General features: G+C 72.0%; 57 protein-coding genes (2 of these 57 only partly in view). 25 read left to right on the top strand and 32 right to left on the bottom strand.

Annotated features, from left to right (window positions below):
- From rpoC to ITJ50_RS04275, 6 genes are all read right to left on the bottom strand, one after another.
- Positions 1–542: the beginning of a DNA-directed RNA polymerase subunit beta' gene (gene rpoC / locus ITJ50_RS04300; protein WP_017885547.1), read on the bottom strand. 3,340 nt of this gene lie to the left of the window's left edge; only the first 542 of its 3,882 coding nucleotides appear in the window; the start codon lies at positions 540–542; the stop codon falls past the left edge of the window.
- A 44-nt stretch (positions 543–586) separates the two neighbouring features.
- Positions 587–4,075 carry a DNA-directed RNA polymerase subunit beta gene (gene rpoB / locus ITJ50_RS04295; protein ID WP_017885548.1) on the bottom strand — a complete coding sequence of 1,163 codons (3,489 nt, stop codon included), beginning with the start codon at positions 4,073–4,075 and terminating at the stop codon, positions 587–589.
- A gap of 418 nt (positions 4,076–4,493) precedes the next feature.
- The gene (locus tag ITJ50_RS04290; protein WP_017885549.1) at positions 4,494–5,093 is read right to left on the bottom strand and encodes a hypothetical protein; all 600 of its coding nucleotides are present in this window, start codon (positions 5,091–5,093) and stop codon (positions 4,494–4,496) included.
- Between the two features lie 332 nt (positions 5,094–5,425).
- Positions 5,426–6,103: a response regulator transcription factor gene (locus ITJ50_RS04285; RefSeq protein WP_017885550.1), complete on the bottom strand. Its 678-nt coding sequence runs from the start codon at positions 6,101–6,103 to the stop codon at positions 5,426–5,428.
- Complete coding sequence (locus tag ITJ50_RS04280; RefSeq protein ID WP_017885551.1) at positions 6,100–7,368, bottom strand: sensor histidine kinase; 1,269 nt, start codon at positions 7,366–7,368, stop codon at positions 6,100–6,102. The genes ITJ50_RS04285 and ITJ50_RS04280 overlap by 4 nt, the downstream gene beginning before the upstream one ends.
- Positions 7,365–7,886: a hypothetical protein gene (locus tag ITJ50_RS04275; protein ID WP_194589989.1), complete on the bottom strand. Its 522-nt coding sequence runs from the start codon at positions 7,884–7,886 to the stop codon at positions 7,365–7,367. The genes ITJ50_RS04280 and ITJ50_RS04275 overlap by 4 nt, the downstream gene beginning before the upstream one ends.
- 131 nt (positions 7,887–8,017) lie before the next feature.
- On the opposite strand from ITJ50_RS04275, the gene ITJ50_RS04270 reads away from it, so the two are divergent.
- From ITJ50_RS04270 to ITJ50_RS04245, 6 genes are all read left to right on the top strand, one after another.
- Positions 8,018–8,860 (top strand): spermidine synthase, encoded by an 843-nt coding sequence (locus ITJ50_RS04270; RefSeq protein ID WP_017885553.1) that lies wholly within the window; start codon positions 8,018–8,020, stop codon positions 8,858–8,860.
- Between the two features lie 108 nt (positions 8,861–8,968).
- Positions 8,969–9,742 (top strand): DUF308 domain-containing protein, encoded by a 774-nt coding sequence (locus ITJ50_RS04265; RefSeq protein WP_139179594.1) that lies wholly within the window; start codon positions 8,969–8,971, stop codon positions 9,740–9,742.
- Between the two features lie 140 nt (positions 9,743–9,882).
- Positions 9,883–10,713, top strand: a complete 831-nt coding sequence (locus ITJ50_RS04260) for a hypothetical protein (protein WP_194589988.1) — start codon at positions 9,883–9,885, stop codon at positions 10,711–10,713.
- Positions 10,710–11,201, top strand: a complete 492-nt coding sequence (locus ITJ50_RS04255; protein WP_071250131.1) for a SprT-like domain-containing protein — start codon at positions 10,710–10,712, stop codon at positions 11,199–11,201. The genes ITJ50_RS04260 and ITJ50_RS04255 overlap by 4 nt, the downstream gene beginning before the upstream one ends.
- A 47-nt stretch (positions 11,202–11,248) precedes the next feature.
- Positions 11,249–11,944 carry a CGNR zinc finger domain-containing protein gene (locus ITJ50_RS04250; protein ID WP_056072072.1) on the top strand — a complete coding sequence of 232 codons (696 nt, stop codon included), beginning with the start codon at positions 11,249–11,251 and terminating at the stop codon, positions 11,942–11,944.
- A gap of 715 nt (positions 11,945–12,659) precedes the next feature.
- Positions 12,660–13,919, top strand: coding sequence for an Nramp family divalent metal transporter (locus tag ITJ50_RS04245; protein ID WP_017885856.1), 1,260 nt, complete (start codon positions 12,660–12,662; stop codon positions 13,917–13,919).
- A 27-nt stretch (positions 13,920–13,946) separates the two neighbouring features.
- On the opposite strand, the gene ITJ50_RS04240 is transcribed toward ITJ50_RS04245, so the two are convergent.
- Both ITJ50_RS04240 and ITJ50_RS04235 read right to left on the bottom strand, forming a co-directional pair.
- Positions 13,947–14,249 carry a DUF427 domain-containing protein gene (locus ITJ50_RS04240; protein ID WP_017885855.1) on the bottom strand — a complete coding sequence of 101 codons (303 nt, stop codon included), beginning with the start codon at positions 14,247–14,249 and terminating at the stop codon, positions 13,947–13,949.
- 42 nt (positions 14,250–14,291) lie between these two features.
- Positions 14,292–14,897, bottom strand: a complete 606-nt coding sequence (locus tag ITJ50_RS04235; RefSeq protein ID WP_031259161.1) for a 2-phosphosulfolactate phosphatase — start codon at positions 14,895–14,897, stop codon at positions 14,292–14,294.
- A 91-nt stretch (positions 14,898–14,988) separates the two neighbouring features.
- Here ITJ50_RS04235 and ITJ50_RS04230 point away from each other — a divergent pair, with 91 nt between their 5' ends.
- The 4 genes from ITJ50_RS04230 (at position 14,989) to ITJ50_RS04215 (ending at position 17,265) form a co-directional block, all read left to right on the top strand.
- Entirely contained in the window at positions 14,989–15,627 is a 639-nt protein-coding gene (locus ITJ50_RS04230) for a GNAT family N-acetyltransferase (protein WP_194589987.1), read from the top strand.
- Between the two features lie 80 nt (positions 15,628–15,707).
- A complete protein-coding gene (locus ITJ50_RS04225) occupies positions 15,708–16,190 on the top strand; it encodes a hypothetical protein (RefSeq protein WP_194589986.1) in 483 nt (160 codons plus the stop codon).
- A gap of 132 nt (positions 16,191–16,322) precedes the next feature.
- Entirely contained in the window at positions 16,323–16,895 is a 573-nt protein-coding gene (locus ITJ50_RS04220; protein ID WP_056072354.1) for a DUF1684 domain-containing protein, read from the top strand.
- Between the two features lie 10 nt (positions 16,896–16,905).
- On the top strand, positions 16,906–17,265 hold the full coding sequence (locus ITJ50_RS04215) for a GntR family transcriptional regulator (protein WP_031259158.1): 360 nt from the start codon (positions 16,906–16,908) through the stop codon (positions 17,263–17,265).
- Positions 17,266–17,404: 139 nt separating this feature from the next.
- Here the strand turns inward: ITJ50_RS04215 and ITJ50_RS04210 are convergent, their stop codons facing one another.
- Complete coding sequence (locus ITJ50_RS04210; RefSeq protein WP_228500755.1) at positions 17,405–18,232, bottom strand: endo alpha-1,4 polygalactosaminidase; 828 nt, start codon at positions 18,230–18,232, stop codon at positions 17,405–17,407.
- 295 nt (positions 18,233–18,527) lie between these two features.
- Here ITJ50_RS04210 and ITJ50_RS04205 point away from each other — a divergent pair, with 295 nt between their 5' ends.
- Together ITJ50_RS04205 and ITJ50_RS04200 are read left to right on the top strand one after the other, a co-directional pair.
- Positions 18,528–20,138: a DEAD/DEAH box helicase gene (locus ITJ50_RS04205; protein WP_194589984.1), complete on the top strand. Its 1,611-nt coding sequence runs from the start codon at positions 18,528–18,530 to the stop codon at positions 20,136–20,138.
- A gap of 251 nt (positions 20,139–20,389) precedes the next feature.
- The gene (locus ITJ50_RS04200) at positions 20,390–20,593 is read left to right on the top strand and encodes a CsbD family protein (protein WP_017885847.1); all 204 of its coding nucleotides are present in this window, start codon (positions 20,390–20,392) and stop codon (positions 20,591–20,593) included.
- 122 nt (positions 20,594–20,715) lie between these two features.
- Here the strand turns inward: ITJ50_RS04200 and ITJ50_RS04195 are convergent, their stop codons facing one another.
- A complete protein-coding gene (locus tag ITJ50_RS04195; protein WP_017885846.1) occupies positions 20,716–21,258 on the bottom strand; it encodes an NUDIX hydrolase family protein in 543 nt (180 codons plus the stop codon).
- Between the two features lie 73 nt (positions 21,259–21,331).
- Here ITJ50_RS04195 and ITJ50_RS04190 point away from each other — a divergent pair, with 73 nt between their 5' ends.
- A complete protein-coding gene (locus ITJ50_RS04190) occupies positions 21,332–21,952 on the top strand; it encodes an alpha/beta hydrolase (protein WP_194589983.1) in 621 nt (206 codons plus the stop codon).
- A 72-nt stretch (positions 21,953–22,024) separates the two neighbouring features.
- On the opposite strand, the gene ITJ50_RS04185 is transcribed toward ITJ50_RS04190, so the two are convergent.
- Positions 22,025–22,699: a PadR family transcriptional regulator gene (locus ITJ50_RS04185; protein ID WP_194589982.1), complete on the bottom strand. Its 675-nt coding sequence runs from the start codon at positions 22,697–22,699 to the stop codon at positions 22,025–22,027.
- A 160-nt stretch (positions 22,700–22,859) separates the two neighbouring features.
- On the opposite strand from ITJ50_RS04185, the gene ITJ50_RS04180 reads away from it, so the two are divergent.
- A complete protein-coding gene (locus ITJ50_RS04180; protein ID WP_194589981.1) occupies positions 22,860–27,626 on the top strand; it encodes a DEAD/DEAH box helicase in 4,767 nt (1,588 codons plus the stop codon).
- Between the two features lie 50 nt (positions 27,627–27,676).
- Positions 27,677–28,456 (top strand): Fpg/Nei family DNA glycosylase, encoded by a 780-nt coding sequence (locus tag ITJ50_RS04175; RefSeq protein WP_194589980.1) that lies wholly within the window; start codon positions 27,677–27,679, stop codon positions 28,454–28,456.
- Here the strand turns inward: ITJ50_RS04175 and ITJ50_RS04170 are convergent.
- A complete protein-coding gene (locus tag ITJ50_RS04170; RefSeq protein ID WP_017885841.1) occupies positions 28,447–29,361 on the bottom strand; it encodes a LysR family transcriptional regulator ArgP in 915 nt (304 codons plus the stop codon). The genes ITJ50_RS04175 and ITJ50_RS04170 overlap by 10 nt on opposite strands.
- Positions 29,362–29,431: 70 nt before the next feature.
- Here ITJ50_RS04170 and ITJ50_RS04165 point away from each other — a divergent pair, with 70 nt between their 5' ends.
- Complete coding sequence (locus tag ITJ50_RS04165) at positions 29,432–30,193, top strand: LysE/ArgO family amino acid transporter (RefSeq protein WP_140448568.1); 762 nt, start codon at positions 29,432–29,434, stop codon at positions 30,191–30,193.
- A 95-nt stretch (positions 30,194–30,288) separates the two neighbouring features.
- Here the strand turns inward: ITJ50_RS04165 and ITJ50_RS04160 are convergent, their stop codons facing one another.
- The 3 genes from ITJ50_RS04160 to ITJ50_RS04150 form a co-directional block, all read right to left on the bottom strand.
- Positions 30,289–31,764, bottom strand: coding sequence for an APC family permease (locus tag ITJ50_RS04160; protein WP_194589979.1), 1,476 nt, complete (start codon positions 31,762–31,764; stop codon positions 30,289–30,291).
- A 199-nt stretch (positions 31,765–31,963) separates the two neighbouring features.
- Entirely contained in the window at positions 31,964–32,836 is an 873-nt protein-coding gene (locus ITJ50_RS04155; protein ID WP_110859458.1) for a hypothetical protein, read from the bottom strand.
- An 18-nt stretch (positions 32,837–32,854) separates the two neighbouring features.
- Entirely contained in the window at positions 32,855–33,676 is an 822-nt protein-coding gene (locus ITJ50_RS04150; RefSeq protein WP_194589978.1) for an alpha/beta fold hydrolase, read from the bottom strand.
- A gap of 211 nt (positions 33,677–33,887) precedes the next feature.
- Here ITJ50_RS04150 and ITJ50_RS04145 point away from each other — a divergent pair, with 211 nt between their 5' ends.
- Together ITJ50_RS04145 and ITJ50_RS04140 are read left to right on the top strand one after the other, a co-directional pair.
- Positions 33,888–34,454, top strand: coding sequence for a hypothetical protein (locus ITJ50_RS04145; protein ID WP_194589977.1), 567 nt, complete (start codon positions 33,888–33,890; stop codon positions 34,452–34,454).
- Between the two features lie 9 nt (positions 34,455–34,463).
- A complete protein-coding gene (locus tag ITJ50_RS04140; RefSeq protein ID WP_194589976.1) occupies positions 34,464–35,057 on the top strand; it encodes a TetR/AcrR family transcriptional regulator in 594 nt (197 codons plus the stop codon).
- Between the two features lie 4 nt (positions 35,058–35,061).
- Here the strand turns inward: ITJ50_RS04140 and ITJ50_RS04135 are convergent, their stop codons facing one another.
- The 4 genes from ITJ50_RS04135 to ITJ50_RS04120 are packed head-to-tail and all read right to left on the bottom strand — an operon-like array spanning position 35,062 to position 37,709.
- Positions 35,062–35,322, bottom strand: coding sequence for a type II toxin-antitoxin system RelE family toxin (locus ITJ50_RS04135; protein WP_071250103.1), 261 nt, complete (start codon positions 35,320–35,322; stop codon positions 35,062–35,064).
- On the bottom strand, positions 35,319–35,579 hold the full coding sequence (locus ITJ50_RS04130; protein ID WP_284760249.1) for a type II toxin-antitoxin system Phd/YefM family antitoxin: 261 nt from the start codon (positions 35,577–35,579) through the stop codon (positions 35,319–35,321). Before ITJ50_RS04130 ends, ITJ50_RS04135 begins: the two co-directional genes overlap by 4 nt.
- Before the next feature lie 28 nt (positions 35,580–35,607).
- Complete coding sequence (locus ITJ50_RS04125) at positions 35,608–36,120, bottom strand: methylated-DNA--[protein]-cysteine S-methyltransferase (RefSeq protein ID WP_194589975.1); 513 nt, start codon at positions 36,118–36,120, stop codon at positions 35,608–35,610.
- Positions 36,117–37,709: an AlkA N-terminal domain-containing protein gene (locus tag ITJ50_RS04120; RefSeq protein ID WP_194589974.1), complete on the bottom strand. Its 1,593-nt coding sequence runs from the start codon at positions 37,707–37,709 to the stop codon at positions 36,117–36,119. The genes ITJ50_RS04125 and ITJ50_RS04120 overlap by 4 nt, the downstream gene beginning before the upstream one ends.
- A gap of 249 nt (positions 37,710–37,958) precedes the next feature.
- Between ITJ50_RS04120 and ITJ50_RS04115 the strand changes: the two genes are divergently transcribed.
- Positions 37,959–38,558, top strand: a complete 600-nt coding sequence (locus ITJ50_RS04115; protein ID WP_284760252.1) for a molybdenum cofactor biosysynthesis protein — start codon at positions 37,959–37,961, stop codon at positions 38,556–38,558.
- A gap of 120 nt (positions 38,559–38,678) precedes the next feature.
- Here the strand turns inward: ITJ50_RS04115 and ITJ50_RS04110 are convergent, their stop codons facing one another.
- The 5 genes from ITJ50_RS04110 to folE all read right to left on the bottom strand — a co-directional run bounded on the left by ITJ50_RS04110 (position 38,679) and on the right by folE (position 42,654).
- Complete coding sequence (locus ITJ50_RS04110; protein WP_159556139.1) at positions 38,679–39,221, bottom strand: type 1 glutamine amidotransferase domain-containing protein; 543 nt, start codon at positions 39,219–39,221, stop codon at positions 38,679–38,681.
- Between the two features lie 450 nt (positions 39,222–39,671).
- On the bottom strand, positions 39,672–40,325 hold the full coding sequence (locus ITJ50_RS04105) for an HAD-IA family hydrolase (RefSeq protein WP_017887962.1): 654 nt from the start codon (positions 40,323–40,325) through the stop codon (positions 39,672–39,674).
- Between the two features lie 24 nt (positions 40,326–40,349).
- Positions 40,350–41,099: a pyrimidine reductase family protein gene (locus tag ITJ50_RS04100; protein WP_323749883.1), complete on the bottom strand. Its 750-nt coding sequence runs from the start codon at positions 41,097–41,099 to the stop codon at positions 40,350–40,352.
- Positions 41,096–42,046: a dihydropteroate synthase gene (gene folP, locus ITJ50_RS04095; RefSeq protein ID WP_017887960.1), complete on the bottom strand. Its 951-nt coding sequence runs from the start codon at positions 42,044–42,046 to the stop codon at positions 41,096–41,098. Before folP ends, ITJ50_RS04100 begins: the two co-directional genes overlap by 4 nt.
- Complete coding sequence (gene folE, locus ITJ50_RS04090) at positions 42,043–42,654, bottom strand: GTP cyclohydrolase I (RefSeq protein ID WP_042537542.1); 612 nt, start codon at positions 42,652–42,654, stop codon at positions 42,043–42,045. The genes folP and folE overlap by 4 nt, the downstream gene beginning before the upstream one ends.
- A 157-nt stretch (positions 42,655–42,811) precedes the next feature.
- On the opposite strand from folE, the gene ITJ50_RS04085 reads away from it, so the two are divergent.
- On the top strand, positions 42,812–44,287 hold the full coding sequence (locus tag ITJ50_RS04085) for an NCS2 family permease (RefSeq protein WP_042537544.1): 1,476 nt from the start codon (positions 42,812–42,814) through the stop codon (positions 44,285–44,287).
- Between the two features lie 265 nt (positions 44,288–44,552).
- Here the strand turns inward: ITJ50_RS04085 and ITJ50_RS04075 are convergent, their stop codons facing one another.
- Complete coding sequence (locus tag ITJ50_RS04075; protein ID WP_017887957.1) at positions 44,553–45,005, bottom strand: hypothetical protein; 453 nt, start codon at positions 45,003–45,005, stop codon at positions 44,553–44,555.
- Positions 45,006–45,138: 133 nt separating this feature from the next.
- Here ITJ50_RS04075 and ITJ50_RS04070 point away from each other — a divergent pair, with 133 nt between their 5' ends.
- From ITJ50_RS04070 to ITJ50_RS04060, 3 genes are read left to right on the top strand one after another with little or no spacing between them, the layout of a single operon-like run.
- Positions 45,139–45,405 (top strand): hypothetical protein, encoded by a 267-nt coding sequence (locus ITJ50_RS04070; protein ID WP_017887956.1) that lies wholly within the window; start codon positions 45,139–45,141, stop codon positions 45,403–45,405.
- A gap of 26 nt (positions 45,406–45,431) precedes the next feature.
- Positions 45,432–45,947 carry a DUF1697 domain-containing protein gene (locus tag ITJ50_RS04065; protein ID WP_194589972.1) on the top strand — a complete coding sequence of 172 codons (516 nt, stop codon included), beginning with the start codon at positions 45,432–45,434 and terminating at the stop codon, positions 45,945–45,947.
- A gap of 20 nt (positions 45,948–45,967) precedes the next feature.
- Positions 45,968–46,330 (top strand): VOC family protein, encoded by a 363-nt coding sequence (locus ITJ50_RS04060; protein WP_323749882.1) that lies wholly within the window; start codon positions 45,968–45,970, stop codon positions 46,328–46,330.
- Positions 46,331–46,354: 24 nt separating this feature from the next.
- Here the strand turns inward: ITJ50_RS04060 and ITJ50_RS04055 are convergent, their stop codons facing one another.
- The 3 genes from ITJ50_RS04055 to ITJ50_RS04045 form a co-directional block, all read right to left on the bottom strand.
- Complete coding sequence (locus ITJ50_RS04055) at positions 46,355–47,122, bottom strand: SDR family NAD(P)-dependent oxidoreductase (protein ID WP_194589970.1); 768 nt, start codon at positions 47,120–47,122, stop codon at positions 46,355–46,357.
- A gap of 186 nt (positions 47,123–47,308) precedes the next feature.
- Positions 47,309–49,819, bottom strand: coding sequence for a glycoside hydrolase family 65 protein (locus ITJ50_RS04050; RefSeq protein WP_017887953.1), 2,511 nt, complete (start codon positions 49,817–49,819; stop codon positions 47,309–47,311).
- A 73-nt stretch (positions 49,820–49,892) separates the two neighbouring features.
- Positions 49,893–50,666 (bottom strand): HAD family hydrolase, encoded by a 774-nt coding sequence (locus ITJ50_RS04045; RefSeq protein WP_017887952.1) that lies wholly within the window; start codon positions 50,664–50,666, stop codon positions 49,893–49,895.
- 201 nt (positions 50,667–50,867) lie between these two features.
- On the opposite strand from ITJ50_RS04045, the gene ITJ50_RS04040 reads away from it, so the two are divergent.
- Positions 50,868–52,223, top strand: coding sequence for an APC family permease (locus ITJ50_RS04040; RefSeq protein WP_017887951.1), 1,356 nt, complete (start codon positions 50,868–50,870; stop codon positions 52,221–52,223).
- A 71-nt stretch (positions 52,224–52,294) separates the two neighbouring features.
- On the opposite strand, the gene ITJ50_RS04035 is transcribed toward ITJ50_RS04040, so the two are convergent.
- The 4 genes from ITJ50_RS04035 to hxlB all read right to left on the bottom strand — a co-directional run bounded on the left by ITJ50_RS04035 (position 52,295) and on the right by hxlB (position 54,870).
- Positions 52,295–53,017: an alpha/beta hydrolase gene (locus ITJ50_RS04035; RefSeq protein ID WP_071250087.1), complete on the bottom strand. Its 723-nt coding sequence runs from the start codon at positions 53,015–53,017 to the stop codon at positions 52,295–52,297.
- On the bottom strand, positions 53,014–53,520 hold the full coding sequence (locus tag ITJ50_RS04030; protein WP_194589969.1) for a GNAT family N-acetyltransferase: 507 nt from the start codon (positions 53,518–53,520) through the stop codon (positions 53,014–53,016). Before ITJ50_RS04030 ends, ITJ50_RS04035 begins: the two co-directional genes overlap by 4 nt.
- A 148-nt stretch (positions 53,521–53,668) precedes the next feature.
- On the bottom strand, positions 53,669–54,295 hold the full coding sequence (gene hxlA, locus ITJ50_RS04025; protein WP_017887948.1) for a 3-hexulose-6-phosphate synthase: 627 nt from the start codon (positions 54,293–54,295) through the stop codon (positions 53,669–53,671).
- A gap of 11 nt (positions 54,296–54,306) precedes the next feature.
- The gene (hxlB, locus tag ITJ50_RS04020) at positions 54,307–54,870 is read right to left on the bottom strand and encodes a 6-phospho-3-hexuloisomerase (protein WP_194589968.1); all 564 of its coding nucleotides are present in this window, start codon (positions 54,868–54,870) and stop codon (positions 54,307–54,309) included.
- Between the two features lie 110 nt (positions 54,871–54,980).
- Between hxlB and ITJ50_RS04015 the strand changes: the two genes are divergently transcribed.
- On the top strand, positions 54,981–55,580 hold the 5' portion of the coding sequence (locus ITJ50_RS04015) for a helix-turn-helix transcriptional regulator (RefSeq protein WP_042537559.1). 246 nt of this gene lie beyond the right edge of the window; only the first 600 of its 846 coding nucleotides appear in the window; it begins with the start codon at positions 54,981–54,983; its stop codon lies off the right edge, out of view.

Here is a 55,580-nt window from a genome sequence, read left to right as displayed (position 1 = left end):
AGGTCGTCCTCGAGCTTCTTGAGGCGGTCGGCGATGATCGAGTCGCGCTGGCCCTCGAGGGTCTTGATCTCGAGACGCATCTCGTTCTCGAGACCCGGCATGTCCGCGTGACGGCCCTCTTCATCGATGTCGATGATCATGTACGCCGCGAAGTAGATGACCTTCTCGAGGTCCTTCGGTGCCATGTCGAGGAGGTACCCGAGGCGCGACGGGACGCCCTTGAAGTACCAGATGTGCGTGACGGGGGCAGCGAGCTCGATGTGGCCCATGCGCTCACGACGGACCGAGGACTTGGTGACCTCGACGCCGCAGCGCTCGCAGACGATGCCCTTGAACCGGACACGCTTGTACTTGCCACAGGCGCACTCCCAGTCGCGGGAAGGACCGAAGATCTGCTCGCCGAACAGACCGTCCTTCTCGGGCTTCAGGGTGCGGTAGTTGATGGTCTCCGGCTTCTTGACCTCGCCGTACGACCACTGACGGATGTCCTCGGCGGTTGCGAGGCCGATCCGAATGGCGTCAAAGGAAGTTGCTTCGAGCAATGTTCTTCTCTCTTGCTGATTCAGGCTTCGATGTACGGGCGGGATCAGATGTCGTCGACGGAGGACGACTCGAACCGCGAGGAGATGTTGATGCCCAGCTCCTCCGCAGCGCGGAAGACCTCGTCATCGTTGTCGCGCAGGCTGACCGCCTGGCCGTCGGCCGAGAGGACCTCGACGTTCAGGCAGAGCGACTGCATCTCCTTCATGAGGACCTTGAAGGACTCGGGGATACCGGGCTCCTGGATGTTCTCGCCCTTGACGATCGCCTCGTAGACCTTCACGCGGCCGAGGATGTCGTCGGACTTGATCGTCAGGAGCTCCTGGAGGGCGTAGGCGGCGCCGTACGCTTCGAGCGCCCACACCTCCATCTCACCGAATCGCTGTCCACCGAACTGCGCCTTACCACCCAGCGGCTGCTGCGTGATCATCGAGTACGGACCGGTCGAACGCGCGTGGATCTTGTCGTCGACCAGGTGGTGCAGCTTGAGGATGTACATGTAGCCGACCGAGACGGGCTCCGGGAACGGCTCGCCGGAGCGGCCGTCGAAGAGCTGCGCCTTGCCGGACGAGCCGATCAGGCGCTCGCCGTCGCGGTTCGGGAGGGTCGAGTCGAGGAGGCCCTCGATCTCGCGCTCGTACGCACCGTCGAACACCGGGGTGGCGACCTTGGTGCCGGGCTCGGCGCTGTGCGCTGCCTCCGGCAGGTTCTCGGCCCACTCCTGGATGCCCTCGACGTTCCAGCCCTGCTTGGCGAGCCACCCGAGGTGGATCTCGAGCACCTGGCCGAAGTTCATGCGGCCGGGGACGCCGAGCGGGTTGAGGACGATGTCGACGGGGGTGCCGTCGGCGAGGAACGGCATGTCCTCGACCGGGAGGATGGTCGAGATGACGCCCTTGTTGCCGTGACGACCGGCGAGCTTGTCACCCGCGGTGATCTTGCGCTTCTGGGCGATGTAGACGACCACGCGCTGGTTGACGCCCGAGCCGAGCTCGTCGTCGCCGTCCTGCGAGTCGAACACCTTGACGCCGATGATCGTGCCCTCTTCACCGTGGGGCACCTTGAGCGAGGTGTCGCGGACTTCGCGCGACTTCTCGTTGAAGATGGCACGGAGCAGACGCTCCTCGGCGCTCAGCTCGGTCTCGCCCTTCGGCGTGACCTTGCCGACGAGGATGTCGCCGGGGCGGACCTCGGCACCGATGCGGATGATGCCGCGCTCGTCGAGGTCGGCCAGCAGGTCCGGGCTGACGTTGGGGAGGTCACGGGTGATCTCCTCCTTGCCGAGCTTGGTGTCGCGGGCGTCGACCTCGTACTCCTCGATGTGGATCGAGGAGAGCGTGTCGTCCTTGATGAGGTTCTGCGACAGGATCATCGCGTCCTCGTAGTTGTAGCCCTCCCACGGCATGAACGCGACGAGGAGGTTCTTGCCGAGCGCGAGCTCGCCGTTCTCCGTCGCGGGACCGTCGGCGATGACCTCGCCCTGCTCGACGCGCTCGCCTGCGGAGACGATGACGCGGTGGTTGTAGCTCGTGCCCTGGTTGGAGCGGTCGAACTTGCGCAGGTAGTAGGTCTGCGTGCCGCCCTCGTCGAGCTGCAGGGTGACGGCGTCGGCCGAGACCTCGGAGACGACACCGGCCTTGTCGGCGGTGACGACGTCGCCGGCGTCGATGGCCGTGTAGCCCTCCATGCCGGTGCCGACGAGCGGCGACTCGGAGCGGAGCAGCGGGACGGCCTGACGCTGCATGTTCGCACCCATGAGGGCGCGGTTCGCGTCGTCGTGCTCGAGGAACGGGATGAGCGACGTCGCGACCGACACCATCTGGCGCGGGGAGACGTCCATGTAGTCGACCTCGCCCTTGGCGACGAGTTCGACCTCGCCGCCCTTCTTGCGGACGAGCACCTTGTCGTCGGCGAAGTGGAAGTCGTTCGTCAGCGGGGCGTTGGCCTGCGCGACGACGAAGTCGTCCTCTTCCGAAGCAGTGAGGTAGTCGATGGTCTTCGTGACCTCGCCGTCGACGACGCGACGGTACGGGGTCTCGATGAAACCGAACGAGTTGATCCGACCGAACGACGCGAGCGAGCCGATCAGGCCGATGTTCGGGCCTTCCGGGGTCTCGATCGGGCACATGCGGCCGTAGTGCGACGGGTGGACGTCGCGGACCTCGACGCCGGCACGCTCACGGGACAGACCACCCGGGCCGAGGGCCGACAGGCGACGCTTGTGCGTCAGACCCGCGAGCGGGTTGTTCTGGTCCATGAACTGCGACAGCTGGGAGGTCCCGAAGAACTCCTTGATCGCGGCGACGACCGGACGCACGTTGATGAGCGTCTGGGGCGTGATCGCCTCGATGTCCTGCGTGGTCATGCGCTCGCGGACGACGCGCTCCATGCGGGACAGACCCGTGCGGACCTGGTTCTGGATGAGCTCGCCGACGGCGCGGATGCGACGGTTGCCGAAGTGGTCGATGTCGTCCACGTCGAGGCGCAGCTGCACCGGCTCGCCGTCACGGATGCCGTCGATCGTGGTGCGCTCGGCGTGCAGCGACACCAGGTACTTGATCGTCGCGACGATGTCCTTGACGGTGAGCACCGAGTCGGACAGCGGGGCGTCCATGCCGAGCTTGCGATTGACCTTGTACCGGCCGACCTTCGCCAGGTCGTAGCGCTTCGAGTTGAAGTAGAAGTTGTCGAGGAGCGCACGCGCGGCCTCGGCAGCGACCTGCTCGCCCGGGCGGAGCTTGCGGTAGATGTCCTTGAGCGCCTCTTCCTTCGTGAGGACGGCGTCCTTCTCGAGGGTCGACTCGATCGACGCGAAGCCCTGGAACTCGTCCATGATCTCTTCGCTCGTCAGGCCGAGGGCCTTGAGGAAGACGGTCACGGACTGCTTGCGCTTGCGGTCGATGCGCACGCCCACCTGGTCGCGCTTGTCGATCTCGAACTCGAGCCAGGCACCACGCGACGGGATGATCCGCGCCGAGTAGATGTCCTTGTCGGAGGTCTTCTCCTGCTGGCGCTCGAAGTACACGCCGGGCGAACGGACGAGCTGCGACACGACGACGCGCTCGGTGCCGTTGATGATGAACGTGCCGCGCTCGGTCATGAGCGGGAAGTCGCCCATGAAGACCGTCTGCGTCTTGATCTCACCCGTCATGTGGTTCATGAACTCGGCGTTGACGTACAGCGGAGCGGCGTAGGTCTTGCCGCGCTCCTTGCAGTCGTCGATCGAGTACTTCGGGTCCTCGAGCTCGGGAGCCGTGAACGAGAGCTGCATGGTCTCGCCGAGGTCCTCGATCGGGGAGATCTCCTCGAAGATCTCCTCGAGCCCCGAGTGCAGCGCGAGGTCGGTGCGACCCTGCTCCTGCCCTTCGGCGAGGCGGGCCTTCCAGACGTCGTTGCCGACGAGCCAGTCGAAGCTCTCCGTCTGGAGTGCGAGCAGATCAGGAACCGTGAGGGTGTCCGTGATCTTGGCGAACGAGAGTCGCGAGTGGTTGCGACCGTTCTTGGGGTTGGTGGATGCGTTGGGCGCAGCAGCCAAGGGTGTGACCTCCGGTAGGCCCCGTCGGGCCGACACTGACGAGCAGTGTGTAGGTGAGTGGATTGATCGCTCGGCGAACCCTGAGAGTGCAAGCCCTGCGACCACGCCGACGCGTGCCTGACGCGGAACGTCGGTGCACGTGTGGGATGATCTCCGTGAGCGGTACCCGCCGCCATATACGGGTCCGGCTGCACCAGGGCGAGATGAGTTTCTGTCTCAGAACTCTGCGTCGACCGAAATATGACGACACGGATGCCAGGGAGCGCGAACTGTCATCATAGTTCGCTCCGCGGCGTGCTGTCCAGTCCCGGCTTGACCGGATTCGGCAGTGGCGTGTATAAGCCGCCGGACGCCGCTTCCATTCCCCTGCGCAGGCAGCCGAGACGCATCCGATGTGCAGCCCGGACGCGCCCCCTGCTCAGCCCAGACGCTCGCGATCGACGCGATCCGCGCCTCCCGGCCCGCCCGGCAGTCCGGCCAGCGCACGGAACGCGTCCTCGGGACGCCGCGTGCGGACGAACGTGACCCGCCCCCGGTCGTCGGTGAGCTCGATCCCGAGCCCCGGCGTGAGGATGAGCGCCCGCACGCCGCGACGGATCCGCAGGCCGACCCCGCCGTAGGTGGCCGCGTCCGCCTCGACCAGACGGACGTCGGTGATCCGCCGGCGCGCGATGCGTCGCGGCGGGAGCGGACGGAAGTGCAGGGTCACGTGCCGCTCGGTGACGGTGAACCCGGCACGGGCGAGGACGAGCAGCAGTCCGAGGGCGACGGCGAGCAGTCCCGGCACCAGGAGCGCGACCTCGGGTGCATCGCCCGGCCAGCCGAGCACGGCGGCGGACAGCCCGGCGCCGGCCACGAACAGCGCGGTGCCGACGACGCGCATCCAGGTCGGCGCCGCCTCGCGGTCGGCGTGGAACGGCCTGGAGGCCCGGATCGCCCGGGTGGGTCGGCTCCCGGACCGGTGGGGGTCCGGGGTGGTGCGGCGTGTGGTGGGCACGCTCATGGTGTCGGCGGTCATGACGGAGGTCTCCTGCGGCGGATCAGCAGTGGTGCACTCGTCATCGGGTGCGGTGCGTTCGACGGCCAGCGCGCGCGGGTGGCCGGAGGGGTGGCGCGCAGCAGCACGCCGACGGCGCGCACGCTCGAGCGGTGGGGGCGCTCAGGGGCACGTCGTGGTCACGGTGTCCGGGCGGACGCGTGGGGTGTGGGGCACACACGCATCGACGCTCGGGCGTCGTGACGACAGGCGTCAACGGTAGGCGACGAGTCTTGGCGTCCGCTGGCCGTCGATGTGCACGCATCCACCTGTCCCGAGTGCGTCACCCGGGGACGACGTCGGGCTGCCGACGGTCAGCGCAGGACGCGGGCGACGGCCTCGGCGCGGGTGCGGACCCCGAGCTTCGCGAAGACCTGGTTCACGTACGACTTCACGGTGGGCACCGTCAGGAACAGCTCGGCGGCGATCTCGGGGTTCGTCCGACCGTCGGCGATGCGCTCGAGGACGTCCACTTCGCGCGGGGTGAGGTCCGGGAACCGCGCACCGAGCGCCGGGCCGGGATCGGGCTCCGCAGGCGCAGCAGCAGGGCCACCGGAACCGGCACCGGCACCACCGACGAGGTGTGCCACGAGCCGCGCTCCCACCGTCGCGTCGAAGGTCGACTGCCCCGCGGCCACCGCACGCACCGCGGCCGCGATCTCCGCCCGCCCGGCGTCCTTCGTCAGGTAGCCACGCGCCCCGGCCCGCATCGCGGTGACGATGGAGTCGTCGTCGGCGTACGTCGTCAGCACCAGCACCGCGACCCCGGGGTGCTCGGCGACGATCCGTGCGGTGGCGGTCGGCCCGTCGACGCCCGGCATCCGCAGGTCCATCAGGACGACGTCGGGTGTGTCCCGGCCGACGGCGGCGATCGCCTCGGCCCCGTCGGCCGCCTGCCCGACCACCCGCAGGTCGGGCACGAGCGACAGCACCGTCACCAGGCCGTCGCGGACGATGGCCTGGTCGTCGACCACGAGCACCCGGATGGTCACGAGCGGTCGTCCTCGGCGACGACCGCCGCGTCCGCGTCGTCCGCAGTGTCCGCCTCGCGCGTGCCGTCGACGGGCAGGTGCATGGCGACGACGAACTCGTCGTCGGAACGCTCGGCCTCGACCGTGGCCTCGCTGCCGAGTTCCGCGAACCGCTCGCGCATCCCGAGCAGCCCCTGGCCGCCGCTGGGCAACGGGTTCGCCACGACGACGTCCACGGCGTCGCCGTCCCGGATCACGGACAGGGACACGGGGCGGCCGGGGGCGTGCCTGCGGGCGTTGCTGAGGGCCTCCCGGACGACCTGGACCACGGCGGCACGGTGGGCGTCGTCGAGGACCGCGAGGGTCGCGTCGCCCTGCACCACGGCCTCGCCGCCGAACGAGCGGTGCGCGTCGACGAGGGCCGTCAGGCCCGCCCCGCGGTCTGCGGACGGACTGGAGGCACGGGTCGGCTCCGGCTGGTCGGGCTGCGGTCGGTGGGTCCGGGGCTCGTCGGGAACTGGTCGTCCGGAGTGCGGCTCGTCGCGGAGCGCGTGCACCGCACGCCGCGCCTCGGCCAGACCGTCGGCGGCGAGCGCGCGGGCGTCACCGGCACGGCGGGTGGCCTCGTCGACGCGGCCGGCCTCCAGCAGGGCCTCGACCGCGTCGAGCTGCAGCACCAGGCCGCCGAGCGAGTGGGCGAGGACGTCGTGGATGTCCCGGGACGCCCGCGACCGGTCGGCGAGGAGCCGTGCGCGCTGCTGCTGGCGCTCGGTCTCGCGGGCCTGCGCCGTCGTGAGCCGCGCCTGCCGACGGCTGAACCCGACGAGCACGCCGAGCAGCAGCCCGCCACTCACGCCGAGGACGAACTGCACGGACGTCTGCTCGAGCGTCGCGGTGACGGCGACCACCACGACGGCGGCGAGCGCGGCGACCGCGGCCGTCCAGACCGGCAGGCGGAGGTCGGCACCGAGGACGACGAGCCCGACGATCACCGGCACGACCAGCAGCGAGTCGGTCGGCACCACGGTGAGCGATCCGGCGGCGACCATCACGCCGGCTGCGGCGACGAGGACCCGGGGTGTGCGTGCCCCTTCACGGACAGCCCAGGCGGCGAGCGCAGCGGCCCCGAGGACCCAGACCCACGCGGGGTGGTGGAGCAGGACGCCGTTCCGGACGAACCAGAAGGCGACCACGGCGATGCCCACGCCGTTGAGCAGCCACGAGACGCCGGAGCGGGACCGGACCCCGGCGGGGTCGGTCCGCTCCGGTTCGGTCGGCAGGCTCACCGCACCATCATGCCGCGGCCGGCGGTCGCCGAGCGGTCGGTCCCGCGGGGGATGCGCTGGTCGACGACCAGGGCGCGGGCGGCTCGGTTCAGGGCGAGCACGAGCAGGATCGTGCCGGTCGAGGTGAGCAGGTGCGCACCGAGGTGGCCACCGAGGACGTCGAGGCCGATGCGGGCGGCGATGAGGACGATCCAGAGGCCGGCGCCGAGCCAACCGGTGCGGGACTGCAGGGTCCGGCCCTTGTCGTCCGGTGTCGTCACGGTGCGGAACCGGGTCATGGCCCCCATCGCCAGGCCGACGGCGACGGTGAGCAGGGCCTCGAGTCCGAGGAACACGACGTCGGTGGTGGTGACGGTCGTCGTGGTCTGCGCGAGGACGACCACCCCGACGATCGCCATGACGAGCGGACCCCGCCAGATGCGCGCCGGGTCGAGGGACCGCCAGGTCGCCTGCCGGTACGCCAGGAGGCCGACGAGGGCGAGGCCGATGAGCACGTTCGCGAGGAGCTGGACCGACATGGTGTGCCTTTCGAAGTGGTCCGGCGGGGCCTTCCCGACCGGTGTGATCAGCCTCGTTCCGGGTGTCCCCCGGGCACACCAACCAGGGGTGGGGACGCGGGTGGTGATCGCGGTGGTGTTCCATTGACCGCATGGCTGATGCGTTCGACGGGTTCCGGATCGGTGCGGGGTACTCGGTGGTGGAGCCGGACCGGCACCGGCCGGGGTCCTTCACCCTGGTGGTGGACGGCACCCCCCAGTCGCACGTGGACCTCGAGGACCCGACCCACCTGGCGTTCGAGTACATCCGGCGGATCGGGCACGCGATCGACCTGCTGCCCGACGGCCCGGTCACGGCGCTGCACCTGGGCGCCGGGGCACTGACCCTGCCCCGCTACGTCGCCGTGACGCGTCCGGGTTCGCGGCAGCAGGTCATCGAGCTCGAGCGCGACCTGGTCGAGCACGTGCGCGAGGCCCTGCCGTTCCCCCGCGGCGCCTCGATCCGGGTGCGGTACGGCGACGCCCGCGAGGTCCTCGGCAAGCTGCCCGCCGGCCTGCGCGGCACGGTGGACCTGGCGGTGGTGGACGTGTTCGGCGGTTCGCAGATCCCCGCCCACGTGACGAGCGTCGAGTTCTACCGCGAGGTCGCCGCGTTCCTGTCGCCGACGGGCATCGTCGCGGTGAACGTGGCCGACGGCGCCGGGCTGGCCTTCGCCCGCGGACAGGCGTCGACCCTGCAGTCGGTGCTGCCCTCGGTCGCCGCGGTCGCGGACACCGGGATGCTCAAGGGCCGACGGTTCGGCAACATCGTGCTGCTCGGCTCGCCGACCGACCTGCCGGTGGCGGACATGCCCAGGCGGTACTCGTCGGACCCGATGCCGGCGAAGGTCGTGCACGGTGCGGAGCTCCGCTCGTTCATCGCCGGAGCGCCGATCGTCACCGACCAGACGGCGGTCGCGTCCCCCGAGCCGAACCGGAGCGTGTTCGGGGGCTGACGCCCGCGCGGGGCCTCGCCGGGGACGGACTTCGGGCGTTCGGCCGGTCCGGCTGTCAGGATGGTCTGAACGACCGCGCAGGTGCGCGACCGAGCGATGGGAACCCTGATGACGAACGACGACCGGAACGACCAGGACCGGACGGGCGACGGCCAGGCGCCGAGCTGGGGCGAAGCCCCGCAGCAGCGGCCCGACGCCGACGCCCCGCGGTACGGCGAGCGGGTGGACCCGACGCCGACCTCGACCCCGCAGTACGGCGAGCAGTACGGGCAGGGCCAGCAGCAGTACGGCCAGCCGAACGGCGAGCAGCAGGGTCAGTACGGGCAGCAGCAGTACGGACAGCAGCAGTACGACCAGCCGTCGAGCACGCCGAGCTGGAACGACCAGCAGCGTCACGAGCAGGGCCACGACCAGCAGCCGTACGCCGCCGCGCCGTCGCACTCCGGTGCCCCGGCCTGGCAGAGCTACGACGAGCCGAAGCCCAAGAAGAAGACCCTCGGTGTGGTGGCGTTCGTCCTCGGACTCGCCGCGCTCGTGATCGGCGTCATCGGTGGGTACGTGATGGGGTCGGCGCTCGCCAACAGCGACGCGATCAACAACCTCGTCCCGAGCAGCGGTGCCACCCCGGACCAGCAGGAGCTGCAGCGTCAGCTCATGAACGACCCGGCCGTCATCTCGCAGATCGGTGTCGGTGCGGTGATCGCCGGCGTCGCCGCGATCCTCGGGCTCTGGGCGCTCGTGCAGGGCATCATCGCCGCCGTGACCAAGCGTGGTCGCGGCTGGGGCATCTTCGCGATCGTCCTGGCCGTCGTCGCCACGATCGCGACGCTGGTCACCTACGTCGGCGTGGCCGCTGCCGCCGCGGTGGCCGCCAACTCCTGATCGACCGCTCCGGACGGCCCGTCGTGCTCCGGCACGGCGGGCCGTCGGTCGTTCCGCCGGGCACCCCGGACCGCCGCACCCGCGCAACCTGAGCGCGTCGCACCGACGGCTCCCGGCAGACCGCGGCTACCCTCGAACCGATGTCCCTCCCGCCCGACGACCGCCAGCTGCCCGACCCGTCCGACCGTTCCCGTGAACCGCGCCACGCGGCTCCCGTGACGGCCGGGGTCAGCCCGGGCAGCACCTTCGCGCCCATCAGCCTGCGACCCGCGGTCGACGTCGACGCCGTGCACCAGCGGCTCCGCGACCTCGGTCAGAGCCGCAGCACCGACGCCCTCGCCGAACGGGCCGAGCTGCTCCGTCTGCTCGGTCGTCTGGACGAGTCGCTCGTCATCGCGGAAGAGGTGTTCCGTCTCGCGATGTTCACCGGGGAGCGCCAGGACAAGGTCGCCGCGCGGATCCGTCGTGCGCACGTCCTGCACGACCTGGGGCGCCACGACCGCGCCGCCAACGAAGCCGCCATGGCCCGCGACACCGCCGCCACCGAGGAGTGGCCGGAACTCGAAGGTGCCGCCGCCGAGATCGAGGGCTGGTCGCTGTTCGAGAACGACCGCTTCGACGAGGCGCGCGCCGCCCTGTCGCGGGCCTACCAGGCCTTCCGCCAGGCGGGGGCGCCGTCGGAGCGCACCGACGCCCTGCGCACCGCGGTCGAGGCCGCGATGCGTGCCGCCATCACGCACCCGGCGGAACCGTCGGACAAGCCCCGGACGGCCCGCGAGGTCGCCGCCCGTCGCGCCGAGGACGACGAACCCGTCACCCGCGTCGCCGAGCCGGTGAAGCAGGCCCCGCCGATCCGCCGTCGCGTGCTCGGTGCGCCCGACGCCGCGCGGACCGAGGCCGACGACATCTGGGGTCGGATCGCGGCCCGGGCAGCGAAGAAGGGCCAGGCCGACCCGCGCGCCGAGCAGTGACCGCGCTCGAGACCGTCCGGCTCCGCGCCGAGGCCCTGATCGCAGAACACCTCGGCGCCGGCACCTGGGCGTTCGGGTTCGACCACGCGAAGACCCGCGCCGGCCAGTGCGACTTCGCGCGGAAGCGGATCACCGTGAGCCGTCACCTGGCCACCCGGTTCTCCGATCACGACGTCGAGCAGGTCCTGCTGCACGAGGTCGCCCACGCCCTCGCCGGCGCACGGGCGGCACACGGACCGAAGTGGAAGCGCACGGCCGCGTCGATCGGGTACACCGGCTCCCGCCTGCACGACGGGCCGATCGCCAGCGAGCTCGCACCGTGGATCGGCAGCTGCCCCGCGGGCCACGAGCACTTCCGGTACCGCACCCCCACACGCCCCCTGGCCTGTGCCCGCTGCTCCCGACGGTTCGACGCCCGGAACGTCATCACCTGGCGGCGCCGGACCGCCGACGACGACGCGGCCACGATGGCGTCGACTACCGCATGAGGTGCCCGACGCACGGAGGCGCGCCGGTAACCCGTTAGCCTGGGCGGATGCACACGGGGCAGCACATCCGCACGGACGCCGGTTCCTCCTGGTTCTTCGACGCCGGACGGATCGCGCTCGACTTCGCGCACACGGGTGGCTTCGCCGACGACTCCGCCGGACGACGCCCGCGGTCGCAGCTCGGCGAACTGCTCGCGAGCCCGGCCGACCTGGACGAGTGGCTCAGCGAGCACACCGAGCCGATCGACGTCGGCGCCAGCGGCCGCGAGCTGCAGGACGCCCGCGCCCTGCGCGCCGCGATCGCCCGGTTGGCCGTCGCCGCCGCCCCCGCGCCGGCGAGCACGGCCGCCGAGCGCACCGCCGTGGCGGCGGGCCTGCGCGCCGGAGCCGGCCGCACGCGCCCCGCGCCCGACGACATCGACACCGTCAACCTGTTCGCCGCCCTGCCGGACGTGCCCCCGAGCCTCCCGGGTGGCCGACGCCGCGCCGGAGCCAACCGGGTCCGCCTGGCCCAGGCCCTGTCCAGCGTCGCGCGCGACGCCGTCGCGCTCTTCACCGAGGTCGGCTTCGACGACGTCGAGGCCGACGGCCGCCCGACCCGGCTGAGCCGCTGCTCGGCCGAGGACTGCGGCCTGGTGTTCTACGACTCGTCGCGCGGCGGGACCCGGCGCTGGTGCTCGATGCAGCGGTGCGGCAACCGTGCGAAGGTCCGGGCGCACCGCGCCCGCCGGGCAGCGGAGTGAGCAGGCACTGAGCACAGCCTGACCGCCTCCCGTCCGCCCTCCGCGAGCGGTCACGACACCCCGCTCACCACCGCCGCGCGGTCACCAACCGTCGCCCGACGGCGGCGCAGCCGACGGATCGCGACCAGCCGACGCGAAGCAAGCGACGAGTCGCGACCAGCCACCGGCCTTCCGCGAGCGGTCACGACGCCCCGCTCATCTCTGCCGAGCGGTCACCAACCGTCGCCCGACGGCCTCGCCGCCGACGGATCGCGACCAGCCGACGCAACACAAGCGACGAGTCGCGACCAGCCACCGGCCGGGAGGCGCGTGGCAGCGCCGCCACGGGCCTCCAGTCCGCCGTTCGCGACCAGCCACCGGCCCTCTGCGAGCGGTCACGACGCCCCGCTCATCTCTGCCGAGCGGTCACCAACCGTCGCCCGACGGCCTCGCCGCCGACGGATCGCGACCAGCCGACGCAACACAAGCGACGAGTCGCGACCAGCCACCGGCCGGGAGGCGCGTGGCAGCGCCGCCACGGGCCTCCCGTCCGCCTTCCGCGAGCGGTCACGACACCCCGCTCGCCTCCGCCGAGCGGTCACCAACCGTCGCTCGACGGCATCCCAGCCGACGGATCGCGACCGCGCACGGCACGCGCACGGGCGTGGTGGCCACCGAACGCAGCAAGGGCGAAGAAAAAGATTCGGCGCCCCGAATCCTCTGGCAGGATCGGTGCATGACCGACACTGCCAGCACCCGGCTCGACGAGCGCCCACCCGGTGCCCCGCGTCGTCGTGCAGCCGGCCTCACCCTGCTCGGACCGGCCTTCGTCGCAGCCATCGCCTACGTCGACCCGGGCAACGTCGCCGCCAATCTGACCGCCGGGGCCGAGTACGGCTACCTGCTGCTCTGGGTGCTCGTGGCCGCGAACGCCAGCGCCGTGGTGGTGCAGTACCTGTCCGCCAAGCTCGGGGTGGTGACGGGCAAGTCGCTGCCCGAACACCTGGGCCTGCGGATGCGGCGCGCGCCGCGCCTGCTGTTCTGGGGCCAGGCCGAGATCGTGGCGGCAGCGACCGACATCGCCGAGGTGATCGGCGGCGCGCTGGCCCTCTACCTGCTCTTCGACCTGCCGCTCGTGGTCGGCGGGATCATCACCGGGCTCGTCTCGATGCTGCTGCTGACCCTGCACAGCCGCCGGGGCACGCGCCTGTTCGAGACCGTGGTGACGGCGATGCTCGCGATCCTGACGGTGGGCTTCTGCGCCGGGCTGCTGTTCGCCCGGGTCACACCGGCCGACCTGGTCGCCGGGCTCGTGCCGCGGTTCGAGGGCGCCGGGTCGGTGCTGCTCGCGGCCTCGATGCTCGGCGCGACCGTGATGCCGCACGCCGTGTACCTGCACTCGGCGCTCGCCCGGGACCGTCACGGGGACGTCCCCGCCGGGCCGGAGCGTCGCCGGGTGCTCGTCGCGACCCGGTGGGACGTCGGGCTCGCCCTGATCGTCGCGGGTGGGGTGAACATCGCGATGCTCGTCCTCGCCGCGGCCACCCTGCCGGGCGTCGCGGGCACCGACTCGATCCCCGGGGCGCAGCGGGCCATCGCCGAGAACGTGGGCCCGGTCGTCGGGGTGCTCTTCGCCGTCGGACTGCTGGCGTCCGGCCTGGCCTCGACCTCGGTGGGCTGCATGGCCGGGGCGGAGATCATGCAGGGGCTGCTGCACGTGCGGATCCCGCTGGTGGCCCGGCGGGCGATCACCCTGGTGCCCGCGATCGTGCTGCTCGCGCTGCACATCGACGCGACGATGCTGCTCGTCGTCAGCCAGGTGGTGCTGAGCTTCGGGATCGCCTTCGCGATCGTGCCGCTCGTGGTCTACACGTCACGGCGGAGCGTGATGGGCACCGACGTGAACGCCGCGATCACCCGCGTGGTGGCGTGGGTGATCGCGGCGGTCATCGTGGCGCTCAACATCGCGCTGGTGGTGCTCACCCTGACCGGCTGAGGCACACCGGTCAGGGCGCGGCGGTCGTCACGCGACGACCTGGACGTCCTTCCAGAACGCGACGTAGCCCGAGTAGTCCTTGCCGACACGCTCGAACGACGACGGGATCGGCGTCGGGTACGACCACGCGCGGTCCTGCAGCGCCTGGCCGTCCACGTTCACCGTGAAGTACTGGGTGTCGCCCTTCCACGGGCAGTGGTACTGGGTGGGGCTCTCGGTGAAGAGCTCGGTCTTCACGCTCGACGGCGGGAAGTACCAGTTGCCCTCGATCTTGATGAGGTCCTCTTCCGGGGCCTCCGCGATCACCGTGTCGCCGACGACTGCCTTCATGGCGTTGCTCCTTCGCTCGCTGGTTCCGTGACGGGGCGAACGCTACGCGCGCTCCCCCGATTCCCGCAGGACGGGCAGGTCGGGGCCTGCGGCGAGCGCCGCGTGCACGTCGTCCCGGCTCAGGACGGCGGCTCCCTCGGACGCGCTGACCAGGTGCCGCACGGCACGGCGGAGCCCCGTGTACGCCGCGCAGGCCGCAGCGGCCTCGGGTGAGGTGTGGTCGATGCCGACCTCGGTGAGTGCGTCGACGACGGCTCCGGCGGCGAGCAGGTCCTCGACGGCGAAGTCGGGTGCGTCGGCGACGTCGACGGACTCCCCCGCCGCCTCGGCCGCGTCGTCGAGGGTCGCGGTGTGGTGCAGCCCGGCGGCCACGATCGCGACGACGCATCGGTCACCACGTGCGGCCTGGAGGCCCGTCACCCGTTCCGCGACCGCCGCCGCGTTGCCGAGGTGGCCGAGCACGACCTCCGGACCCTCCGGCAGCTGGGCGCTCACGTTCCGGAGCGCGCGCCGCTGCGCGGCGGCGTCGGGGCTCGGCGGCAGGGCGTCGACCCAGACGAGCAGGTGGGTGCCGTGGGCGATGCGTGCCGCGCCTCCGGGACCCCACGCGAACCGGACCTGGTACTTCTCCTGGGTGCGTTCTGCCACGTCCGTCACGATAGCCGCCGGGGCGATGCTGTCCCTCTCCACAGGGTCGCTGTCCGACCGGGTTCCGCCAGGGTCGGCGACCGTAGGATGCATGGTCATGGAGATCGCCCCCGTGCCCACCCTGACCGGCGACCGTGTGACCCTCGAGCCCCTCGGGCAGGAGCACGCGGAAGACCTGCGGGCGGCGGTCGCGGACGGCGATCTGTGGCGCACCTGGTACACCTCGGTGCCCGCTCCGGCACAGGTCGAGGCCGAGATCGACCGGCGGCTCGCCGAGCACCATGCCGGCCGCATGGTGCCCTTCGCCGTGCGGGACCGGCCGACCGGGCGGGTGGTGGGCGCGACGACCTTCATGAACATCGACACGGGCAACCGTCACGTCGAGATCGGCAGCACGTTCCTGGCGAAGTCCGCCCAGCGCTCGGGGATCAACACCGAGTCGAAGCTGCTCATGCTCTCGCACGCGTTCGAGGCGTGGCAGTGCATCGCGGTCGAGTTCCGCACCCACTGGCACAACCTGCAGTCGCGCGCGGCCATCGCGGGCCTCGGCGCCAAGCAGGACGGCGTGCTCCGGAACCACGCGATCGGCCGTGACGGCGCCCTGCGCGACACCGTGGTCTTCTCGGTCATCGCGTCGGAGTGGCCGGCCGTCCGGCTCGGACTGGCCGAGCGGCTCCGCCGGCACGACCGCGCCGAGGGGTCCCGCCGCCGGTCGGCCCGGCACGCCTGATCCCCGCGCCGCGACGGGCGTGATGCCCGCATGGGCGACGCACGGAGCAGCGCCCAGCCCGCGGGCGTAGCGTCACCGGCATGCACGTCGGCCTCCGGATCGTCCTCGACGCGCCGGTCGACGCCGTGCGCGATGCCCTGCTGTCCCCGTCCGTGATGGTGGCGGTGACGAAGCCGTTCCTGGCGTACCGCTCACGCGATCCGCAGGGGTTCCCCGAGCGGTGGGAACCCGGTCACCCGCACCCGATCACCGCGGATGCCTTCGGCCTGGTGCCGAGCGGCGACACGCACGTCGACCTCGACCTGTACGAGATCCAGGGGGTCCCCGTGCAGCGCGACAACGGCGGCGGCACGTCCGGGCTGTTCGGCCGGATGACGATGTCGCACCGGATGGCCGTCCTCCCCGCACCGGGTGGCCGGACCCTGCTGCTCGACCGCCTGACCTACCGCATGCGACCGGCCGCCCTCGGCCTCACCCTGTGGCCCGGCATGTGGGTCATCTGGCAGTGGCGGGCGTTCCGGATGCGTGCCCTCGCGCCCACCTGGCGGACCGACGGCGCGTGACGCGACGCGGGTCGGGCCTCCCGTCCACCGCGCAGCGGGCGTAGCCTCGTCCACGTGAGCCAGACGCGCCCCCAGGAGCCGACGACCGACGACCGTGTGCGCAGCACGCTGGCGACGACGGATTGGCGGCGGATGACGTTCGACCTGTACCGCCGTGTCCGCGCGACGCCGGACCCCCAGACGGCGCACGCGCTCTGGCGGGAGACCCGCGACGCGATGTTCGCGGAGCACCCGGCGTCGCCGCTGCTCGACGAGGACGCCCGCGACTTCGAGTCCCTGCCGGTGCCGGACTACGACCCCGCCTGGCGCTTCCAGGTTCGCATCGAGGCCACGGAGCCCGCCGACTTCGACTTCGAGACCGGCACCGACGGCGTCGTCCACTTCGACCGCCTCGGCCTGGTGCGGGTCCCCGGTGTCGGCACCCTCGACGTCTGGAAGCACGGCGGCTACGCGGGCGGGGTGTTCGTGCCCGTCAAGGACGCCAGCGCCGGCAAGGCCCGCGGCACCTACGGCGGCGGCCGCTACCTGCTCGACACCATCAAGGGCTCGGACCTGGGCGGCGACGACCTCGGGTCGCTCGTGCTCGACTTCAACTTCGCCTACAACCCGTCGTGCGCGTACGACCCGGCGTGGGCGTGCCCGCTCGCGCCTCCGGGCAACACCGTGCCGGTCCCGATCCCCGTCGGCGAGCAGTACGACTTCTAGGGTGGAACGCATGACAGGACTCGTCGCCCTCGACGTCGGCGGCCGCGTGCCCCCGTTCGAGCAGGTCCGATCGCAGATCGCCGCGCAGATCGCCGCCGGGTACCTGGTGGACGGCGAACGGCTGCCGAGCGTGCGGGGGCTGGCGGACGAGCTCGGCCTCGCCGCCGGTACCGTCGCGAAGGCCTACCAGCTGCTCGAGGAAGCCGGGCTCGTGCACACCGCACGGGGCGCCGGCACCCGGGTGGTGCGGCCGGCAGCGGTCCCGGACGCCGTGGCCGAGGCCGCTCGTGCCCTGGCCGGCGCGGCGCGCTCGGCGGGGCTGTCGGCGGACCAGGCCGCGACCGCGTTGCGCGAGGCCTGGCCAGCGTAGGGCTGCGCGGGGCTGGCCCGGCTGGCTGGCGCTTCCGGGCGTACCCGGTCGTTCCGGGCGTACCCAGTCGGGAGTTCCGACCCGCTCCGCCCGATTCGACCAGGCATCGCACGCGTTCTGGGAAGGAACGCCCGAGCGATCAGCAGCGCTTGTAGACGTACGCGTCGTCCTTCGGGGTCACCAGGTCGCGGTCGCGCAGGATCGTCATGGCCGGACGGCTCTTCAGCGTGCACACCGACCCCCACGAGCGCTTGAGGGTGTCCGAGTACTCCACGTCGATGACCCGCCCGCCGTAGGCCTTCGTGTACGCCGCGCACTCCCGGTACTGCACGCACTCCTCGGCGACGACGAAGTCGAACCCGGTCTGCTTCCGGCCGGATGCCCCGAGCTGCGGTGTGTTCTTCTGCCCGACGGCCAGGCCGTGCCGGTGTCCTTTGGCGACGAGCGACTTCGCGAGCGCCAGGTTGCCGGAACGGGTGAGCCGCTTGCCACTGCGGGTCCAGGAGTCGAGGTTGTCGAACTCGACCGCGTCGAACCCGCGGTCAGCGCAGCGGGCAACGGTCTTCGCGAGCACCTTCGTGATCAGGGCACGCTTGGCCGCCGTCCGGGTGTCGAGGAGCATCTCGTCGGGCCACCCCGGGTCAGCGACCGGCTTGCCCGCGCGGTCGCGGAGGATCGCCGACGGGTAGGACTTCTTCCACGTGCGGGCGGCCTCGGGCTGCGTCTGGAACCCGTTGACGTAGCAGATGTTGTACTTGCCCTTCGCCGGGCGGTCGGTGCTGTCCCGCTCGACGATCGTGACGCCGGACGGCGGGGTGTAGCCGCCGCCGAGCTGGTAGTCCACAGGGCCCGAGGTCGGCAGGTTCCGGTAGCTGGCGGCCGCGCTGGTCGTCGCAGCCTCGGCGCAGCCGGCGGTACCGAGGACGGCCACCAGGGCCATCGCGGTGGTCAACAAGACGGTTCGCATGCGCACCCCGGAATCCTCGCATGCGCGGGGCGATCCACCCGGCCCTCGCTGATCCGGGCATCTGCACGCTATGCTGGTCGTACTCGAGGCGCCGATCGCCTCGTGCGTCGTACGGACGCCCCGAACTCCCGACCACCTGTCTCCGGACTCCGGTCGATGATCGAGCACCTCACGAAGGTGCCCAGGCTTCTCTGCTGCGGCGACTGCGCCAGCCACATCCGTTGGCGCGCATCCCGCCCGCGCGCTGCCTCGCAAGTGCGCCCACAGCCGGCTCGCTCCGGCTCGAAAGGTCACCATGACCACCGAAGACATCCGTTTCTCCGACCTCGGCGTCCCCGCGCCGATGGTCTCCGTCCTCGCCGACCAGGGCAAGGACATGGCGTTCCCCATCCAGGCGGACACGCTCCCGGACTCCCTGCAGGGCAAGGACGTCCTGGGCCGCGGCCGCACCGGCTCCGGCAAGACCATCGCGTTCGCGATCCCGCTGGTCGCCCGCCTCGCCGCCAGTGGCCGCAAGCGCCGCGCCGGTCGCCCCCGCGCGCTGGTGCTGGCCCCGACCCGTGAGCTCGCGACGCAGATCGACGTCGCGCTCGCCCCGCTCGCCAAGGCCATGGGTCTCAACACCACGACCATCTTCGGTGGCGTCGGTCAGGGTCGTCAGGTCGACGCCCTGCGCGGCGGCGTCGACGTCGTGGTCGCCTGCCCGGGTCGCCTCGCCGACCTCATGCAGCAGGGCCACGTGAACCTGGGCGACATCGAGGTCACCGTCCTCGACGAGGCCGACCACATGGCCGACATGGGCTTCCTGCCCGGCGTCACCAAGATCATGCAGGCGACCCCCGAGAAGGGACAGCGTCTGCTGTTCTCCGCCACGCTCGACAACGGTGTGGACAAGCTCGTCAAGAAGTTCCTGCACAACCCGGTGATGCACTCCGTCGACGAGGCGAACAGCCCCGTCGAGGCGATGACCCACCACCTGTTCGAGGTCGCCGACGCCGACGCGAAGAAGCACCTCGTGAGTGCCCTCGCCTCGGGCAATGGTCGCCGCATCCTCTTCATGCGCACGAAGCACCACGCCAAGCGCCTCGCCAAGCAGCTCAGCAGCCAGGGGATCCCGGCCGTCGACCTGCAGGGCAACCTGTCGCAGGGCGCCCGTGAGCGCAACCTCGCGAAGTTCTCCTCCGGTGAGGCCCTCGTGCTCGTCGCCACCGACGTCGCCGCCCGTGGCGTGCACGTCGACAACGTCGAGCTCGTCGTCCACGTCGACCCGCCCACCGAGCACAAGGCGTACCTGCACCGCTCGGGTCGCACGGCGCGCGCCGGTTCGTCCGGTGACGTCGTCACGGTGACGATGCCCGCCGAGCGTCGCGACGTCGCGCAGATGATGCGTGCGGCTGCGATCAAGGTCACGCCGCAGCACGTCACCTCGACCTCCGCCGCAGTCACCGCGCTCGTCGGCGAGGTCGCCCCGATCCGCCACGTCGCCGAGGAGCAGCCCACCCAGCAGCGTCAGCCCAAGCAGCGCTCGGCCGAGTCCGCCGGTGACGGTGGCGGTCGTCGCCGTGGTCGCGGCGGTCGGTCGGGAGGCGCGGCGCAGCCCGCACGCTCCGGTTCCGCTGGCGAGTCCGCCGGTTCGGCCGGGGGCCGTCAGGGCCGTCCGGCCCGTGGCGCGCGTTCCGAGGGCGCCGGGCGCTCCGGCGCCGCGGCCGCCGGTTCGACCGGTGGTCGCCGCAGCGGCGGCAACCGCCGCTCCGGCAGCGGTGACGTCGTGCGCGGCGGCTCGTCGGCCGTCTGGTCGTCCGAGGGCGGCTACGCCTCGGGTCGGTCCGGCAACGAGTCGGGCGGCAACCGTCGTGGTGGCTCGCGCCGCGCCTCCCGTCCGGCCGGCGCTGCGGACCGCCACTGAACCACCCGCTCGACCCGCGCGGTCTGAGCCCGTCGGTCTGAGCCCGGCGGTGCTCGCAAGACACCGGTGTTCACGTTTCGCACCCCCGCATCCCGGGGTGTGATCCGCGAACACCGGTGTTCTGCGTGAAGGCGGGGGCGAAACCTTGGCGGGGGCTGGGGGTGGGGTACCCCGGCGGGCGTACGGTCTGCTTCACCGGATGCCGCGCAAGCGGCTGACGGGGAACACGTCCGCTTCTGGAAGGAGTGCCTATGGCTGGCATCGATGACATCAAGAACGCCGCTGAGAAGGCGGCAGGCAAGGTCAAGGAAGCCGTCGGGAACGCGACCGACAACGACCGCCTGAAGGCCGAAGGCCAGACCGACCAGGGCAAGGCCTCGGCGAAGCAGGGCGTCACCGACGTCAAGGACGCCGCGCACGGCGTCGCCGACAGCTTCAAGAACGACAAGCACTGAAGCCGGTTCGCGACCGCGCTGCGAAGCCCCCGGATCCGATCGGATCCGGGGGCTTCGTCGTGCGCGGGGCTTCGTCGTGCGCGGGGCTTCGTCGTGCGCTGGGTACGGCCGCCCCCGTCGGGCTAGTGCAGGGCGCCGACCGACGCGAGACCGGCCCGGAGCAGGGCGCCGCGGCCGCCTTCCATCTCGTCGGCGACGGCGTCGGACGCGGCTTCCATCGGGCTCATCCACGTGAGTTCGAGGGCGTCCTGCCGGGGCTCGCACGTCCCCGTGACCGGGACGACGTAGGCCAGCGAGATCGCGTGCTGCCGCTCGTCGGTGTACACCGACGCACCGGGCAGCGGGAAGTACTCGGCCACGGTGAACGGCGCCGGGCTCGAGGGCAGCTGCGGGAACGCCATCGGCCCGAGGTCCTTCTCCAGGTGGCGGAACAGTGCGGTGCGGATCGACTCGCCGAACATCACGCGACCGGACACCAGGGTGCGGGCGATCGAACCGCTCGGGGAGACCCGCAGCAGCACCCCGACCTCGGTCACGACACCGAGGCCGTCGGTGCGGACGGGGACCGCTTCGACGTAGCAGATCGGCAGACGACGGCGGACGTTCGCGAGCTCCTCGTCGGACAGCCAGCCGGAGTCGGGATCGGGGGTGCGCAGCGAGGACATGCACCGTGTCTACCAGGGACGGCAGCGAGTTCGGCGGAAGGCGCGGGAGTTGGGGATGGTTAGCGTTGTCCACATGATCGATGCGGACCTGGTGCAGTGGACACGGAGTGCCTCGGACCGGCGGGGCACACCCCTGCTCGTCGCGATGCACGGGGTGGGGTCGAACGAGCACGACCTGCTCGGACTCGCCCCCGCGCTGCCGCCCGCGTGGACCGTCGCCTCGCTCCGGGCACCGATGCCGTGGGGGCCCGGCTTCAGCTGGTACCCGCTCGGCACCCCCGGCTCCCCCGCGCTCGAGGCGGTCGACGCCGCGGTCGACGAGGTGCTCGACTGGATCGACTCCGTCGCCGCAGACCACCCGCGGATCGGACTGCTCGGGTTCTCGCAGGGCGGCTCGATGGCGCTCCAGCTCCTGCGGGCACGGCCCGCGGCCTTCGCGTTCGCGGTGTCGCTGTCGGGGTTCGTGGTGCCGGGCGTCACGGATTCGCGTGACGAGGCCGTCTCGGCTGTGCGGCCGAGGGTCTTCCTGGGGCACGGCGACCTCGACCCGGTGATCCCGCCCGAGGCCACCGTTCGGACACAGGCGTGGGCCGCGGCGCACACCGACGTGACCGACCGGACCTACGCGGGCCTGCCGCACGCGGTGTCGACGGCGGAGCTCGCGGACGTGACGGCGTTCGTCGACGCGGTGTAGGCGCACGACGACGGACAGGAGGCCCGGTGCCAGCTGGCACCGGGCCTCCTGTCCGTCACGGGGTGACGTCCGTCAGTCGGCGAGGATCTGGAGCAGGTCCTTGCGGAGCTGGTCCACCTTGTCCGTGGCGGCCTTGGCCTGTTCCTCGGTCGCGGTGCTGCGGTACATGTGCAGGACGCCCATGGTCTTCCGGAGCGCCTCGAAGAACTCGCGCTGGGCGTCCGGGATGCCAGGGGCCCCGTCGAGTGCCGCGGCGATCTCGTCGGCCTTGGCCTCGGTCTCGGCCTTGCCGGCGTCGGTGAGTTCGAAGAGCGTCTTGCGACCATCGCCGGACGAGACCACGAGGTCTTCGTCGACGAGCTGCTGGAGCGTCGGGTAGACCGAGCCGGGGCTCGGCTTCCAGGCGCCGCCGGTGCGCTCGGCGATGGTCTTGATCACGGCGTAGCCGTTCTGCGGGCCCTCGGCCAGCAGGCCGAGGATCGCGAGTCGGACGTCGCCGCGGCGACGGCGTTCGCGGCCGAAGCCGGGGCCGCCGAATCCGGGACCGAAGCCCATGCCCGGGCCGAAGCCGGGGCCGAACCCGCGGCCACCGAAGCCCCGGCCGCCGTGGTCGTGGTCACCGCGGTCGCGGCCGGGGAAGCCGGCGCCGTGGTGCTGCCGCGCGCCGCCGAAGCGGGGGCCGCGCGGGCCGAACCCGCGCTGGTCGCGGGGGGACGTGTTGCTGTTGTCGTCATACGAGGGGCGCATGAGGAGTCCTTTCGTCGTGCTGAGTCGGCTCGCGACCGGTCTGACCTGATCGTCTTCGTCGTATCGCGATGTGTTTACGATAGATCGGTAACTATCGCTCTGTCAAGAGCGACGTCCGCTCGGCCTGCTGTCGGTGGCGACGGGCAGGATGGGACGGACCATGACGGACGTCTTCGAGCGCTTCTCCCCCGCCACCACCGAGTGGTTCCGCGGCGCCTTCGACGCACCGACCCCCGCACAGGCCGGGGCGTGGGACGCCATCTCGACCGGGCAGCACGCGCTCGTGATCGCCCCGACCGGTTCCGGCAAGACCCTGGCCTCGTTCCTGTGGTCGATCGACCGGCTCATCAGCGCGACCGACCGGCCGCCGGCGAAGCAGCGCACGCGGGTGCTCTACGTCTCGCCGCTCAAGGCCCTGGGCGTCGACGTCGAGCGCAACCTGCGGAGCCCGCTCGTCGGCATCACCCAGACCGCACGCCGTCTCGGTACCGAACCACCGGACGTCACGGTGGGTGTGCGCAGCGGTGACACCCCGTCGTCCGACCGGCAGAAGCTCCTGCGCCAGCCGCCGGACATCCTCATCACCACGCCCGAGTCGCTCTACCTGATGCTCACCTCGCAGGCACGCGAGACCCTGGTGAACGTCGACACCGTCATCGTGGACGAGGTCCACGCGGTCGCCTCGAGCAAGCGCGGCGCACACCTGGCCGTGTCGCTCGAACGCCTCGACGACCTGCTCGACAAGCCCGTGCAGCGCATCGGGTTGTCCGCGACCGTCCGTCCGCCGGAAGAGGTCGCGCGGTTCCTGGGCGGCCGCGCCCCGGTGACGATCATCGCGCCGCCGGCGCAGAAGACCTTCGACCTGCGGGTCGTCGTGCCCGTCGACGACATGACCGAGCTCGGGGCGCCGCCGGTCGGTGCGGACGCGTCCGAGTCGCCGACGAACGGGTCGATCTGGCCGCACGTCGAAGAGCGCGTCGTCGACCTGATCGAGGAACACCGCTCGACCATCGTGTTCGCGAACTCGCGGCGGCTGGCCGAGCGGCTGACGGCACGGCTCAACGAGATCCACGAGGAACGCGTGCTCGCCGCCGCCGGCGACGGCGCCCTGGTGCCGGCGGGGGCGTCCCCGGACGACGACGGCCTGCCCGTGGCACGGGGGCGGCCGCAGTCTCCGGCGCGCACCTCGGCGCACGCGGTCGCGCCCCAGGGGGCCGGACGGCCGCCGGCGCAGCTCATCGGGGGATCCGGGCAGACCGCCGGCGGGGGCTCGGACGCCTCCGTCCCGGTGCTCGCCCGCGCACACCACGGCTCGGTGTCGAAGGACCAGCGCGCGATCATCGAGGACGACCTGAAGTCCGGTCGGCTGCGGTGCGTCGTCGCGACGAGCTCGCTCGAACTCGGTATCGACATGGGCGAGGTCGACCTGGTCGTCCAGGTCGAGGCGCCGCCCTCGGTCGCGAGCGGGCTGCAGCGCGTCGGTCGTGCCGGACACCAGGTGGGCGAGATCTCGCGCGGGGTGCTGTTCCCGAAGCACCGGGCCGACCTGGTCAACAGCGCGGTCACGGTCGAGCGGATGGTCTCGGGCCAGATCGAGTCGATCTCGGTGCCGGCGAACCCGCTCGACGTCCTGGCGCAGCACACCGTGGCGGCCGGGTCCATCGACACCCTCGACGTCGAGCACTGGTTCGAACTCGTGCGGCGGAGCGCCCCGTTCAGCGGCCTGCCCCGGTCGGCGTTCGAGGCGACGCTCGACCTGGTCACGGGTCGGTACCCGAGCGACGAGTTCGCCGAACTCCGGCCACGGCTGGTCTGGGACCGCGTGCACGGCACCCTGACCGGGCGGCCCGGTGCGCAGCGGCTCGCGGTGACGAGCGGCGGGACGATCCCCGACCGTGGCATGTTCGGCGTGTTCATGGTCGGCGAGAAGGCGTCCCGCGTCGGCGAGCTCGACGAGGAGATGGTCTACGAATCACGCGTGGGGGACGTCTTCGCCCTCGGTGCCACGAGCTGGCGGATCGAGGAGATCACCCACGACCGCGTCGTCGTGAGCCCGGCGTTCGGGCAGCCCGGTCGCGTGCCCTTCTGGAAGGGCGACGGCATCGGCCGACCCGCCGAGCTCGGCCGGGCCACCGGTGCGTTCGTGCGCGAGGTCGAGGGCGCATCGGACGACGACGCCCGCGCCCGGGTCGCCGCCGGCGGACTGGACGAGCGTGCCGTCACCAACCTGCTGACGTTCCTGCGCGACCAGCGCGCGGCCACCGGCCACGTGCCGAACGACACCACGCTCGTCGTCGAGCGGTTCCGCGACGAGCTCGGGGACTGGCGGCTCATCCTGCACTCGCCCTACGGCATGCAGGTGCACGCGCCGTGGGCCCTGGCCGTCGCCGCACGGCTGCGCGAACGGCACGGCATCGACGGCGACGCGATGGCGGCCGACGACGGGATCGTCGTGCGCATCCCGGAGACCGACGCCGAGCCGCCGGGTGCCGACCTGTTCGTGTTCGAGCGCGACGACCTCGAGGCCCTGGTCACCGACGAGGTCGGCGGCTCGGCGCTCTTCGCCGCGCGGTTCCGCGAGTGTGCGGCACGCGCCCTGCTGCTTCCCCGACGGAACCCCGGGCAGCGGTCGCCGCTCTGGCAGCAGCGACAGCGGGCCTCGCAGCTGCTCGAGGTCGCGCAGAAGTACCCGACGTTCCCGATCGTGCTCGAGACCGTACGCGAGGTGCTGCAGGACGTCTACGACGTGCCCGCACTGCTCGGGATCGCCGACGACATCGCCGGGCGCCGGATCCGGTTGGTCGAGACCGAGACCGAGCAGCCGTCGCCGTTCGCCCGGTCGATCCTGTTCGGGTACGTCGCGGCCTTCATGTACGAGGGCGACACCCCGCTCGCCGAACGCCGGGCAGCGGCGCTGTCGCTCGACTCGACGCTGCTCGGCGAACTGCTCGGTCGTGCGGAGCTGCGCGAGCTGCTCGATCCTGCGGTCATCACGTCGGTGGAACGCGACCTGCAGCGGCTCTCGCCGGACCGCCGTGCCCGTGACGCCGAGGGGCTCGTCGACGTCCTGCGGCTGGTCGGTGCGCTCGACCTGGACGAAGCGGTCGACCGGAGCTGGCTCGCCGACACCGCCGACCGGGCAGGGGCCACCGCCGAGCTGCGGAGCACGCTCCAGGTCCTGGAGCGGGATCGCCGGGTGCTCTCGTTCTCGCACGCCGCGGCGTCGCGCTGGGCCGTGATCGAGGACGCCGCCCGCCTGCGTGACGCCCTCGGGGTCCCGCTGCCGATCGGTGTGCCCACGGCGTTCATCGAGCCCGTGGCGGATCCCCTGGGCGATCTGATCGGCCGCTACGCGAGGTCGCACGGACCGTTCTCCGCACAGGAGGCCGCCGGTCGCCTCGGCCTGGGGATCGCCGTCGTGCAGGACACCCTGCGCCGACTCGTCGCCGACCGCCGTGTGGTGGAGGGCGAGTTCCGACCCGATCGCCAGGGTGCCGAGTGGTGCGATGCCGAGGTCCTACGACGGATCCGCACGAAGTCCCTCGCGGCCCTGCGGCACGAGGTCGAACCGGTCTCGCCGGACACCCTCGCCCGCTTCCTGCCGGCCTGGCAGCACGTGCAGACCCCCGGGACCCGCGGTGGCCTCCGTGGCGTCGACGGCGTGCTGCAGGTGATCGACCAGCTCGCCGGGGTGGCCCTGCCCGCCAGCGCGTGGGAGACCCTGGTGCTGCCGTCGCGCGTCACCGACTACTCGACGAGCATGCTCGACGAACTGACCGCCACGGGCGAGGTCCTGTGGTCCGGCGGCGGCACACTGCCCGGCAACGACGGCTGGGTGCGTCTGCACCTGGCCGACACCGCGGCGACGACGCTCGCCGAGCCCTCCGGCGACGAGACGACCGAGCTGCAGCGCGACGTGCTCGGTGCGCTGGCCGGTGGCGGCGCCTACTTCTTCCGGCAGCTGGGCCAGGCCGTGGGCAGCAGCGACGACCAGGCGCTCACGACCGCGCTGTGGGACCTGGTCTGGGCCGGGCAGATCACGAACGACACGTTCGCCCCGCTGCGGTCGATGCTCGGCGGCAAGGCGAAGAGCTCGAGCGCTCCACGGGCCCGGGCCTACCGCGGCCGTCGGCGGCCGACCATGCCGACGCAGTCCGGGCCGCCGTCCGTCGGGGGTCGCTGGTCGCTCCTGCCGTTGGCCGAGTCCGACTCGACCGTGCGGGCCGCGGCGACCGCCGAACAGCTGCTCGAACGCTACGGCGTCGTGACCCGCGGTGCCGTGCAGGTCGAGGGTGTCCGCGGCGGCTTCGCGGGCGTGTACCGGGTGCTCTCGCGGTTCGAGGAGTCCGGCCGGGCTCGTCGCGGGTACTTCGTCGAGGGGCTCGGTGCCGCCCAGTTCGCCACCGGCCCGACCGTCGACCGGCTGCGCACCTACGCCCACGAGCTCGGCGACGACGAGCGTGACGATCCGGACCGCAAGCGCGAGGCCCTGACGCTCGCGGCGATCGACCCGGCGAACCCGTTCGGGGCCTCGTTGCCGTGGCCCACGGGCGACGTCGACCCCGGAGTCGCGGACGATGCCGTCGCAGCCGGTGGGGAGAGCACCGGCGCGAACGATGCGGCGAGCGGCGCGAAGGCCACCCGCGGTCACCGGCCCGGGCGCAAGGCAGGCGCCCTCGTGACGACCGTCGACGGCAAGCTCACCGTGTACGTCGAGCGGGGCGGCAAGTCCGTGCTCACGTTCACCGACGACGCGGCCGACCTCGCCGCTGCCGCAACCTCGATCGCCTCGATCGTCCGGACCGGGCTGCGGAAGCTCTCGGTCGAGCGGGTCGACGGGGACTTCGTGCTCGAGACGCCGCTCGGCGGCGCGCTCCGTCAGGCGGGGTTCACGGCGACCCCGCAGGGGCTGCGGCTCCGTGTGTGAGGCGAGCTGCGCCTCCCGGCCGTGCGGTGACCACGTGCCGGAGGTGCCCCGTGCCTGAAGGCGACACCGTCTACCGGGCGGCCCGCCGCCTGCACACCGCGCTGGCGGGCAAGGTCCTGACGAAGAGCGACTTCCGGGTCCCGGCCTTCGCCACCCTCGACCTGGTCGGGCGCACCGTCGACGAGGTCGTGCCCCGCGGCAAGCACCTGCTGCACCGGATCGGCGACCTGACCGTGCACTCGCACCTGAAGATGGAGGGCCGGTGGGACGTCTACGCGCCCGGTGACCGCTGGCGACGTCCGGCGCACCAAGCCCGGGCGATCCTGGACGCCGAAGGAGTCTCCACCGTCGGCTTCGCGCTCGGGGTGCTCGAGGTCGTCCCGCGCGACCAGGAGTCCGAGGTCGTCGGACACCTGGGGCCCGACCTGCTCGGCCCCGACTGGGACTCCGACCTGGCCCTCGCCAACCTGACGGAGGACCCCGAACGGCCGGTCGGTTTGGCGCTGCTCGACCAACGGGTGCTCGCCGGGCTCGGCAACGTGTACCGGAACGAACTCTGCTTCCTGCGGGGGGTGCTGCCGACGCGTCCGGCCGGCCAGGTCCCCGACCCGGCGCGCACGATCACGCTCGCCAGCCGACTGATCCTGGCGAACCGCGACCGCAGCGCCCGCGTGACCACCGGTGTCGACCGCCCCGGTCGACGGTTCTGGGTCTACGGTCGCGCCGGCAAGCCGTGTCTGCGCTGCGGGACCCCGATCCGGCACGGCGAACTCGGCGACTCGGAGCTCACCCTGCGCGACACCTACTGGTGTCCGCGCTGTCAGACCTGACGCACGGGGTGCAGGCGCTCCGCGGCGGTCACCCGGACCGCGTCGGTGACCCGTTCGAGGAGCGGTGACGCCAGGTTCCAGCGCTGCCACCACAGCGCGACGTCGGCGTGCCGACCCGGGGCCAGCTCGACCAGGACACCGCGGTCGATCGCGTCGAGGCACTGCGCCTCGGGCAGCAGCCCCCACCCGAACCCGAGCGTGACGGCGCGGGCGAAGTCGGCAGAGGTCGGGACGAAGTGGCGCGGGCCGCCGGGAGCGTGCCCCAGGACCTGGCGCAGGTACCCCTGCTGCAGGTCGTCGTCGCGGTCGTAGTCGACGAGCGGGACCTCGTCGAGCCGACGGAGCATCCGCCGCTCGGTGCCGGTGTCGCCGAGGTACCGGGCGACGAACGCCGGTGACGCCACGGCCCGGTACCGATCGATGCCGAGCGGCACCGACGAGCAGCCCTGCACGGGGTCCGCCTCGGCCGTCACCGCGCCCATCACGGTGCCGGCGCGGAGCAGCTCGGCGGTGCGGTCCTGGTCTTCGCGGTGCAGGTCGAAGACCACCTCGGTGTCGGCCCGGACGAGGGCCAGAGCATCGAGGAACCAGGTGCCGAGCGAGTCGGCGTTGACGGCCAGCGGGATCGACGGCACCACCGAGGAGCCACCGCCGAGTGCACGGGAGGTCTCCTCGTCGAGCAGCCGGACCTGCCGCGCGTGCCGGAGCACCACCTCGCCGTCCGCGGTCGGGCGCACCGGGGTGGTGCGCTGGAGCAGGACCCGACCGACCTGCTGCTCCATCGACTTGATCCGCTGCGAGACCGCCGACGGGGTGATGGCCAGCGCACGGGCCGCGGCGTCCAGGGTGCCGTGGTCGACGGCGGCGAGCAGCGTCTCGAGGTGTTCGCGCTGGAACCGGGACATGCAGCTGAGCTTACGGCGCTGCAGGAACGTGAGCTGTACTGCACCGGGGCGCTGCTCTAGCGTCGGATCCGTGACCACGCTCCTGCCCCTGCTCTCCGGCCTCGGCACGGGACTCGCACTGATCGTCGCGATCGGTGTGCAGAACACGTACCTGCTCCGGCTCGCGGTCAGCGCAGGACTCCGGGTGGTGGCCGCGGCGGTCGTGGTGTGCGCGGTCTCGGATGCGCTGCTCATCGTCGCCGGGGTGCTCGGGATCGGCGCCGTGGTCGAGCGGTTCCCCGTGGCCCTCCTGGTGGTCCGGTTCGTCGGTGCCGCGTTCCTGCTCACCTACGGGGTGCTCGCGGCGCGGCGTGCGCTGCGGCCGTCGGGGGACGCGATGCGGGTCGCCGACGAGGCGGCCGACGACGGGGTCGTGGGCGCCGGTGCGGGCGCAGGCGCGGGGGTCGACACGGGCGCGGGCGCCGGTTCGGGGGTCGACGCGACCGGGCGTTCGACGGTGGCGGCGGGGCGGACGCGCACCGTGCCTCCCGGCCAGGGGGTGACCATGCGGACGGCGGTGCTGACCATGCTCGTCTTCACGTGGGCGAACCCGCACGTGTACCTGGACACGCTGGTGTTCCTCGGGTCGGTGGCGAACCAGCAGGGTGCGGACGACCGGTGGCTCTGGACGATCGGTGCCGTCGCGGCGAGCTGCCTGTGGTTCGGTGCGCTCGGGTTCGGCGGTCGGCTGCTGCGGCCGCTGTTCGAGAAGCCGCTCACGTGGCGGGTGTTCGACGGTCTGGTCGCCGTCGTGATGCTCGCGTTCGGCGGACTGCTGCTCGTCGGCGCGTAGGGGCGCGCTGCGGGCTGCAAAACACCGGTGTCCACACGTCGAACCGCGGTGTGCGGGTGTGCAACGTGCGAACACCGGTGTTTTGCGGGACGGCCCTACTGCATGCCCTGGCCGACGCGGCTGTGGCGACGGCTGTAGCCGAAGTAGATGACGAAGCCGATGACCAGCCAGACGACGAACCGGAGCCAGGTCTCGACCTCGAGGTTCAGCATCAGCCAGAAGCACAGCACCGCCGAGATGATCGGCAGCACGGGCGACCACGGCACCCGGAAGGCCCGCGGGGCATCGGGCCGCGAACGACGCAGCACGACGATGCCGATCGACACCAGGACGAACGCCGACAGCGTGCCGATGTTGATCATGCCCTCGAGCTTGTCGACCGCGGTGAACCCGGCCAGCAGCGCAACGACGACACCGGCGACGACCTGCACGCGGACCGGCGTCTGCGTCTTCGGGTTGGTCTTGGAGAACCAGCGGGGCAGCAGGCCGTCGCGGCTCATCGAGAAGACGATGCGGGACAGGCCGAGCAGCAGCACCATGACGACGGTGGTCAGACCGATCAGCGAGCCGATGGCGATGATGCCGGCGGCCCACGGCAGCCCGACGATGTCGAACGCCGAGGCCAGCGACGGTGCCTTCTCCTCCGCCAGGCGCTGGTACGAGACCATGCCGGTGATGACGATGCTGACGCCGACGTAGAGCAGCGTCACGATGCCGAGGCCGATGAAGATGCCGCGGGGCAGGGTCTTCTGCGGGTTCTCGGTCTCCTCGGCGCTCGTGGCGACGACGTCGAAGCCGATGAAGGCGAAGAACACCAGGGACGCGGCGGCGAGCAGGCCGAAGACGCCGTACTGGGCGGGCTCCGCACCGGTGAACCACGACACGAGCGACTGGGTCCAGACGCTGCCCTCGGCACCCTTGGCGGGCTCGGCCGGCGGGATGAACGGGGTGAAGTTGGCGGCCTTGACGAAGAACGCACCGGCGACGATGACGAACACGACGATGGCGACCTTGATGACGGTGATGACCGCCGACACCCGCGACGACAGGCGGGTGCCGAAGGCGAGGAGCACCGTGAAGATCCCGACGATGAGCACCGGACCCCAGGTGAACGGGATCGGACCGAGCTGGATCGTGCTGGGCAGGGTCACGCCGAAGACGTCGAACGCGGTGCTGAGGTAGATGCCCCAGTACTTCGCGATCACGGCACTGGCGGTGAGGGTCTCGAGGATGAGGTCCCAGCCCACGATCCAGGCGAGCAGCTCACCCATCGTGGCGTAGGTGAACGTGTACGCGGAGCCGGCGACGGGGATCGTCGAAGCGAACTCGGCGTAGCACATGATCGCCAGGCCGCAGGTGACGGCGGCGAGCAGGAAGGAGATGATGACGCCGGGCCCGGCGAAGTTCGCGGCGGCGTTCGCGCCGACCGAGAAGATGCCGGCGCCGACGGCGACCGCGATGCCCATCGCGGCGATGTCGAACGTCTTCAAGGAGCGTTTCAGGGACCTGCCCTGCTCCTCGGAGTCGGCCAGGGAGGCCTCGATCGACTTGATGCGGATCTTCGTTGCCATGGGTGGATCCCGTCATCGGCTGGCGGCGGACCTCGGAAGGGTACTGGTGTACCACTGTGTCACGCAAAGCGTCCGCCCGGACGGTGGTCCGGTCCGCGACGGCCGGGAGGCGCGGTGGCGGTCCGCCGCGCACCGCTCGGTCGGCCGACGGGTGCGTCCAGGGCCGCGGCCTCGTCAGCGGGGCGCGATTGCGGCCGCGTCAGCGGCCGGCGCGCCAGTCCGCCAGGAACCGGGCTCCGGCCTCGTCGTGGATCACGCCGTCGGGCGCGGTGAGCACCGGGTACGGCGTGGCCGGCACCCCGTCGGCGGGACGGACGTCGACGTGGGCGACCTCGTGGCCGTGGGCGTGCAGCCAGTCCGCCATGGCGTAGTCGCTGCGGGAGTCCCCCACGGTGCGCCAGGTGACCGGGAGCTCGCCGTCCTGCCCGAGGAGCTCGAGCGAGCGCTCGGCTCCGAGGTCCTTGCCGCTGCGGTCGGACTCGACGTCGGTCGAGATGATCGTGGGGTCGATGCGCCACTGCACGGCACCGTCGGCGTCGGGTCGGACGTCGTCGAGTCGGCGGACACCGAGCCCGCGACGCTCGAGCGCGGCCATGGCCTTCGCGTCGAACTCCGGCTGGCGGGCCAGGTAGGTGGCGTTCGGCACCTCGACGCGCTGTTCGATCGACACCATGGCGCGCTTCGTCTCGTCGAAGAACACCAGGTCGGCGTACTCGTCGCGGACCAGCTCGCGCATCTCGTCGGCGTAGTCCCGCGGCAGCGCGAGGTCCTCCGCGACGGTCAGCTCGCCCATGCCGCCGTCGTACTGCGGACCGATCGAGCACCACACGGCGCCCTTCTCGCAGACCGCGTGGACCCGGCCACCCTCGGCGAGGCCCCCGGCGAGCAGGGGGCCGACGACCTCGGAGCGGATGAAGGCGTCGCTGCGGCCGGTGTTGAAGACGATCGGGATGCCCTCTGCGGCGAGCGCGACGAGGTCCGCGACGATGCTCGGGATCGCGATGGTGCGGGAGACCGGGCTGGCGATGGGCCCGTCGACGTCGAGCAGGAGACCGAGGCGGGGTGCGTTCACCCGCCCATCCTCTCGCAGTCAGCTGCTGGGCGAGACGATCCGGCTCCGGACGCGGTCGATCAGGGCTCCGAGGGCCGCGGGAGCGGGGACGTGTCCCTGCCCGGGCACCTCGGCGTACTCCGAGCCCGGGACGGCGTCGACTACGGCGCGGGCCGCACGTCGCATCCACTCGAGTCCGTCGCCACCGGCGGCGACGAGCACCGGCACACCCACGGCGGCAGCGACCCGCTCGGGCACGGCGAGGCCGTTCAGCACGCGGACCTCGCGGCTGAGCACGTGGGCGTCGACGACCAGGGAGCGCCAGAGCGACCCCTTGAGCCGCAGTGCCGTGACCTGGCCCATCGGGACCCCGAGCACCTGGGTCAGGAACCCGCGGACGGCCTGGGCGCGGCGGCCGGCACCGACGTGTTCGTCGAGCAGGTCGGCGAACACGACGTCGTCGGCGTGCGGGTCGACCGAGGCACGGTACGGCGGTTCCCACAGGACGGCGCCGTCGACCGGCAGTCCGGTGGCGAGCCCGTGCAGCACGACACCGGCGCCGACGCAGATGCCGACGGCGGTGGTCGGTGCGCCGATGCTCTCGACGACGGCACGCAGGTCGTCGACCTCGCGCTCGATCGCCCACGACGCGGAGTCACCGCTGGCACCGCGACCGCGTCGGTCGTAGGTCACCACGCGGTGCGTCGAGCCGAGCTCGGCGACCACGCGGTCGAGGTACGGGGTCCCGCGGTGGTCGAAGGCACCGCCCACGACGACGACCGCCGGCCCGTCCCCTGCCTCGGACACGGCGATGGTGGTGCCGTCGGAGGAGACGACCGTTCGGTCGACTGGAGGGAGCATGGGGTCCTTTGCGAGCTGTCGACGGCGATGCGTCGGGCCTCGGAGGGGACCGTGCGGATTACCGGTCCTCCGAGTGTCGCAGGCGCGGGAGTCCGTGTCTCCCCCCGCTTCCAGGGGCAGAACCCGGTCGCTCGACACCGTGGTGGTCGCCGTGCCATGCTGTTTGAGTACACCTGTACTCAAGCGAACACCGCCACCGCAACGGGGAACCATGACACTCATCGCCATCGTCGCCTGCGAGATCGCCTTCTGGGTCGCGATCCTCGGCGGCCTGACCACCCGGTACCTGCTGCGACGGCCGCGCACGGGTGCGGCGATGCTCGTCGCGGCACCCGTGATCGACCTCGTGCTGCTCGCGGTCGTCGCGGTCGACCTGCTCGGTGGCGGAACCGCGTCGTGGCACCACGGACTCGCGGCGATCTACATCGGCTTCTCGGTCGCGTACGGGCACCGGATGATCGCGTGGGCGGACGTCCGGTTCACGCACCGGTTCGCCGGGGGTCCCGCACCGGAACGCCTGAGTGGACGGCGGTACACGGCCCGGTGCTGGGGCGACGTGCTGCGGACCGCGCTCGCCGTGCTGATCGCCGGCGGGATCATCGGTGCGCTCGTCCTCGTCGTCGGCGACCCGGAGCGCACGGACGAGCTGCAGGGCACGGTCGCACTGCTCGGGGTGGTCCTGGGCATCGAACTGCTGTGGGCGATCAGTTACACGATCTGGCCGCGCCGAGTCACCACCGCAGCCGCGGACCCGGCCGGAGCATCGAGCCAGCCGTAGGCTGACCCGGTGCCCCGCCGTGTCGACCTCGAGGAACGGGGATCCCTGGTGGCCGCGGCCTGCCTGCGGATCCTGGAGCGGGACGGCCTGAGCGCACTGTCGGTGCGGAACGTCGCGGACGAGGCCGGCATCGCTCCGGCATCACTCCGCCGCGTGTTCCCCACGCAGGACGCCCTGCGCGAGCACTGTCTGACGATCATCGAGGAACGGGTCACCGCTCGGCTCGCCGCTCTGCGTTCGACGGGTCGTGCGCTCGCACTGGACGTCCTCGCCCAGGTGCTGCCGCTCGATGCCGAGCGCACGACCGAGATTCTGGCGCAGGTGCAGCTCGGCGTGCTCGCGCGCACCGACGAACACCTGGCTGCGAGTGCCCGACGCCTCAACGACGGGGTCCGCCGGGTGTGCACCCGGGCGCTGGAGATCCTGCGCGAGGACGGCGGCTTCGGCGACGGTCGCGACCTGACCGACGAGGCCGACCGGCTGCACGCGCTGATCGACGGGCTGGCGGTCGAGCACACGTGGGATCCCGCGGCACGGGCGCCCGAGCGGGTCCTGGCGCTCGTCGAACTGCACGTGGAAAGCCTGCGCTGCGCGATCGCCTGACGTCTCAGCGACCCCGGTAGACCTCGCGCCGGTGCCCGGCGCGCACGACGACGACCACGAGCCGCCCGTCGTCGATCAGGTAGATCACGCGGTAGTCACCGACCCGGACACGCCATTCCGGGCTGTTGACGAGTCGACGAGCCGCGGGTGGACGTGGCTCGTCAGCCAGGATCGCGAGAACCCCTTCGACGAGTCGTCGGGCATGTGGCGGAAGTTTGCGGATGGCACGCCCCGCACTCGGCTCGAACTCGATGTCGTAGGTCATCCCAGACCGAGTTCGCGCCTGAGGTCCTCCCACTTGACGTTCTCGCCGCCGATGCGCTCGTTCTCGAGTCGGGCCTCTTCCACCGCCTTCAGGTCGTCCAGGTCCTCCGCCGCCTCGAGCAACCGGTCGAGGACGGCCGCGTCCACCACCGCCGCGACGCGCTTGTTGCGCCGGGTCAGGTAGACGGGTTCGTGCCGGGCATCATCGATGATCGACGCCAGGCGGGCACGGGCTTCGGAGATCGACACTTCGCGCACCTGTACATTCTAGAGCGTTTTGTACAACTCAGACGAGTGCCGTGGTGCCCACAGACTCCCGTTCGAGCAGGGACCGCTTGACGTCGAGCCCCCACGCGAAGCCGCCGAGCGTGCCGTCCGAGCGCAACACCCGGTGGCATGGGACGAAGAGCGCCGGGGCGTTCCGGGCGCACACGCTCGCCGCCGCCCGCACGGCGTCGGGCCGGCCCATCGCCGCCGCGAAACCGGTGTAGGTCAGGGTGCCGCCGGCGGGGATCCGGCGGAGCTGGCGCCACCCCTCGGTGAACAGCTCCGTACCGAACTGGCGCACGGGCACCTGCATGGCGTGCTCGACCTCGCCCGAGTAGAAGGCGTCGACCGCGGCGGCCGAGGCGACCACGCCGTCGAGCACCCGATCGGGGCGGTGGCGGTCGGCCAGACGGGCGAGGATCCGCTCGACGGAGTCGGTCCACCCGGACGCGAGGACCCTGCCCTCGGCGTCTTCGAGCACGGTGAACGCCCCGTCGGGGGTGTCCAGGGTCTGGATGGTTGCGTCGGTCATCGGTCGTCCTTCCGGGGGTCCTCTGAGGCACGGGCTGCACGGGCACCGGCGGTCGTGGTCATCGCGCGGTCGATGATCGGTCGCCAGCAGTGCATCGTGAGGTAGCTCCGCCAGGGGGCCACCTGCTCCGACCATAGGGAGAGCTCGCGCGCCGTTCCGGGCAGCCCGAGTTCCTGTGCACCGTTCCGCACGGCGAGGTCGCTGTGGAGGAAGATGTCGGGGTGGTGCCGGACCCGCAGCGCGACGTAGTCGGCGGTCCACGGTCCGATGCCCTTCACCGCGAGGAGTCCGTCGCGCAGGTCACCGAGGGACTGCCCACCGTCCACCACCAGGGACCCGTCGGCGAGCGCCGCAGCCACCCGCAGGATCGTGTCGACGCGGGCGGCGGGGCCGCGCAGCACCTCGTGCCCGCGTTCGGCGATCATCGCTGCGGCCGGGAACAGCAGCCCGCGGGGCCGGATGGCGTCCGGCACCGTCGCTCCGAGTGCGGCCACGAGCCGGGTCTGCGCGGTGCGCGCCGCGGCCACCGAGACCTGCTGCCCGATCAGGGTGCGGAACACGATCTCGTGCGCGTCCACCGCGCCGGGGAGCCGGAGACCGGGCACCCGGGCGACGGGTCCGGCGAGCCCGGGCACGGCTCCGAGGACGGCGTCGACGGCGACCGGGTCGGCGTCGAGGTCGAACAGTGCCCGGACACGCGCCACGAGGGCCGGCAGGTCGGAGAGGTCGGCGACCCGCACGCGCAGGTCGATCCCGGTGCCCCGACCGGCCACGTCGGGGACGGCGGCCGACGCGCTGAACCAGCCCGGGCCTCCAGGCAGGTCGACCAGCCGCCCGTACGACGTCACCCGACCGACAGGGTCGGTGTCCACCTGCTCCGTGCCCGGCAGGGCGTGCAGCGCGTGCCAGTCGAGCAGGCCCTGCGCGTCGAAGGGTGCCCGGGCCGGCAGGTGGACGTGCAGTGCGCCGTCGCCGCCGTCCCTGGCGCCGTCGCCTCGCCCGGACCGGCGTGCGCGGAGCTCCGTCGGGGTGACGGCGAAGACCTCGCGCACGGTGTCGTTGAACTGTCGGACGCTGGCGAACCCCGCGGCGAACGCGACGTCGGCGACGGGCAGGTCGGACGAGGTGAGCAGGGTCCGCGCGGTCTGCGCCCGGTGCGCCCGGCTGAGCGCCTTCGGCCCGGCGCCCAGCTCGGCCGTCATGATGCGGTTGAGCTGCCGCTCCGAGTAGCCCACACGCGCGGCGAGCCCGGGGACGCCGTCGCGCTCGACGACACCGTCGAGGACGAGTCGCATCGCCCGGCCGGCGACGTCCTCGCGCAGGTCCCACTCGGGGCTGCCGGGGGTCGCCTCGGGCAGGCAGCGCTTGCAGGCGCGGAAGCCGGCCAGGTGCGCTGCGGCGCTCGTGCGGTAGAAGGTGACGCCCGAGACCTTCGGCGTGCGGGCCGGGCAGCTGGGCCGGCAGTAGATGCCGGTGGAGTGCACGGCGGTGACGAACTGGCCGTCGAAACGCGCGTCGCGCGAGGCGACGGCGCGGTGCCGCTCGGCGTGCAGCGCGTCGGGCTGCGCGTCGGTGTCCGGGGTGGTCATGGGCTCAGCCTGACATGCGCCGCCGACGTCGACTGGCGGGAATCGGACGGAGCAGCGCAGGGCCAGGTGGCCATGACGCCGCCGTCTCGTCGAGACGCCGCCGACCGCGTGAGACGCCGCCGGAATCCGCGGCGTCTCGCGGAGAACGCGTCGTCTCGCGAAGAAGCCTGCGTCCCGGCGCCACGACGGCGTGTCACAGCAGGCAGAAATGGCAGCGCACGGCCGGGAGGCCCGGCTAGCGTTGGCAGCGTGACCCCAGCAGACGACGTGGCCGGGCTCGACGACCTGCCGTTCCGGACCGAGGTCGAGATCGCGCTGCTGCTCGTCTCACCGCGGCACCGGTACGAGGGGCGCCCGGCCGACGGCGCGCTGCCACCCCGGTCGACGGACCCGGACGAACGGCGCGACCGGATCGAGCTGCGGGCCGGGCTCGGGATCGTCGGCGACCGCTACTTCGCCGCGCGGGCACACGTGCACGCCTCGGTCACCGTGATCGGCCTCGAGGGGCTCGAGGCGGTCGGTCAGGCGATCGGCACCACCGTCGACCCCGTCGCGACCCGGCGGAACGTGTTCCTGCGCGGCGCCGACGTCGAAGCGCTGCGGGGCCAGCCGTTCTCGTTGGAGAGCCTGCTCCCCGGTGGCGACGGCAGCGGCGACCTCGGTCATGCCGTCCGGTTCCGTGGCTACCGTGCGGCGAACCCCTGCGCCTGGATGGACCACGAGGTGGCCCCCGGTGCGTTCCGGGCGATGCGCGGCCGGGGCGGCGTGCGGTGCGATCCGGAGTCCGACGGTGTGCTCGCCCTCGGTCCGGCGGTGCTCCGCACGGCACGCCCCGTGCCGCTCGGCTGACGCCGGCGACGTCGGGCGCCCGGGCGTACCCGAGACTCGGCTCGGCGGACACTTCGTCGACAGCCGGAGGCGCACGGTGTCCGGTCGGCCGAGACTCGGCTCGGCTCGGCGACGAGGCGCTCAGGCGGTGAGGGCGCTCTCGATCGCGTCGACGAACGCCGGCAGGTCGTCCGGGGTGCGGGACGTGATGAAGCCGCCGTCGACCTGGACCTCCTGGTCGACCCACTCGGCACCGGCGTTGCGCAGGTCGGTCTGCAGCGACGGGAACGAGGTGACGGTCTTGCCGGACAGCACGCCCGCCTCGACGAGGGTCCACGGGCCGTGGCAGATCGCCGCGACTGGCTTGCTCGCCTCGGCGAAGGCCTGCACGAGCGTCGCCGCGCGGGACTCCTGGCGCAGCGTGTCGGCGTTGATCGTGCCACCGGGGATGACGAGGGCATCGAAGTCGTTCGCGTCGACACCGGCGAGGGTGGTGTCGGGCTCGAGGGTCTGCCCCGGGTCCTTGTCGCCGACCAGGGTCTGGATCGTGCCGGTCTCCTTGGCCGCCACGGTCACCGAGGCACCGCGCTCGCGCAGCTGCTCGGTGGGGACGACGATCTCGTCCTGCTCCACGCCGTAGTTCGTCGTGATGACGAGGATCTTCTTGCCGTCGAGGGTTGCCATGATCGCTCCTTCCGCGGCCCGGTCGTTCCGGCCGCACACCCGAGGGTCGTCGGGCTCGGCTGGGCAGTCCTCCAGGAGCGGTCCGGCGCCCGGCTGACTGGTCATGACACCCCGCCCAGGTCCGCCCGGCGGTCACGACATGTCGCCCGGCGGCCGGTCGCAACTCCCCGCTCAGGTCCGCCGGACGGTCACGAAGTGTCGGCTGGCGGCGGCGCAGCCGACGGGTCGCGACCACTCGGCGCACGCCGGGCGGGGTGCCGTGGACGCGCCCACGGTCGCACGGGAGGCACGGTGCGGGCCCGCCACGGGCCTCCAGGCCGACAGCGCGACCGGTCGCAACTCCCCGCTCACGTCCGCGCGGTGGCCACGAAGTGTCGGCTGGCGACGGCGCAGCCGACGGTTCGCGACCACTCGGCGCAGGGCGGGCGGGGTGTCCTGACCGGCCGGGGCTCAGCCCCGGATGCGGAAGGCGCCGCCGTCGCGCTCCACGGTCAGCCCGTCGTACCCGTGCACCCGGTGCAGCCCGGCGGTCACGGGGTGCTCGAGGGGACCGACGACGACCGTGGCCGCGCCGGAGGCGATGGCGGACTCCAGGCCGGCGGGGGCGTCCTCGAACGCCACGCAGTCGGCGGGGTCGACACCGAGCAGGGCGGCGCCGCGCAGGTAGCCGTCGGGGTGGGGCTTGCCGTGCTCGACGTCCTCCGAGGGGACGAAGGCCTCGGGCACGGCGAACCCGGCGGCCGCCATCCGGCCCGCGGCGAGGTCACGGGGCGCGCTCGTCACGAGGGCGACCGGGACGCCGAGGTCGACGAGGCGCTGCACGAAGGCGACGGCGCCGGGGATCTCGAGGATGCCCTCGGTGCTCGCGGTCTCCTCGGCGACGAGCTCCGCCGCGATCCGCTGCTGCTCGGCCAGGGGCAGGTCGGGCAGGAAGCGCCGCAGGGTGTCGATCGCCTGCCGTCCGTGCGAGAACGCGAGGATCTCGTCGGGGTCGATGCCGTTCGCGTGGCCGAACCGGGTCCAGGTCGCCTCGACCACCGCGGTCGAGTCGACGAGGGTCCCGTCCATGTCGAAGAGGACCCCGGACGCCACGATGTCGATCACGCGCCCGACCCTAGCCCAAGGGGGTCAGCGCGCCCGGACGTACCGCGTGAGCAGCACGTCGCCGGCGCCGAGCAGCACGTGCGCCGGTCGCATCCGCCGGAGCTCCGGGGACGACCCGCGGGCGATGCGCGGTCCCTCCCCGCCCTCGAGCGACGGGTCGATCGTCAGGGTCAGCTCGTCGACGGCGTCCGCGGCGACGAGCGCCCCGAGGAACGACGGACCACCCTCGCAGTGGATCGTTCCGAGGCCACGATCGGCCAGCAGACCGCGGATCCGTCCGGCGTCCACCGAGTCTGGGTCGGCGTCCGCGCTGCAGGGCACGACGTCGGCCACCTCGGCGAGCGCCCGGGCCGTCGCCGAGGCAGCCGCCGTCGCCGAGGTCAGGACGATCGGCCGCACCGGCGCCTCGGTGAAGACCCGCGACGCCGGGTCGAGCGACAGCGACCCGGTGACGATCGCGAACACGGGGTGGTCCGGCATGCCGTGGGCCCGACGCCAGGCAACGTCGGCGTCGTGCAGGACCATCGGCCCGTAGCCCTCGTCACGGACGGTGCCGGCGGCGACGAGCACGACGTCGGCCACGCGGCGGAGCAGGTCGAAGACCCGCAGGTCGTCGTCGCCGCCGAGCGACCCGGACACCCCGGCGGCCGAGGCCGAGCCGTCCAGCGTCGCGACGAAGTTCACGCGGAGCCAGGGGTCCCCGACGTCGGCGGTGTAGAGCTCGAGCAGGTCGTCGTCGGACAGGTCCGCGATCGACGGGGGCAGGACGGTCACGTGTTGTGCCTCGATTCCACGGGGGTGCGCCATCCGAGGGTGGCCTCGACCATGCGCATCGCGTCGACGCTCTCGGCGACGTCGTGCATGCGGACGATCCGGGCGCCGAGCATCGCGCTCACGGTCGCGACGGCGAGCGATCCGGAGAGCCGTTCCCCGCGGGGGCGGCCGAGCGACTCCCCGACGAAGTCCTTGTTCGACACCGCGGCGAGCACCGGGTAGCCGAGGGCGACGACCTCGGGCAGGCGCCGGGTGATCTCGAGGGTGTGCACGGTGTTCTTGTGCAGGTCGTGGCCCGGGTCGACGATGATCCGCGACTCCGGGATGCCCGCCGCGAGCGCCCGGTCGACCCGTTCGCGCAGGAACGCGACGACCTCGCCCGCGATGTCGGCGTACTGCGGTGGGGCCGGCAGGGGACGACGGGGTTCGGCGAGCGAGTGCGTGATGACGACGGTGGCCTCGGAGTCGGCGACCACGGCGGCCATCCGCGGGTCGGACAGGCCGGTGGTGTCGTTGACGACGGTCGCGCCGGCTGCGATCGCCGCCGCGGCGACCTCGGGTCGGAAGGTGTCGACGCTGATGACGACGTCGGACTGCTGGGCGAGCTGCTCGACGACGGGGACGACCCGGTCGATCTCGTCGGACGCGGGCAGCTCCGGGCCGGGTGCGAACTTCACGCCGCCGATGTCGACCCAGTCGGCACCCTGCTCGGCTGCGCGGACCGAGGCGGCGACGGCCCGGTCGAGCTCGAAGGTGGCGCCGCGGTCGTGGAACGAGTCCGGGGTGCGGTTCACGATCGCCATCACGGCGATGCGGTGGTCGAAGTCGATGGTGCGGCGTCCGAACGTCCGGACCGGGTGCCGCAGGTCCGGCACGACCCAGCCGGGTCCGGCCGCGTCGGATCCGGCCGCGGCGTGTTCGCCCGAGACGTGCGGGAGGCCGGTCATGCGCCCGCCTCGGCAGTCGCCGCACCCGCGGCATCGGTCCCACGCCCCGCGCCGATGAGCGCGATCGCCTCGGCCCGTCCCGCGGTGTCGGCCAGCGAGCCGGTCGCCGCGACCGTCACCGTCGTCGAACCGGTCTGGCGCTCCCCACGCGTCGTCACGCACTGGTGCTGCGCGTCAAGGACCACCAGGACACCCTCGGCGCCGAGGCCCTCGGCGATGGTCGCGGTGACCTGTTCACCCAGCCGCTCCTGCAGCTGCGGGCGGGAGGCCACCGCGTCGAGCACCCGTGCCAGCGTGCCGAGGCCGATGAGGCGTTCCCCCGGGGCGTACGCCAGGTGCGCGACCCCGAGGAACGGCAGCAGGTGGTGCTCGCAGACGGATCGGAACTTCACGTCGCGGACGATGACGAGCCGACCGCGTTCGCCGTCCTCGGCGTGCACGGTGCCGTCCCGGGCGATCGCGACCGCATCGGTGCCGATCCCGGAGAAGAACTCGGAGTACGAGTCGGCGACCCGGGCGGGGGTGCGGGTGAGTTCCGGGCGGTCGGGGTCCTCGCCGATGGCAAGCAGCAGCTCGCGGACGGCGGCCTCCACACGGGCGCGGTCCATGTGTGACGTCACCCGCTCATCCAACACCAGCCCTGGCCGGAGAACGCGGGCAGACGCCCAGCGCGACGTGCGCGACCCGCGTGGGACGGGCCTCCCGGCCGTTGGAACCTGTGAGACCGGTGTGACACGCCCGAAACCCAGCGTCCTTTAAACTCTCGTGGTGAGCGCCCCGCAGACCGACACCACGCCCCGGAACCGCTTCGCGACCGGCCTCGATCGATTCTTCTCCATCACGCAACGCGGATCGTCGATCCCCCGCGAGGTCCGCGGTGGCCTCGTCTCGTTCGTCACGATGGCGTACATCGTGATCCTGAACCCCCTCATCCTCGGTGGGTTCAGCGCCGACCAGGCCGCGAAGGACGTCAACGGCGGGTGGCTCGAGAACGCTCAGGTGGCCGCGGCGACCGGCCTCGTCGCCGGCGTCATGACCATCGCGATGGGCATCATCGCGAACCTGCCGTTCGGCATCGCCGCAGGGCTCGGGATCAACTCGTTCCTCGCCGTCAGCGTCGTGCACCAGGTCACCTGGGCCGAGGCGATGGGCCTGGTCGTCATCAACGGCGTGATCATCGTGATCCTCGCGTTGACGGGCATCCGGACGATGATCTTCACCGCCGTCCCGGCTCAACTGAAGGCCGCGATCACCGTCGGTATCGGCCTGTTCATCGCGTTCATCGGGCTCGTCGACTCCGGCTTCGTGCGGTCCTCCGGGAACCCGTCGCCGCCGCTGCAGCTCGGTGAGGACGGCTCCGTCGGGGCCCTGCCGACGGTCGTGTTCCTGATCGGCCTGATCATCATCGGCACGCTCATGGCCCGCCGGGTCAAGGGTGCGCTGCTCATCGGCATCGTCGCGACCACGATCATCGCGATCATCCTGCAGGCGATCTTCCAGGTGCCGACCTCGGTCGACTCGAAGACCGGCTGGAACCTCAACGCCCCCGGTCTGCCGAGCGCACTGTTCGCCGTGCCGGACCTGTCGCTCGTCGGCCACGCCGACGTCGTCGGCGCCTTCACCCGCATCGGCCCGCTCGCCGCGTCGATGCTCGTCTTCACCCTCGTGTTCACGAACTTCTTCGACGCGATGGGCACCATGACGGGGCTGGCCAAGGCCGCCGGTGTCGCAAAGCCGGACGGCACGTTCCCCCGCCTGAAGTCGGCGCTCGTCGTCGAGGGCGTCGGCGCGATCGCCGGTGGTGGCGCGTCGGTGTCGTCGAACACCGTCTTCATCGACTCGGCCTCCGGCATCGGCGAGGGTGCCCGCACGGGCATGGCCTCGGTCGTCACCGGGCTGCTGTTCCTGGCGTCGATGTTCCTCACGCCGCTCACCCAGGTCGTCCCGCTCGAGGTCGCCGCCGCCGGGCTCGTCGTCGTCGGTGCGCTCATGGTCGCGCAGGTCGCGGACATCTCGTGGTCGGACTTCGGCTCGGCCCTGCCGGCGTTCCTGACGATCGTCGTCATGCCGCTGACCTACTCGATCGCGAACGGCATCGGCGCCGGCTTCATCAGCTGGGTGCTCATCAAGCTGCTGTCCGGCCGTGGCCGCGAGGTCTCGTGGCTGCTCTACGTCGTCGCCGCGGGCTTCCTGCTGTACTTCGCGCGGGGGCCGCTGGAGACGATGCTCGGCGTCGGTTGAGGCTTGCTGCTGGGCCTTGCTGATCGGGGTCCGGCGCAAGACGCCGTCGTGTCATCGAGACGCCGCCGAATCCGGCGGCGTCTCGACGTTTCCGGGGCGTATACGGATGACGCCGGCGTCTTCCGCAGGACGCCGGCGTCTTCCGCAGGACGCCGGCGTCTTCCGTCGGCCACGTCGGCCGCGTCGGCCGCGTCGGCCGCGTCGGCCGCGTCGGCCACGTCGGCCACGTCGGCCGCGTCGGCCGCGTCGGCCTGGAGGCCCGTGCTCAGTCCGGCAGGTCGCTCGGCGTCGCCTCGTGGTGGCGCTGGTCCTGGGTGCGTCGGTCTTCCTTCATGCCCGCCTCGAACAGGTGGCGGCGGCCCTGCACGAGCTCGTCCCGCGCGGTGCGCTCGAGCTCCTTGGCGAGGGCGTAGTAGCCGTCGTCGTAGTCCTCGACGATCTGGAACGTCCAGCGGCCCGCGATGACGTTGCGGCCCACGAGTTCGGTGTCGATGCGCTCGGCGAGTTCGGTGTGCCCGGCCTTCCGGAGCTGCTCGACCGCTTCACCGAGGTTCAGGTCGGCGGTGCCGGTCAGGCGGTGGAACCCGTAGAGCAGGCCACGGGCGTGCTCGATGACCTCGACCGCGGCGGACAGGCTGCCGAGCGCCTCGACCGTGGCCTCGGACACCCCCTCGGGAACCTGGTGCTGTGCGTCGGGGCCTTGTGCGTCGTTCGTCATGGGTCCCGTCTACACGAGGGTTGCTGCGTCGTTCGAGGGGTTCGTCCACGACCCGCCGAGGTCCACTGCCGGTGGTTGCGACGTCAGAGGTCGACACCTACCATTCGAACACACGTTCGAACGAGGAGACCCGATGATGATCACCGAAACGGCCGCCACGGTGTGGTGGTCCGAGGGCACGCCGACCCGGCTGGTGTGGGCCGGACGGCGTTGGCGGGTGAGCGACACCCCCACGCGGCTGACCGTGACGCGCGCCGAACTGCCGACAGCGATCACGCACGCACCCGAGCGCACCGTGGGCTGGCGGTTCCAGGCGACCAGCGACGACGACGGTGAGGCGCTGGTGGTCGACATCGTTCCGCAGGGCTCTGGTTGGGGCGTGGCCCGGACGTGGACGTGAGCAGCTCGGACCGCTACCGTCCGGACATGGACAGGTGGGTGGCGCTGCTGCGCGGGGTCAACGTGAACGGCGTCACGATCCGGAGCGCCGAACTCGCGGAACTCTTCCGGGGGCTCGGGTTCGACGACGTGCGCACCGTGCTCGCCTCGGGCAACGTCGTGTTCGCAGCCGACGTGCCCGCCGGACGGCTCAAGACGTCGATCGAGCAGGGGCTGCGCGACCGGTTCGGGTACGACGCATGGATCGTGCTCGTCCGGCACGACGACCTCGCCGCTGTCGTCGACGGGTTCCCCTTCGCGCGTGACGACGATCGGCACGACTACGTCGTGTTCGGGTCCGAGGATGCAGCGCTCGACGCCCTGGTGGCCGACCTCGAGCTCGACGACGCGGTCGAGCAGGTCGCCCGTGGGAACGGCGTCGTCTACTGGTCGTGCCCGAAGGGGTCGAGCACCGACACGGTGTTCGCCAAGCGGGCCGGCGCCGCACGCTTCAAGCGCACGACGACGACCCGCAACACGAACACCCTGCGGAAGCTCCTGTGACCCGGGGCACGTTGCACCACGTGGAACTCCGCACCGCCGACCTCGACACCGCCGCAGCTGCCTGGGGCTGGCTGCTCGGTGAACTCGGCTACGAACCCTTCCAGCGCTGGGAGCACGGCCGGAGCTGGCGGCTCGGCCCGTTGTACGTCGTGCTCGAATCGGCGCCGCTGGACGGCGAGCACGACCGCCGTCGACCGGGGCTCAGCCACCTGGCGTTCCACGCGGGCGACGCCGAGGCGGTGGAGCGGCTCTGGGCCGAGGCTCCCGAACACGGCTGGGCGCGCCTGTACGAAGACCGGCACCCGTTCGCCGGCGGTCCGGGGCACCACGCGGCCTTCCTCGAGGACGCCGAGCGGTTCAAGGTCGAGCTCGTCGCCAGCTGACGGTGCCGCCGACGCGGCGGAGGCTCAGGCCTGCGGAGGCTGCCCGTTGCTCGCCATGGTGCCGCCGTCCACCGGCAGGACCGCGCCCGTGATGAACGACGCAGCGTCGCTGGCCAGGAACAGGATCGCCTCGGCGACCTCGGCGGAGCGACCCCCACGGCCGAGCGCGATCCGCTCCTCGAACTTCGACTGCAGGGCCTCGTCCTCGGCCTGCTCCTGGGTCAGGTCGGTCCAGATGAGTCCCGGAGCGACGGCGTTCACGCGGACGCCGAACTGCCCGTTGTCGAGCGCGGCCGCCTTCGTGAAGTTCGTGACGCCGCCCTTCGCCGCGTTGTACGGGCTCATCCGCCAGTCGGCGTCCTCACCGGAGACCGACGACGTGTTGACGATCGAACCCTTCGTCTCGCGCAGGAACGGCAACGCTGCCCGGGTGCCGTAGAACACCCCGGACAGGTCGGTCTCGATGACGCGGCGCCACTCGGCCGTGCTGATGTCGGTGATGTCGCCCGAGCTGAAGGTCCCGGCGTTGTTCACCAGGACGTCGAGCCGGTCGAAGCGGTCGATCGCCGCGGAGACGACGGTCTCCCAGTCCTCCGGGCTCGCCACGTCGGCGTGCAGGGAGACGACACGGTCGGTCGGCAGGGAGTCTCGCACCGTGCGGACCTTCTCCTCGACGCTGTCGGTCAGCACGACGGACGCACCCTCGTCGACGAACGCGCGCGCCGTCGCTGCGCCGATGCCCGAACCCGCGCCCGTGACGATCGCGACCTTGCCCTCGAACCGGTTGCCCATGATGTCTCCTCTCGTTGCACGAACCGTGCCCGGGGAGACGCCATCGACCCGAAGGGCACGGCAGACCACGGTGCCCGGGGGCGACTGAACGCGTTCGGAGGTGCCGGGAGCACGCGCCGCGCACGTCACCCCGGCACCGCGAGGCGGGACCGGGGCGACGTGTGACCGCGGGCGGAGGAACCGGTGTCAGGCGGTCGTCTCGTCGAGGTCGAAGTCGCGCTCGAGCGAGATCGTCGGGATCGACGCGGTGATCACCGAGCCGTCGGCACGCAGCGTGCCCTGGATGTCGCTCGTGGTCGGAGCGTGCCCGGACATCCGCGGCCCGTGGTGCGGCAGCGGCACCACGGTGGGCTCCCCCGCCTCGATGTCCCACTGCTGGTTGTGCACCCACACGGTGAAGCCCGCACCGGTCTCGACCGTGAGCGTCATGGTGTCCTGCTCCAGGTCGATCCGCACGCGCGAGCCGCGCACCGTCAGGCGGTAGGACAGACGGTCCCAGTGCTTCGGCAGCCGCGGGTTGAAGGTCATCCGGCCACCGTGGTCGCGCATGCCGCCGAAGCCGTTGACCAGCGCACCCCAGATGCCACCGGTCGACGCGATGTGCACGCCGTCCGAGGTGTTGCCGTGCAGGTCCGCCAGGTCGACGTAGAGCGCGGTCTGGAAGTACTGGTCGGCGAGGTCGTGGTAGCCGACCTCGGCCGCCATGATCGACTGCACGACCGCCGACAGCGTGGAGTCACCGGTGGTGAGTGCGTCGTAGTAGTCGAAGTCGCGACGCTTCTCGGCCGCCGTGAACTCGTGCCCCTGCAGGAACAGTGCGAGCACGACGTCGGCCTGCTTGAGCACCTGGAACCGGTAGATCACCAGCGGGTGGTAGTGGAGCAGCAGCGGGCGCTTGGAGTCGGGGGTGTTCTCGAGGTCCCAGAGTTCCTTGTCGAGGAACTGGGCGTCCTGCGGGTGGATGCCGCGGTGCGGGTCGAAGGGGATCTCCATCGACTCGGCGGCGTGCTCCCACTCGACGAGCTCGTCGGGGCGCAGGCCGGTCCGGCGCACCATGCGGTCGTACTCTTCGGCGTCGTCGGCGGCGAGCTCGCGGCAGGCGTTGACGGCGAACCACAGGTTCGCACGCGCCATCACGTTCGTGTAGAGGTTGTCGTCGACGACGGTCGTGTACTCGTCCGGTCCGGTCACGCCGTCGATGTGGAACTTCTTGTCGCCGTTGGACCGCCAGAACCCGAGGTCGGCCCAGAGTCGGGCGGTCTCCACGAGCACGTCGATGGCGCCGCGCTTCAGGAACTCACGGTCGCCCGATGCCCGCACGTACTGCATGAGTGCATGGGCGATGTCGGCGTCGATGTGGTACTGCGCGGTGCCGGCGGCGTAGTACGCGCTGGACTCCTCGCCGTTGATGGTCCGCCACGGGAACAGCGCCCCGCGCTGGTTCAGCTCGCGGGCTCGCGCCCGTGCCGCGTCGAGCATGTTGTAGCGGAAGCGCAGGGCGTTCCGGGCAACGATCGGCGCCGTGTACGACAGGAACGGCAGGACGTAGATCTCCATGTCCCAGAAGTAGTGGCCGCCGTAGCCGGAGCCGGTGACGCCCTTCGCGGCGATGCCGTGGCCGTCGGTGCGGGCCGTGGCCTGCGCGAGCTGGAAGAGGTTCCACCGCACGGCCTGCTGGATCGCGGGCTGGCCGGTGATCTCGACGTCGCTGCGTGCCCAGTAGTCGTCGAGCCACTCGCGCTGCTTCGCGAAGGTCTCGTCGACGTTCTCGGCGTGTGCGCGGTCGAGCGTGCGCTCGCACCGGTCGGCGAGCTCACGCACGGGCACGCCGCGCGAGGTGTGGTAGACCACGTGCTTCACGAGGCGGATGGGCTGACCGGCGCGGGCCTGCACCCGGTAGACGTGCTTCGCCAGGTCGTCCTCGATCGACGACGACTCGTCCCAGCTGTTCTCGGTCTCGATGTGGTGCTCGACGCCGACGCAGATCGTCATGCCGGAGCTGGACGCCTGGTACCCGAGGACCGAACGGTCACCGGTGCTGCGCTTGACCTTCGGCACGAGCACCCGCTCGGTGAACGACTCGGCCTTGCGGGGGTCGAAGGCGTTCGCCGCGGCCCGCATGCCGGCGTGGTACTCGTCCTGCACGTCCTGGCGGTTGAGGATCTGGCTGGACAGCAGGATCGAGGCGTCTGCGTCGAGCACGGTGACCTCGTAGTCGATGACGGCGAGGTGCCGGTCGGTGAACGACACGAGCCGGCGCGACCGGATGAGGACCCGCTTGCCGGACGGCGTCGACCACTCGGTCTCGCGGAACAGGTACCCGCCACGGAACTCCAACCGGCGGGTGTGCCGCAGGATGTCGGCCTCGGCCAGCACCAGGGGCTCGTCGTCGACGTAGAGGCGGATGACCTTGGCGTCGGGCGCGTTGATGATCGTCTGCCCGGTCTTCGCGAAGCCGAAGGCGTCTTCCGCGTGCCGGATCGGCCAGGTCTCGTGGAAGCCGTTGACGTACGTGCCGTACTGCACGCCGCCACGGCCTTCGTCGAGGTTGCCGCGCAGGCCGAGGTACCCGTTGCCGACAGCGAAGTTCGTCTCGGCGACGCCCTGCTCGTCGGGGGTGTACTCGGTCTCGACGAGGGCCCACTCGTCGATCGGGTAGCGGACGCGGTCGAGGGGGTCCGAGGTGATGGGGTTCATGCTGCTCCGTGGGAAGGGAGGGAGATGGGTACGTCGGTGCGGCGGGCAGGCAGGGAGCGCCCGGCCGGGTGGCCTACGTCGTGCTGGTGCTGGCGACCGGTGCGGGCAGGTCGTCGAGGAGTTCGGCGAGGTCGGACACCACGACGTCGGCACCGTGCTCGCGCAGGGCGTCCGCCCCGGCACCGCGGTCGACACCGATGACCAGACCGAACGAACCGTTGCGGCCGGCTTCGACCCCGCTCGTCGCGTCTTCCACCACGACGCACTCGGCGGCGGTGAGCCCGAACCGCGTTGCCGCGTCGAGGTAGGTGTCGGGCGCCGGCTTGCCGGTCAGGCCGTCCTGGCGCGCGACGAGCCCGTCGACGACCACAGGGAACCGGTCGAGGATGCCCGCCGTCCGGAGCACCGAGGTGGCGTTCGCCGAGCTCGAGACGACCGCGACGGACAGACCGGCGTCGATCGCGGCGGTCAGGAACCGCAGCGAGCCCGGGTAGGGCTCGACACCGTGCTCGTCGAGCTCGGCCGTGAACTCCGCGTTCTTCCGGTTGCCGAGCCCGCACACCGTGTCGGTGTCGGGCGCTTCGTCCGGGGTGCCCTGCGGCAGGTCGATGCCACGCGACTCGAGCAGCGAGCGCACGCCGTCGTACCGGGGCTTGCCGTCGATGTACGTGAAGTAGTCCTGCTCGGTGTACGGCGCGACCCCGTGCGCTTCGAGGTACGGCGTGAAGAGCCGGCTCCAGGCCCGCATGTGCACGTCGGCGGTGGGGGTGAGCACGCCGTCGAGGTCGAACAGGAGCGCTCGCTGGTCACTGAGTCGAGCGGGCGTGCGCTGGTCCTGCGTCGTCATCTGCGGTCCTCCGGGGACTGGTGGTGGACGTGTGGCTCCCGACGAGTCTAGGACCGCTCCAGGTGCCGGGTCCCGACGCGCCGCACGCTGTGGAGAGAGTTCACCAGGGGCTGCACTGTGCAGGGGGAACCCCCTCCGCGGCGCACCTGTGAAGCCTCCGAGACACACCCCGGCACGCTGACCCGGACGAAAGGCACCTCCATGACCAGCGACACCACCGCCGCACCCCACGACGGCTCGCAGTCGAAGCTCCGCCAGGCGATCACCGGCCCGCTGCTGTTCCTCTTCATCCTGGGCGACGTGCTCGGCGCCGGCATCTACGCGTTGATGGGGACCCTGGCGGAGGACGTCGGCGGAGCGCTCTGGGCACCGTTGGTGCTCGCGCTCCTGCTGGCCCTGCTCACCGCGGGGTCGTACGCCGAACTCGTGACGAAGTACCCGAAGGCGGGCGGTGCCGCGGTCTTCGCCGAACGGGCCTACAAGACGCCGATCGTCTCGTTCCTGGTCGGCTTCAGCATGCTCGCCGCCGGTGTCACGAGCGCCGCCGGGTTGTCACTCGCCTTCGCCGGCGACTACCTCGGCACCTTCGTCGACCTGCCTCCGGTGCCCACCGCGATCGTCTTCCTCGCCCTGATCGCCTGCCTGAACGCCCGCGGCATCTCCGACTCGCTCAGGAGCAACGTCGTGATGACGGTCATCGAGGTCTCCGGCCTCGTCATCGTGGTCGTCGTCGTGGCCGTGATGATCGGCGGGGGCGGCGGCGACGTCTCGCGCATCGGCGCGTTCCCGTCCGAGGCGAACCCGGCCCTGGCGACGCTGAGCGCCGCGATCGTCGCCTACTACTCGTTCGTCGGCTTCGAGACGTCCGCCAACATCGCCGAAGAGGTCCGCGACCCCCGCCGCGTCTACCCGAAGGCCCTGTTCGGCGCCCTCGCCACGGCCGGCGTCGTCTACGTCCTCGTCGCCCTCGCCAGCGCGATCGCCCTGCCCGCGTCCGAGCTGTCCGAGTCCAGCGGCCCGCTGCTCGCGGTCGTCTCCGCCACCGGCGTCCCGATCCCCGACTGGGTCTTCAGCCTCATCGCCCTGGTCGCCGTCGCGAACGGCGCGCTGCTCACGATGATCATGGCGAGCCGCGTGACCTACGGCATGGCCGAGCAGCGGCTCCTGCCCGCCCTGCTCGCGAAGGTCCTGCCGAACCGGAAGACCCCGTGGACCGCGATCGTCGCCACGACGGTCGTCGCGATGCTCCTGACCCTGGTGGGTGACGTGGGCGTGCTGGCCGAGACCGTCGTGCTCCTGCTGCTCTTCGTGTTCATCAGCACGAACGTCGCCGTCCTGGTGCTCCGCCGCGACCACGTCGAGCACGACCACTTCCGGGTCTGGACCTTCGTCCCGGTGCTCGGGGTGCTGTCGTGCGTCCTGCTGCTCACGCAGCAGAGCGGCCAGGTCTGGCTCTACGCCGCGATCCTGCTCGCCGTCGGCGTGGTGCTCTACTTCATCGCCCGGTTCACCGGGCGCCGTTCCGGACGCGACCACGAGGCGGGCGTGATCCACTGACGTCGCGCACCACGGGCCTCCAGGCAGACCGTCTGGAGGCCCGTGGTGCGTCCGCCGGTCGGCGCGCGGAGTCAGCGCAGGTCGCGCACCCAGGCCTCGACCGCGTCCGAGATCTGCTGCCGGGCATCAGCACGGCTGATGGTCGCCGTCCGGTCGCCCGGCTGGTCGCCGTAGGCACCGAAGTCGGCGTGGTTCGCCCCCTGGATCTCGGTCATGGTGGCGGTCGACGGCAGCTTGTCCCGCGCGGCGTCGACCTTGGCCGGCGTCGACAGGCCGTCACGCGAACCGGAGACGCTCAGCACGTCGATGTACGAGCGGCTGATGTCGTTCGCGCAGTAGCTGCCGAAGAGCAGCAGACCGTCGGCGTCCTGGGCGAGCTGGCACGCACGGACCCCGCCGAGGGAGTGCCCGCCGACGGCCCAGCGCGTGACTGAGGGGGCGTGGGCCTCGAACGTGGCGAGCGGCCGGGTGTCGAAGAACGCCAGGTTGAGCGTCGGCTTCGTGATGACGACCGTCGTGCCGTTGGCGACCACCTGCCGGAACGTCGCCATGTAGGCGTAGGGATCCACCTTCGCACCGGGGATGAACACGATCCCGACCCCGTCGGCCTGGCCGGTCGGGGTCATCACCACCGAGTCACCGGCGTCCCGCACCGCGATCCGGTCGTCACGCCAGACCTGCAGGGCGGCACTGCGCGTGCCCTGCATGACGATGTGCGCCCACACGAGGAACACCACCGCGAGCAGGACGACGACGGCGACGATCCAGGTGGTCCAGCGCAGCGCTCGGTTCATGTGGCCACCGTACGGCGCATCAGGACCTCGGTCCGGCCGTCCGGCAACGGATCGCCGGGTTCGTCGCGTGCGCTGAAGCCGACGTGCTCGTCGGCGCGACGGGCGACGGCGTTGTCGGGCAGCACCGAGAGTTCGAGTTCGGTGGCTCCGGTAGCAGCCGCCCACGTGGCGATCGCGTCGATGAGTGCACGGGCGATGCCGCGGCCGCGCGCTGCCGGGTCGACCCACATCGAGATGAGCTCGGCGGGGCCGTCCGGGTCGGTGGACGGGACGCCGCTCGCCATCCCGACGACCGCGCCGGGTCCGTCGGCATCGGTGTCGACCGCGAGCAGGTCGAGCGCTCCCGGGATCGACAGGCGGGTGCGCCACCGGTGCTCGGGGGCGTCCACCCAGTCCTGCAGCGTCGAGCCGAAGGCGTCCGGGGCGTCGGCGAGGGCGCGGAGGCGCACGGGTCGCCACGCTTCCCAGTCGTCGGCGGTCACGCGGCGCAGTTCGATCCCCACGTCCCGACGGTACCGCGGAGCGGGGTGCGACCGGCAGGGCGGGACCGGCAGGGTCCCGCATCCAGTGCGCAGAAGACGTCGGGTGCGGTGGTCGCACCCGACGTCTTCTGCTCACTCGTTGGCCGTCGCCCGGGAAGGGCGACCGGGACTACGCCTTGATGGCGGCGCGGATCTCGGCGGCTGCTGCGCCGACGTCCGAGGCGCTGTAGATCGCGCTGCCGGCGACGGCGATGCGGGCACCGGCATCCTGCACCGAGGCGACCGAGGACGCGTTCACGCCGCCCGCGATCGAGAACGGGACGCCCGAGTCCTTGCCGGCGTCGAGCAGGGTCGAGAAGGTGAAGCCCTCTTCTGCCTGCTCGTCGAGCCCGGCGTGGACCTCGACGAACTCGGCGCCGAGTGCGACGACCTCGCGGGCGCGGGCGGCCTTGTCGGAGACGCCGATCAGGTCGACGACGATGCCCTTGCCGTGCTTCTTCGCGGCCTTGACGGCGCCGACGATCGTCGAGTCGCCGGCGACACCGAGGACGGTGACCAGGTCGGCACCCGCCGAGAAGGCGATGTCGGCCTCGAGCTCACCGGCGTCCATGGTCTTGAGGTCGGCGAACACGATCTTGTCGGGGTGCGCTTCCTTGATCGCGGTGACGGCGGACAGGCCGGCGCTCTTGATCAGGGGCGTGCCGAGCTCGAGGACGTCGACGTGCGGCGCGGCCGCGGCGGCGAGCTCGAGGGCGGCTTCGGTGGTCAGGGTGTCCATGGCGAACTGGAGCTGCATGGGTGTGCCTTTCATTCGAGGTTGGCGTGACGGGGCCAGAGGTCGTCGGCGGACTGCCCGCCTCGGGCCCACAGGGCGTGGAACACGGCGTCGCCCACCAGGGCGACCGCCTGTTCGAAGAGGCCACCGGCGTACTGGGCCGAGGCGGTGCCGGAGCGGTCGGTCTTCGTCGCGGCGGGCAGCACGATCGTGACGTCCGCCAGCTCGGAGAGCGGGGAGTCGTCGGTGGTCGAGAGCGCCACGACGGATGCCCCGACCTCGTGCGCGGTGCGCGCGGCCTGCACGATGCCGGTGGTCGTCCCGGAACCGCTCGCGACGAGGAGCAGGTCACCCTGCCGGATGGCCGGGGTGGTGACCTCGCCCACGACGTGCGCGTCGAGCCCCAGGTGCATGAGGCGCATTGCGGTCATGCGGAGGGCGAGGCCGGAGCGACCGGCGCCGTGGACGAACACCCGGTCGGCGCCCTCGATCAGGTCGAGTGCACGCTGTGCGGGAGCGTCCTCGAGGCGGGCCGCCAGGTCGCCGACCTCGCGGACGACCAGGTCGAGCGCTGCGGAGACGGTGGTTGCTGCCATGACGACGATCCTTCCGTCAGCGGACCCTGCGCGCCGCTACCCGCCCCGGCAGGGGTCCCATCCCATCGGGTGGGCCCGTCCGCTCGGGTGGGACGGGTACGGTCGCCTCCATGGACGCATCGGTCGACACCCTGGAGGCCCGGGGCGGCTCCGCCATCCGGCTCGCGGCCGCCGAGCACGCCCGCACCGTCGCCGAGCAGGCGGACCGGCACGCCCTCACCCTCGAATCCGTCCTCGCCGTGCTCCGGTCGTCGCGGGTCACCGACGCGGCCGCCCGGGCCGAGGCCGTCGAGATCGCCTCGGCCGCCCTCGTCGACCTGCGCACCGTGACCGATCAGCAGCGGAGCACCCTGCTCGAACCGGTCACCGGTGCGTTCTCGCGGCTGCGCGCCGACCTGCGGCCGCTCGTGCGCTTCGGGGACCTCGACGTGCAGTTCGTCGAGCCGCCGGCAACCGGTCGTGCGCTCCCCGGTGACGTCGCCCACGCTGCCCGGGCGATCGTGCGGACCGCGGTGCTCGCCCTGGTCGACGACGGTGCGGCGAAGCGGGTGCGCATCCAGTGGGACTGCGACGGCCGGAACCTGCTCATGCAGCTCCGCGACGACGGCTCCGGCACGCTCGACGTGCAGGACGACGCCATGCGACCGATCGCCGAGCGGGTCGTCACGCTCGACGGGCGGGTGCAGGTCGCGAGCACGCCCGGCTGGGGG

The organism is Curtobacterium sp. VKM Ac-2889 (assembly GCF_015350855.1).
Lineage (GTDB): Bacteria > Actinomycetota > Actinomycetes > Actinomycetales > Microbacteriaceae > Curtobacterium > Curtobacterium poinsettiae.
Note: the sequence above shows the minus strand (reverse complement) of the source record. Positions and strands in the feature narration are given on the sequence as shown.

Coding starts and splice junctions, on each gene's coding strand:
- ITJ50_RS04245 (WP_017885856.1), top strand. CDS start 12,660: ATGACCGACACTGCCAGCACCCGGCTCGACGAGCGCCCACCCGGTGCC.
- ITJ50_RS04035 (WP_071250087.1), bottom strand. CDS start 53,017: ATGAACCGAGCGCTGCGCTGGACCACCTGGATCGTCGCCGTCGTCGTC.
- hxlA (WP_017887948.1), bottom strand. CDS start 54,295: ATGCAGCTCCAGTTCGCCATGGACACCCTGACCACCGAAGCCGCCCTC.
- ITJ50_RS04230 (WP_194589987.1), top strand. CDS start 14,989: ATGGTCATGGAGATCGCCCCCGTGCCCACCCTGACCGGCGACCGTGTG.
- ITJ50_RS04225 (WP_194589986.1), top strand. CDS start 15,708: ATGCACGTCGGCCTCCGGATCGTCCTCGACGCGCCGGTCGACGCCGTG.
- ITJ50_RS04110 (WP_159556139.1), bottom strand. CDS start 39,221: ATGGCAACCCTCGACGGCAAGAAGATCCTCGTCATCACGACGAACTAC.
- ITJ50_RS04185 (WP_194589982.1), bottom strand. CDS start 22,699: ATGCGCCCCTCGTATGACGACAACAGCAACACGTCCCCCCGCGACCAG.
- ITJ50_RS04260 (WP_194589988.1), top strand. CDS start 9,883: ATGTCCCTCCCGCCCGACGACCGCCAGCTGCCCGACCCGTCCGACCGT.
- ITJ50_RS04135 (WP_071250103.1), bottom strand. CDS start 35,322: ATGACCTACGACATCGAGTTCGAGCCGAGTGCGGGGCGTGCCATCCGC.
- ITJ50_RS04220 (WP_056072354.1), top strand. CDS start 16,323: ATGACGTTCGACCTGTACCGCCGTGTCCGCGCGACGCCGGACCCCCAG.
- ITJ50_RS04215 (WP_031259158.1), top strand. CDS start 16,906: ATGACAGGACTCGTCGCCCTCGACGTCGGCGGCCGCGTGCCCCCGTTC.
- ITJ50_RS04275 (WP_194589989.1), bottom strand. CDS start 7,886: ATGTCGGTCCAGCTCCTCGCGAACGTGCTCATCGGCCTCGCCCTCGTC.
- ITJ50_RS04050 (WP_017887953.1), bottom strand. CDS start 49,819: ATGAACCCCATCACCTCGGACCCCCTCGACCGCGTCCGCTACCCGATC.
- hxlB (WP_194589968.1), bottom strand. CDS start 54,870: ATGGCAGCAACCACCGTCTCCGCAGCGCTCGACCTGGTCGTCCGCGAG.
- ITJ50_RS04150 (WP_194589978.1), bottom strand. CDS start 33,676: ATGCTCCCTCCAGTCGACCGAACGGTCGTCTCCTCCGACGGCACCACC.
- folP (WP_017887960.1), bottom strand. CDS start 42,046: ATGACCGGCCTCCCGCACGTCTCGGGCGAACACGCCGCGGCCGGATCC.
- ITJ50_RS04200 (WP_017885847.1), top strand. CDS start 20,390: ATGGCTGGCATCGATGACATCAAGAACGCCGCTGAGAAGGCGGCAGGC.
- ITJ50_RS04145 (WP_194589977.1), top strand. CDS start 33,888: ATGACACTCATCGCCATCGTCGCCTGCGAGATCGCCTTCTGGGTCGCG.
- ITJ50_RS04055 (WP_194589970.1), bottom strand. CDS start 47,122: ATGGGCAACCGGTTCGAGGGCAAGGTCGCGATCGTCACGGGCGCGGGT.
- ITJ50_RS04040 (WP_017887951.1), top strand. CDS start 50,868: ATGACCAGCGACACCACCGCCGCACCCCACGACGGCTCGCAGTCGAAG.
- ITJ50_RS04210 (WP_228500755.1), bottom strand. CDS start 18,232: ATGCGAACCGTCTTGTTGACCACCGCGATGGCCCTGGTGGCCGTCCTC.
- ITJ50_RS04270 (WP_017885553.1), top strand. CDS start 8,018: ATGGCTGATGCGTTCGACGGGTTCCGGATCGGTGCGGGGTACTCGGTG.
- ITJ50_RS04265 (WP_139179594.1), top strand. CDS start 8,969: ATGACGAACGACGACCGGAACGACCAGGACCGGACGGGCGACGGCCAG.
- ITJ50_RS04180 (WP_194589981.1), top strand. CDS start 22,860: ATGACGGACGTCTTCGAGCGCTTCTCCCCCGCCACCACCGAGTGGTTC.
- ITJ50_RS04070 (WP_017887956.1), top strand. CDS start 45,139: ATGATGATCACCGAAACGGCCGCCACGGTGTGGTGGTCCGAGGGCACG.
- folE (WP_042537542.1), bottom strand. CDS start 42,654: ATGGACCGCGCCCGTGTGGAGGCCGCCGTCCGCGAGCTGCTGCTTGCC.
- ITJ50_RS04170 (WP_017885841.1), bottom strand. CDS start 29,361: ATGTCCCGGTTCCAGCGCGAACACCTCGAGACGCTGCTCGCCGCCGTC.
- ITJ50_RS04190 (WP_194589983.1), top strand. CDS start 21,332: ATGATCGATGCGGACCTGGTGCAGTGGACACGGAGTGCCTCGGACCGG.
- ITJ50_RS04045 (WP_017887952.1), bottom strand. CDS start 50,666: ATGACGACGCAGGACCAGCGCACGCCCGCTCGACTCAGTGACCAGCGA.
- ITJ50_RS04065 (WP_194589972.1), top strand. CDS start 45,432: ATGGACAGGTGGGTGGCGCTGCTGCGCGGGGTCAACGTGAACGGCGTC.
- ITJ50_RS04125 (WP_194589975.1), bottom strand. CDS start 36,120: ATGACCGACGCAACCATCCAGACCCTGGACACCCCCGACGGGGCGTTC.
- ITJ50_RS04195 (WP_017885846.1), bottom strand. CDS start 21,258: ATGTCCTCGCTGCGCACCCCCGATCCCGACTCCGGCTGGCTGTCCGAC.
- ITJ50_RS04160 (WP_194589979.1), bottom strand. CDS start 31,764: ATGGCAACGAAGATCCGCATCAAGTCGATCGAGGCCTCCCTGGCCGAC.
- ITJ50_RS04120 (WP_194589974.1), bottom strand. CDS start 37,709: ATGACCACCCCGGACACCGACGCGCAGCCCGACGCGCTGCACGCCGAG.
- ITJ50_RS04240 (WP_017885855.1), bottom strand. CDS start 14,249: ATGAAGGCAGTCGTCGGCGACACGGTGATCGCGGAGGCCCCGGAAGAG.
- ITJ50_RS04290 (WP_017885549.1), bottom strand. CDS start 5,093: ATGACCGCCGACACCATGAGCGTGCCCACCACACGCCGCACCACCCCG.
- ITJ50_RS04205 (WP_194589984.1), top strand. CDS start 18,528: ATGACCACCGAAGACATCCGTTTCTCCGACCTCGGCGTCCCCGCGCCG.
- ITJ50_RS04075 (WP_017887957.1), bottom strand. CDS start 45,005: ATGACGAACGACGCACAAGGCCCCGACGCACAGCACCAGGTTCCCGAG.
- ITJ50_RS04250 (WP_056072072.1), top strand. CDS start 11,249: ATGCACACGGGGCAGCACATCCGCACGGACGCCGGTTCCTCCTGGTTC.